The 55,631-nt window shown below is 38.1% G+C and carries 69 protein-coding genes (1 of these 69 running past the window's edge); 43 read left to right on the forward strand and 26 right to left on the reverse strand.

Annotated features, from left to right (window positions below; genetic code table 11):
• The first annotated feature begins 140 nt into the window (after positions 1-140).
• Positions 141-359 carry a DUF1653 domain-containing protein gene (locus AAV96_RS08795; protein ID WP_004662574.1) on the forward strand — a complete coding sequence of 73 codons (219 nt, stop codon included), beginning with the start codon at positions 141-143 and terminating at the stop codon, positions 357-359.
• A 38-nt stretch (positions 360-397) separates the two neighbouring features.
• Entirely contained in the window at positions 398-985 is a 588-nt protein-coding gene (locus AAV96_RS08800; protein WP_046739008.1) for an O-methyltransferase, read from the forward strand.
• Here the strand turns inward: AAV96_RS08800 and AAV96_RS08805 are convergent.
• Positions 962-2,011 (reverse strand): AraC family transcriptional regulator, encoded by a 1,050-nt coding sequence (locus AAV96_RS08805; RefSeq protein ID WP_046739009.1) that lies wholly within the window; start codon positions 2,009-2,011, stop codon positions 962-964. The genes AAV96_RS08800 and AAV96_RS08805 overlap by 24 nt on opposite strands.
• 122 nt (positions 2,012-2,133) lie before the next feature.
• Here AAV96_RS08805 and AAV96_RS08810 point away from each other — a divergent pair, with 122 nt between their 5' ends.
• Entirely contained in the window at positions 2,134-3,333 is a 1,200-nt protein-coding gene (locus AAV96_RS08810; RefSeq protein ID WP_046739010.1) for an alkane 1-monooxygenase, read from the forward strand.
• Between the two features lie 45 nt (positions 3,334-3,378).
• On the opposite strand, the gene AAV96_RS08815 is transcribed toward AAV96_RS08810, so the two are convergent.
• Together AAV96_RS08815 and ahpC are read right to left on the reverse strand one after the other, a co-directional pair.
• On the reverse strand, positions 3,379-3,591 hold the full coding sequence (locus AAV96_RS08815; RefSeq protein WP_004662566.1) for a KTSC domain-containing protein: 213 nt from the start codon (positions 3,589-3,591) through the stop codon (positions 3,379-3,381).
• 253 nt (positions 3,592-3,844) lie between these two features.
• Positions 3,845-4,408 (reverse strand): alkyl hydroperoxide reductase subunit C, encoded by a 564-nt coding sequence (ahpC, locus tag AAV96_RS08820; protein ID WP_004662563.1) that lies wholly within the window; start codon positions 4,406-4,408, stop codon positions 3,845-3,847.
• A 501-nt stretch (positions 4,409-4,909) separates the two neighbouring features.
• On the opposite strand from ahpC, the gene AAV96_RS08825 reads away from it, so the two are divergent.
• The 3 genes from AAV96_RS08825 (at position 4,910) to AAV96_RS08835 (ending at position 11,191) form a co-directional block, all read left to right on the forward strand.
• Positions 4,910-6,070: a sterol desaturase family protein gene (locus tag AAV96_RS08825; protein ID WP_046739011.1), complete on the forward strand. Its 1,161-nt coding sequence runs from the start codon at positions 4,910-4,912 to the stop codon at positions 6,068-6,070.
• Between the two features lie 113 nt (positions 6,071-6,183).
• Positions 6,184-10,038, forward strand: coding sequence for an ATP-dependent RNA helicase HrpA (hrpA, locus tag AAV96_RS08830; RefSeq protein ID WP_046739012.1), 3,855 nt, complete (start codon positions 6,184-6,186; stop codon positions 10,036-10,038).
• A gap of 46 nt (positions 10,039-10,084) precedes the next feature.
• Positions 10,085-11,191, forward strand: coding sequence for a beta-ketoacyl-ACP synthase III (locus AAV96_RS08835; protein ID WP_046739013.1), 1,107 nt, complete (start codon positions 10,085-10,087; stop codon positions 11,189-11,191).
• A gap of 50 nt (positions 11,192-11,241) precedes the next feature.
• On the opposite strand, the gene AAV96_RS08840 is transcribed toward AAV96_RS08835, so the two are convergent.
• Positions 11,242-12,945: a DUF4394 domain-containing protein gene (locus tag AAV96_RS08840; protein ID WP_046739014.1), complete on the reverse strand. Its 1,704-nt coding sequence runs from the start codon at positions 12,943-12,945 to the stop codon at positions 11,242-11,244.
• Positions 12,946-13,329: 384 nt separating this feature from the next.
• Complete coding sequence (lipA, locus tag AAV96_RS08845) at positions 13,330-14,343, reverse strand: lipoyl synthase (RefSeq protein WP_046739015.1); 1,014 nt, start codon at positions 14,341-14,343, stop codon at positions 13,330-13,332.
• Between the two features lie 191 nt (positions 14,344-14,534).
• On the opposite strand from lipA, the gene sthA reads away from it, so the two are divergent.
• Together sthA and AAV96_RS08855 are read left to right on the forward strand one after the other, a co-directional pair.
• Positions 14,535-15,950 (forward strand): Si-specific NAD(P)(+) transhydrogenase, encoded by a 1,416-nt coding sequence (gene sthA / locus AAV96_RS08850; protein WP_005159656.1) that lies wholly within the window; start codon positions 14,535-14,537, stop codon positions 15,948-15,950.
• Positions 15,951-16,037: 87 nt separating this feature from the next.
• Complete coding sequence (locus AAV96_RS08855) at positions 16,038-16,520, forward strand: DUF3465 domain-containing protein (protein WP_046739016.1); 483 nt, start codon at positions 16,038-16,040, stop codon at positions 16,518-16,520.
• 40 nt (positions 16,521-16,560) lie between these two features.
• Here AAV96_RS08855 and AAV96_RS08860 read toward each other — a convergent pair whose 3' ends face one another.
• The 8 genes from AAV96_RS08860 to AAV96_RS08895 form a co-directional block, all read right to left on the reverse strand.
• Positions 16,561-17,013, reverse strand: coding sequence for a DUF962 domain-containing protein (locus AAV96_RS08860; protein WP_004662548.1), 453 nt, complete (start codon positions 17,011-17,013; stop codon positions 16,561-16,563).
• 181 nt (positions 17,014-17,194) lie between these two features.
• Positions 17,195-17,806: a septal ring lytic transglycosylase RlpA family protein gene (locus AAV96_RS08865; protein WP_004662546.1), complete on the reverse strand. Its 612-nt coding sequence runs from the start codon at positions 17,804-17,806 to the stop codon at positions 17,195-17,197.
• Between the two features lie 287 nt (positions 17,807-18,093).
• The gene (mltB, locus tag AAV96_RS08870) at positions 18,094-19,095 is read right to left on the reverse strand and encodes a lytic murein transglycosylase B (RefSeq protein WP_046739017.1); all 1,002 of its coding nucleotides are present in this window, start codon (positions 19,093-19,095) and stop codon (positions 18,094-18,096) included.
• A 19-nt stretch (positions 19,096-19,114) separates the two neighbouring features.
• Positions 19,115-20,257, reverse strand: a complete 1,143-nt coding sequence (gene rodA / locus AAV96_RS08875; protein WP_046739018.1) for a rod shape-determining protein RodA — start codon at positions 20,255-20,257, stop codon at positions 19,115-19,117.
• A gap of 196 nt (positions 20,258-20,453) precedes the next feature.
• Positions 20,454-21,113, reverse strand: coding sequence for a hypothetical protein (locus AAV96_RS08880; RefSeq protein WP_046739019.1), 660 nt, complete (start codon positions 21,111-21,113; stop codon positions 20,454-20,456).
• Between the two features lie 33 nt (positions 21,114-21,146).
• Entirely contained in the window at positions 21,147-21,965 is an 819-nt protein-coding gene (gene queF, locus AAV96_RS08885) for an NADPH-dependent 7-cyano-7-deazaguanine reductase QueF (RefSeq protein WP_046739020.1), read from the reverse strand.
• Positions 21,962-22,735 (reverse strand): ABC transporter permease, encoded by a 774-nt coding sequence (locus AAV96_RS08890; protein WP_005216597.1) that lies wholly within the window; start codon positions 22,733-22,735, stop codon positions 21,962-21,964. The genes queF and AAV96_RS08890 overlap by 4 nt, the downstream gene beginning before the upstream one ends.
• The gene (locus AAV96_RS08895) at positions 22,732-23,667 is read right to left on the reverse strand and encodes an ABC transporter ATP-binding protein (protein ID WP_046739021.1); all 936 of its coding nucleotides are present in this window, start codon (positions 23,665-23,667) and stop codon (positions 22,732-22,734) included. The genes AAV96_RS08890 and AAV96_RS08895 overlap by 4 nt, the downstream gene beginning before the upstream one ends.
• 387 nt (positions 23,668-24,054) lie before the next feature.
• On the opposite strand from AAV96_RS08895, the gene AAV96_RS08900 reads away from it, so the two are divergent.
• Entirely contained in the window at positions 24,055-24,933 is an 879-nt protein-coding gene (locus tag AAV96_RS08900) for a DUF4882 family protein (RefSeq protein ID WP_046739022.1), read from the forward strand.
• A gap of 384 nt (positions 24,934-25,317) precedes the next feature.
• Here the strand turns inward: AAV96_RS08900 and AAV96_RS08905 are convergent, their stop codons facing one another.
• From AAV96_RS08905 to AAV96_RS08950, 10 genes are all read right to left on the reverse strand, one after another.
• A complete protein-coding gene (locus AAV96_RS08905; protein WP_227505837.1) occupies positions 25,318-26,427 on the reverse strand; it encodes a tyrosine-type recombinase/integrase in 1,110 nt (369 codons plus the stop codon).
• Entirely contained in the window at positions 26,322-26,681 is a 360-nt protein-coding gene (locus AAV96_RS18450) for a hypothetical protein (protein WP_227505834.1), read from the reverse strand. The genes AAV96_RS08905 and AAV96_RS18450 overlap by 106 nt, the downstream gene beginning before the upstream one ends.
• A gap of 147 nt (positions 26,682-26,828) precedes the next feature.
• Entirely contained in the window at positions 26,829-27,233 is a 405-nt protein-coding gene (locus AAV96_RS08915; RefSeq protein ID WP_046739024.1) for a helix-turn-helix domain-containing protein, read from the reverse strand.
• Positions 27,227-27,832, reverse strand: a complete 606-nt coding sequence (locus tag AAV96_RS08920) for an HNH endonuclease signature motif containing protein (protein WP_046739025.1) — start codon at positions 27,830-27,832, stop codon at positions 27,227-27,229. The genes AAV96_RS08915 and AAV96_RS08920 overlap by 7 nt, the downstream gene beginning before the upstream one ends.
• A 1-nt stretch (position 27,833) precedes the next feature.
• A complete protein-coding gene (locus AAV96_RS08925) occupies positions 27,834-28,070 on the reverse strand; it encodes a hypothetical protein (protein ID WP_046739026.1) in 237 nt (78 codons plus the stop codon).
• Positions 28,067-28,306 (reverse strand): hypothetical protein, encoded by a 240-nt coding sequence (locus AAV96_RS08930; protein WP_046739027.1) that lies wholly within the window; start codon positions 28,304-28,306, stop codon positions 28,067-28,069. The genes AAV96_RS08925 and AAV96_RS08930 overlap by 4 nt, the downstream gene beginning before the upstream one ends.
• Before the next feature lie 139 nt (positions 28,307-28,445).
• Positions 28,446-29,840, reverse strand: coding sequence for a hypothetical protein (locus tag AAV96_RS08935; protein WP_046739028.1), 1,395 nt, complete (start codon positions 29,838-29,840; stop codon positions 28,446-28,448).
• A gap of 11 nt (positions 29,841-29,851) precedes the next feature.
• Positions 29,852-30,583, reverse strand: a complete 732-nt coding sequence (locus tag AAV96_RS08940) for an ERF family protein (RefSeq protein ID WP_046739029.1) — start codon at positions 30,581-30,583, stop codon at positions 29,852-29,854.
• A gap of 11 nt (positions 30,584-30,594) precedes the next feature.
• Entirely contained in the window at positions 30,595-30,912 is a 318-nt protein-coding gene (locus AAV96_RS08945) for a hypothetical protein (protein WP_046739030.1), read from the reverse strand.
• The gene (locus tag AAV96_RS08950) at positions 30,909-31,370 is read right to left on the reverse strand and encodes a hypothetical protein (RefSeq protein ID WP_046739031.1); all 462 of its coding nucleotides are present in this window, start codon (positions 31,368-31,370) and stop codon (positions 30,909-30,911) included. The genes AAV96_RS08945 and AAV96_RS08950 overlap by 4 nt, the downstream gene beginning before the upstream one ends.
• 195 nt (positions 31,371-31,565) lie before the next feature.
• On the opposite strand from AAV96_RS08950, the gene AAV96_RS18275 reads away from it, so the two are divergent.
• A complete protein-coding gene (locus AAV96_RS18275; protein WP_171249140.1) occupies positions 31,566-31,823 on the forward strand; it encodes a hypothetical protein in 258 nt (85 codons plus the stop codon).
• Here AAV96_RS18275 and AAV96_RS18560 read toward each other — a convergent pair.
• The 3 genes from AAV96_RS18560 to AAV96_RS08965 are packed head-to-tail and all read right to left on the reverse strand — an operon-like array spanning position 31,750 to position 33,092.
• Positions 31,750-31,980: a KTSC domain-containing protein gene (locus AAV96_RS18560; RefSeq protein WP_413772444.1), complete on the reverse strand. Its 231-nt coding sequence runs from the start codon at positions 31,978-31,980 to the stop codon at positions 31,750-31,752. The two genes, AAV96_RS18275 and AAV96_RS18560, sit on opposite strands and share 74 nt — an antisense overlap.
• A gap of 54 nt (positions 31,981-32,034) precedes the next feature.
• Complete coding sequence (locus AAV96_RS08960) at positions 32,035-32,334, reverse strand: hypothetical protein (protein ID WP_046739033.1); 300 nt, start codon at positions 32,332-32,334, stop codon at positions 32,035-32,037.
• A gap of 26 nt (positions 32,335-32,360) precedes the next feature.
• A complete protein-coding gene (locus AAV96_RS08965; protein WP_046739034.1) occupies positions 32,361-33,092 on the reverse strand; it encodes a helix-turn-helix transcriptional regulator in 732 nt (243 codons plus the stop codon).
• A 119-nt stretch (positions 33,093-33,211) separates the two neighbouring features.
• Here AAV96_RS08965 and AAV96_RS08970 point away from each other — a divergent pair, with 119 nt between their 5' ends.
• The 33 genes from AAV96_RS08970 to AAV96_RS09135 form a co-directional block, all read left to right on the forward strand.
• Complete coding sequence (locus AAV96_RS08970; protein WP_046739035.1) at positions 33,212-33,490, forward strand: hypothetical protein; 279 nt, start codon at positions 33,212-33,214, stop codon at positions 33,488-33,490.
• Between the two features lie 8 nt (positions 33,491-33,498).
• Entirely contained in the window at positions 33,499-33,795 is a 297-nt protein-coding gene (locus AAV96_RS08975) for a hypothetical protein (RefSeq protein ID WP_046739036.1), read from the forward strand.
• Between the two features lie 19 nt (positions 33,796-33,814).
• The gene (locus AAV96_RS08980) at positions 33,815-34,087 is read left to right on the forward strand and encodes a hypothetical protein (protein WP_046739087.1); all 273 of its coding nucleotides are present in this window, start codon (positions 33,815-33,817) and stop codon (positions 34,085-34,087) included.
• A complete protein-coding gene (locus tag AAV96_RS08985; protein ID WP_046739037.1) occupies positions 34,084-34,380 on the forward strand; it encodes a hypothetical protein in 297 nt (98 codons plus the stop codon). Before AAV96_RS08980 ends, AAV96_RS08985 begins: the two co-directional genes overlap by 4 nt.
• Positions 34,377-35,480 carry a replication protein gene (locus AAV96_RS08990; protein ID WP_046739038.1) on the forward strand — a complete coding sequence of 368 codons (1,104 nt, stop codon included), beginning with the start codon at positions 34,377-34,379 and terminating at the stop codon, positions 35,478-35,480. Before AAV96_RS08985 ends, AAV96_RS08990 begins: the two co-directional genes overlap by 4 nt.
• Positions 35,477-36,541 carry a DNA-methyltransferase gene (locus AAV96_RS08995; RefSeq protein WP_046739039.1) on the forward strand — a complete coding sequence of 355 codons (1,065 nt, stop codon included), beginning with the start codon at positions 35,477-35,479 and terminating at the stop codon, positions 36,539-36,541. Before AAV96_RS08990 ends, AAV96_RS08995 begins: the two co-directional genes overlap by 4 nt.
• A complete protein-coding gene (locus AAV96_RS09000) occupies positions 36,538-36,756 on the forward strand; it encodes a hypothetical protein (protein WP_046739040.1) in 219 nt (72 codons plus the stop codon). Before AAV96_RS08995 ends, AAV96_RS09000 begins: the two co-directional genes overlap by 4 nt.
• Positions 36,756-37,271 (forward strand): hypothetical protein, encoded by a 516-nt coding sequence (locus AAV96_RS18355; RefSeq protein ID WP_205625868.1) that lies wholly within the window; start codon positions 36,756-36,758, stop codon positions 37,269-37,271. Before AAV96_RS09000 ends, AAV96_RS18355 begins: the two co-directional genes overlap by 1 nt.
• A complete protein-coding gene (locus AAV96_RS09010; protein WP_046739041.1) occupies positions 37,268-37,477 on the forward strand; it encodes a hypothetical protein in 210 nt (69 codons plus the stop codon). Before AAV96_RS18355 ends, AAV96_RS09010 begins: the two co-directional genes overlap by 4 nt.
• Positions 37,474-37,887, forward strand: a complete 414-nt coding sequence (locus AAV96_RS09015) for a DUF1064 domain-containing protein (RefSeq protein WP_046739042.1) — start codon at positions 37,474-37,476, stop codon at positions 37,885-37,887. Before AAV96_RS09010 ends, AAV96_RS09015 begins: the two co-directional genes overlap by 4 nt.
• A gap of 3 nt (positions 37,888-37,890) precedes the next feature.
• A complete protein-coding gene (locus AAV96_RS09020; RefSeq protein ID WP_046739043.1) occupies positions 37,891-38,331 on the forward strand; it encodes a hypothetical protein in 441 nt (146 codons plus the stop codon).
• Between the two features lie 695 nt (positions 38,332-39,026).
• On the forward strand, positions 39,027-39,386 hold the full coding sequence (locus AAV96_RS09030) for a hypothetical protein (RefSeq protein WP_046739045.1): 360 nt from the start codon (positions 39,027-39,029) through the stop codon (positions 39,384-39,386).
• A 54-nt stretch (positions 39,387-39,440) separates the two neighbouring features.
• The gene (locus AAV96_RS09035) at positions 39,441-40,085 is read left to right on the forward strand and encodes a putative metallopeptidase (RefSeq protein WP_046739046.1); all 645 of its coding nucleotides are present in this window, start codon (positions 39,441-39,443) and stop codon (positions 40,083-40,085) included.
• A 48-nt stretch (positions 40,086-40,133) separates the two neighbouring features.
• On the forward strand, positions 40,134-40,616 hold the full coding sequence (locus AAV96_RS09040) for a DUF2280 domain-containing protein (RefSeq protein ID WP_046739089.1): 483 nt from the start codon (positions 40,134-40,136) through the stop codon (positions 40,614-40,616).
• Positions 40,594-42,120, forward strand: a complete 1,527-nt coding sequence (terL, locus tag AAV96_RS09045) for a phage terminase large subunit (protein WP_046739047.1) — start codon at positions 40,594-40,596, stop codon at positions 42,118-42,120. Before AAV96_RS09040 ends, terL begins: the two co-directional genes overlap by 23 nt.
• 10 nt (positions 42,121-42,130) lie before the next feature.
• Positions 42,131-43,432 (forward strand): DUF1073 domain-containing protein, encoded by a 1,302-nt coding sequence (locus AAV96_RS09050; RefSeq protein ID WP_046739048.1) that lies wholly within the window; start codon positions 42,131-42,133, stop codon positions 43,430-43,432.
• Entirely contained in the window at positions 43,410-44,882 is a 1,473-nt protein-coding gene (locus AAV96_RS09055; protein WP_046739049.1) for a phage minor head protein, read from the forward strand. Before AAV96_RS09050 ends, AAV96_RS09055 begins: the two co-directional genes overlap by 23 nt.
• On the forward strand, positions 44,879-45,121 hold the full coding sequence (locus AAV96_RS09060) for a hypothetical protein (RefSeq protein ID WP_046739050.1): 243 nt from the start codon (positions 44,879-44,881) through the stop codon (positions 45,119-45,121). Before AAV96_RS09055 ends, AAV96_RS09060 begins: the two co-directional genes overlap by 4 nt.
• A gap of 63 nt (positions 45,122-45,184) precedes the next feature.
• Positions 45,185-46,405 carry a DUF2213 domain-containing protein gene (locus AAV96_RS09065; protein ID WP_046739051.1) on the forward strand — a complete coding sequence of 407 codons (1,221 nt, stop codon included), beginning with the start codon at positions 45,185-45,187 and terminating at the stop codon, positions 46,403-46,405.
• A gap of 11 nt (positions 46,406-46,416) precedes the next feature.
• Positions 46,417-46,884, forward strand: a complete 468-nt coding sequence (locus AAV96_RS09070; protein ID WP_046739052.1) for a hypothetical protein — start codon at positions 46,417-46,419, stop codon at positions 46,882-46,884.
• Positions 46,885-46,887: 3 nt separating this feature from the next.
• On the forward strand, positions 46,888-47,883 hold the full coding sequence (locus AAV96_RS09075) for a major capsid family protein (RefSeq protein WP_005217366.1): 996 nt from the start codon (positions 46,888-46,890) through the stop codon (positions 47,881-47,883).
• 70 nt (positions 47,884-47,953) lie between these two features.
• Positions 47,954-48,295, forward strand: a complete 342-nt coding sequence (locus AAV96_RS09080; RefSeq protein WP_046739053.1) for a hypothetical protein — start codon at positions 47,954-47,956, stop codon at positions 48,293-48,295.
• An 11-nt stretch (positions 48,296-48,306) separates the two neighbouring features.
• A complete protein-coding gene (locus AAV96_RS09085; RefSeq protein ID WP_227505835.1) occupies positions 48,307-48,777 on the forward strand; it encodes a hypothetical protein in 471 nt (156 codons plus the stop codon).
• Positions 48,778-49,164, forward strand: a complete 387-nt coding sequence (locus AAV96_RS09090) for a DUF1320 domain-containing protein (protein ID WP_046739054.1) — start codon at positions 48,778-48,780, stop codon at positions 49,162-49,164.
• Positions 49,165-49,166: 2 nt separating this feature from the next.
• Positions 49,167-49,610: a hypothetical protein gene (locus AAV96_RS09095; protein WP_046739055.1), complete on the forward strand. Its 444-nt coding sequence runs from the start codon at positions 49,167-49,169 to the stop codon at positions 49,608-49,610.
• Positions 49,611-49,617: 7 nt separating this feature from the next.
• The gene (locus AAV96_RS09100) at positions 49,618-49,827 is read left to right on the forward strand and encodes a hypothetical protein (protein WP_046739056.1); all 210 of its coding nucleotides are present in this window, start codon (positions 49,618-49,620) and stop codon (positions 49,825-49,827) included.
• Positions 49,814-50,557 carry a hypothetical protein gene (locus AAV96_RS09105; RefSeq protein WP_046739057.1) on the forward strand — a complete coding sequence of 248 codons (744 nt, stop codon included), beginning with the start codon at positions 49,814-49,816 and terminating at the stop codon, positions 50,555-50,557. Before AAV96_RS09100 ends, AAV96_RS09105 begins: the two co-directional genes overlap by 14 nt.
• A 66-nt stretch (positions 50,558-50,623) precedes the next feature.
• Complete coding sequence (locus AAV96_RS09110; protein WP_046739058.1) at positions 50,624-51,178, forward strand: hypothetical protein; 555 nt, start codon at positions 50,624-50,626, stop codon at positions 51,176-51,178.
• Positions 51,179-51,251: 73 nt separating this feature from the next.
• A complete protein-coding gene (locus AAV96_RS09115; RefSeq protein WP_046739059.1) occupies positions 51,252-51,533 on the forward strand; it encodes a hypothetical protein in 282 nt (93 codons plus the stop codon).
• 10 nt (positions 51,534-51,543) lie between these two features.
• Positions 51,544-52,059 (forward strand): hypothetical protein, encoded by a 516-nt coding sequence (locus tag AAV96_RS09120; RefSeq protein WP_046739060.1) that lies wholly within the window; start codon positions 51,544-51,546, stop codon positions 52,057-52,059.
• 91 nt (positions 52,060-52,150) lie between these two features.
• Positions 52,151-55,138: a tape measure protein gene (locus AAV96_RS09125; RefSeq protein ID WP_046739061.1), complete on the forward strand. Its 2,988-nt coding sequence runs from the start codon at positions 52,151-52,153 to the stop codon at positions 55,136-55,138.
• Positions 55,138-55,554: a hypothetical protein gene (locus AAV96_RS09130; RefSeq protein ID WP_046739062.1), complete on the forward strand. Its 417-nt coding sequence runs from the start codon at positions 55,138-55,140 to the stop codon at positions 55,552-55,554. Before AAV96_RS09125 ends, AAV96_RS09130 begins: the two co-directional genes overlap by 1 nt.
• On the forward strand, positions 55,544-55,631 hold the beginning of the coding sequence (locus tag AAV96_RS09135) for a hypothetical protein (protein WP_046739063.1). 1,883 nt of this gene lie beyond the right edge of the window; 88 of the gene's 1,971 nt are visible here — the first part of the coding sequence; the start codon lies at positions 55,544-55,546; its stop codon lies beyond the right edge, outside the window. The genes AAV96_RS09130 and AAV96_RS09135 overlap by 11 nt, the downstream gene beginning before the upstream one ends.

Below are 55,631 nucleotides of genomic sequence, written 5' to 3' on the forward strand. Positions count from 1 at the left end.
TTTTTATAAATTTAATCGGATTTTTGAATTTTAATGTATATTTGTGGAACTTTTGTGCGTACATGAGCATAAAAATTTGAATCAAATAGAACTTGTTATATAACTGCAATTATTTCATGGCATATATAAGGAAGCAGCAAATGGTATTACAACGTGGTATTTATCAACACTACAAGGGTCAAATTTATCAGGTGTTTAATGTTGCTCGACATAGTGAAACTGAGGAGCAACTTGTTGTATATCAATGTTTATATGGCGATTATTCAATGTGGGTGCGTCCATTATCAATGTTTGTTGAAACAGTTGAACTTGAAGATGGACAAGTTATTCCACGTTTTAAATTAATACAAGCGACTTAAATTTGAACTTTTGCTTTTGAGCATTACGGAGACAAGACATGACGAGCACCGTTTTTTTACAACGTATTGCTGATTTATATGATGAATTTAAGCAACATGATGCTCGGCAGTCTGATCGCTTAAGACGTTACCGAAATATAGAAGCAGAATCTGCTAAGTTACTAGGGATGTTAGTACGTACTCAGCAATCAAAGCAGATTCTAGAAATTGGAACATCGACGGGATATTCAACCTTATGGTTGGCTGAAGCTGCAAAATCAGTTGAAGGTAAAGTTCAAACCCTAGAGATCAATGCTTTCCGAAGTGCTCAAGCTAAAAAATATGCTGAAGAATTTGGATTAGAGAATTTTATTGATTTTTGGGTGGGCGATGCCTCAGATTATTTGGCACAAGCGACTGAATCCTATGATCTAATTTTATTAGATGCAGAGCGTGGCTGCTATGTGAGTTATTGGAATGATTTAAAACGTCTATTACAGTTCTCAGGTAATACTTTGATCGTTGATAATGTGATTTCGCATGCTGCTGAGGTCAAAGATTTTCTTGAGTTGATTAAAGCGGACGAAAATTATATGAGCACTATTTTACCTGTAGGTGCAGGTTTATGTCTGGTTGTCTTGAAGTAGATGTGTTTGATCTTGATGTTTTGAGCGATAGCTCTGCGGACTACAACCTAATACTTTGTTAAATGCACGGGTAAAGTTGGCAGGGTTCGAATAGCCTAATTCGTAAGCAATATGGGTGATGGTAAAATTTGAATTTTCTAATAAATCAATTGCTCGCTCAGTACTAATTTTTTGTTTCAAAGCTTGAAATTCAACTCCTTGTTGCTGCAAATAACGTTGTAAAGTTTTGGTGGAAATATTTAGAACTTTAGCGCATTCGGTTAATGTTGGAATCTGGTTGGCTTGTCTTAACATCATGCTGACCCATTCAACAATTTCACCTTGATGATAAATTTTTTGAATCTGTTCCTGACAACGTTGTTCAACCACTTTTAGGCTATGAGCATCCGCCAAAGGTAAGGGTAGTGCCAGTTGTTGTTGATCAATCACAACGCGTATACCTGATATCCATGTGTAATTAAAATGAAAATTTGCTTTAACGAGATGTATATAGCGTTCAGCATAAACAGGCTCGGGTATACTTAAATAAATTTGGTAACGTTGTAATTGTTGTCCTGCAAGTTCTAATAAGCTGTAATAAAATCCAACTGCAATTGCTTCAATATGAAATGCTAAACATTGCTTATTCATTTGCAAGATTGGTTCAAGTAATAACTCAACCTTATGTTGATTAGTTGGAAATTGAATCGATAGCTTAAAGCTCGGCATAATTAGCCGAAAATATTGTGCAATTAATCTCAATGCATGTTCTAAATTTGGACTGGTCATTAATGCATATCCAACCAAGCTATGCGAACTCAGTTTTAGATTTTTACCGAGTTCAAAAGCCAAATCTTCTGTATTAGGTAGGCTCAGGCCAAGTGCAATAAATTGTTCAATTTGTTGAATTGATAAAAGCTCAGTTTTAGAAAGTTCGTTATGAAATGCGTTTAATACATCATTATCATATTGATGAGTACCAATCAGAATTTCGATCAACCGTAAATAATAACGAGACGGAATAACAGGGATTTGCTGTTTTTGCACAATAAAAATCCAGTAAAGTCTTAAAATGATAATATCAAGTCTTAAAATGATAATATAGAGTGAGTGCAAAAGAACACAATCAATTCAAGCAAAACATTTTGTGTTTGATTGAGGAATTTCTAATGAATATGCATACTCAACTGGATGTAGAGCAAGCAACAACAACTTTTAAAGATAAAAAACGTCATTTGTGGTTATTGGGTTTGGCAGTACCGACTATTGCAATGAGTGGTTTAGCGGGTTATCAATTTGGACCGAAAAAAACCAAAAAATTCTTTGCCTCTTTTGGTCCATTATTTATTCATGGTGTTATTCCTGCATTGGATAAGTTAATTGGTGAGGACACAGAAAATCCACCACTTGATGCGATTGCAGATTTAGAAGCTGATCCATATTACGCACGAATTGTTAAACTTTTTATTCCATTGCAATATGCGACCAATATTTACGGCACTTATTTGGCAAGTCGTAAAGGTACATCACTTGCAGATCAAGCATTACTTGGTACGTTGGTGGGGATGGTGAATGGTATTGCCATCAATACGGCGCATGAATTGAGCCATAAAAGTGGTCGTCTCGAACATTATTTATCACATTTGGCATTAGCTCCATCGGGCTATAATCATTTCCGTATTGAGCATCCATATGGTCATCACCGCCGTGTTGCAACGCCAGAAGATCCGGCATCATCTCGACTTGGTGAAACTTTCTGGAAATTTTTACCTCGTACAGTGATTGGTAGTTTTAAATCGGCGATCGAAATTGAGAAAAATCGTTTAGAGCGTAAAAAGTTGCCATTCTTCTGTAAAGAGAATGAATTGATTCATGGTTGGGCGATGTCGGCTATATACCATGCAGCTATGTTTAGCAAATTTGGAGTGCGTTCAGTACCCTTCCAAGTGACACAGGCTGCCTATGCAATTACTTTGTTTGAATCAGTAAATTATATTGAGCATTATGGTTTAAAACGTGAAAAGAAAGCCAATGGTCAATATGAGCGTACTTTACCTGAGCATAGTTGGAACAATAACAATGTAGTGACTAACTTATTCTTGTATCAATTACAGCGTCACTCAGATCATCATGCAAATCCAACACGTAGCTTCCAAACTTTGCGTCATTTTGAAGATGCACCACAGTTACCGGCGGGCTATGGAGCGATGATTTTGCCAGCTTTTATTCCTTCATGGTGGTCAAAAATTATGGATGATCGAGTTGTAGAGCATTACAAAGGCAATATGGAGAAAATTAATATTCATCCAGATGCAAAAGAAAAAATATTAGAGAAGTATGCTGAACAAGTTGAAGTCGAAGCTGCTTAATAAATTTAAATAAAAAACCAGCCTTAATATAGGCTGGTTTTTTATTTATGAGGCTAAAAGATAAAGTCGTTTAAAATGAAGATCAAACTCAAGGTATTTATGGACAAAAGCAGTCTTATCAGTTGTGCGTAGCAAATTGTCATACACAAATTCTGGAACAGGGTGATAAAGCTCGGCTGTGCCATTGCTGTAAAAAATTTTTAAATAGCGTGAAGAAATATCATATTTCCAAGAGGTTACAACAACAGTTTTTTCCATATATTTGCCCCCATTTTAGTTTGATCATTTAGTACATACAAAAAACTCTTTATGTTTCATAATTTGACATTACTCCATGTAATGCAGGCTGACAATTGATAAATGAATTTCGTTATAAATTTATAAGTATAAGAATTGTAAAAAATTTACTATTGAATTGAGATCGACGTATCGTAAAAAGTGACCAAATGACAAATAAAAAGAAACCACTCTTTTTAGAGTGGTTTCTTTTCAACATTGTTAAATCTAAAAATTAGATTTTACCAACGAGGTCGATCGATGGAGCAAGAGTCGCTTCACCTTCTTTCCATTTAGCAGGGCAAACTTCGCCTGGGTGGCTTGCTACGAATTGAGCAGCTTTAAGCTTACGTAAAGTTTCTGAAACATCACGCGCAATTGCATTGTCATGAATTTCAGCAGTTTTAATTACACCTTCTGGGTTGATGATGAACGTACCACGTAAAGCTAAACCAGCTTCTTCGATATGCACATCAAAAGCACGTGTTAATTGATGTGTAGGATCGCCAACTAATGGGAATTGAGCTTTACCTACAGCAGGAGAAGTTTCGTGCCATACTTTGTGAGAGAAATGAGTATCAGTTGTTACGATATAAACTTCTGCACCAGCTTTTTTGAATTCTTCGTAGTTCTCAGCAGCATCTTCAACTTCAGTAGGACAGTTGAAAGTAAATGCAGCAGGCATAAAAATAAGAACAGACCATTTGCCTTTAAGATCAGCGTCAGTTACTTGAATGAATTCACCGTTACGGAATGCATCAGCTTTAAATGGTTTAACTTCAGTATTAATTAAGCTCATCATTGTCTCCATGATTGAGGTTTTATTGAGAGGCTAATGCCTTACTTGTTTACGAGGTCAAGAATAAATAATTTTTAGTTATTGGGGAAATAGTATTTTTACATGACTAAAATCGGAAAATTGAATGAATCAATATAAAACGATTTTCACCCTAAGATATACGCTTATTTGACTCCAACAAGATGAAGTAAATATGACGAATACCTAAAACTAACTTGCATAACAACATGCAGTCGATAGTATTAAAATTCAAGGGTAAAATTGAAAAAATCTAAAAAATATAGGGAAAACCACGATATAGATTTAAGTACATGATAACTATAATGCGATGTTTTTATCGAGCTGAGAGTTTATATTGTTTGTTTTCTGAGCTTGTGTTAAGTATTTGATCACTTTAGAATCCGCTAAATTTGATGAATGCTCAAATTTTTTTATTTGAGAAAAACGAAAATTTTACCTCGGAAATTTGTGTTCTCGGGTATACAGTGAAATTTATAAAAAATGACTGATCAATTAAGACAAAAATTCGAAAATTTAGAGTTGAATGCAGGCTTAGGTAAAATTAGTGCTTTTATTTCAATGTCTTTGGGGTTGTTAGCTATTTTTGGGGCTTTGTGTTTTATGTTCCCGTCGGTACTGACTATGCCTGAACTACGTCCTGTTTATGCCAAACATTATGATGTTTTTTATTTCAGTTTGATGTTTGGTATTACGCTGAGTGCTGGTTTTGGGATTTTTAGTGCGTTATTTCGACAAAATCGTTATGGTTTTTATGGCTTATGCTTTGCTGTAGTGGCAGCGGTTTTAGGCTGTGGGTTAATTAAAGCGCCAACGTTACCCAACCTACCTTTTTATGCAGGTATTGATTATTTCATTTTAACATTAGTGCTCTTGGCTCTTATCTTCATTCCACTTGAGGGATTCTTTGCTAAAAATCCTGATCAAAAAATCTTAAGGGTAGGTTGGGTGACGGATATGAAATATTTCATGTTGAGTCATATCGGAATTCAATTGTTCACCTTTTTGACAGTGATGCCGATTCAATACTGGATTACCCACTTACCCAATAATCCAATCGTACCTTTTGTTCAAGCTCAGCCAATTTGGTTGCAGCTTATTGAGTTATTGATTGTGGTTGATTTCGTCGTGTACTGGTTGCACCGAGCGATGCATGAAATAGATCTATTATGGCGTTTCCATGCGATACATCATTCCACCGAGTATATGGATTGGTTAGCATCTTCACGACTACATATCGTAGAAGTACTAATGACACGTTTTATTGCCACCTTACCTATTTTCCTACTGGGCTTTCATACATCGGCTGTATTTGCTTATCTTGTTTTTATTTCGTTTCATGCCATTTTTATTCATTCAAATGTACGTTTTCGTTTTCCATATTTGCGCTGGCTAATTGCAACTCCTGAGTTTCATCATTGGCACCATTCTTCAGAGAAGCCTGCGATTGATAAAAACTATGCTGCTTTTATTCCAATCTATGATGTGATCTTTAAAAGTGTATACATGCCAAATCATCTTGCGAGTGTTTACGGCACAGTTGGTTATAAGATACCGAATAGTTTTGTTAAACAATTCACATGGCCATTTAAAAAGTATATAAAACGTTTGCGGCAACATTTTGATCATTCATCTAAATCATAAGCATAAAGACACAACTGCATTAATATTCTGAACAGATTGATGCAGTTTCTTTGCATAGCAACGCTTTAAGGCGTAAAATAGCCGATTATTTTTATTGTTAGGAAAGCTGTTCAGTGCAGAGTCATTTAAATGTAGATCAATGGGTTATGGCACGTGACCGCCACCGTTTAAATCGACTGCGCAAAGATAAAAAAACAGAAACAGCGGAAATAGAAAAACTTTTTCAACAGTCAAATGACAAAGTCAAACAACGCTTAGCGCGCATTCCCCAAATTAAGCTCAATCAAGATTTACCTGTTACTCAGTATGCAGATCGTTTGATTGCCGCAATACAAAAGCATCAAGTGATTATTGTGGCGGGTGAAACGGGTTCGGGTAAAACCACGCAGTTACCACAAATTGCCATGCTTGCTGGTCGTGGTCTCACTGGGATGATTGGGCATACTCAGCCGCGACGTTTAGCTGCGCGCAGTGTCTCACAACGTATTGCAGAAGAGGTTGGGCAGAAACTGGGCGAGGCGATTGGCTTTAAAATCCGTTTTAATGAGCAGGGATCGCAAGATTCTATCGTGCGTTTGATGACGGATGGTATTTTGCTAGCTGAGCTGACGAACGACCGCTTCCTTTCAAAATACGACACAATCATTATCGATGAAGCCCATGAGCGTTCACTGAATATAGATTTCATCATGGGTTATCTTAAACAGCTATTACCAAAGCGTCCTGATTTAAAAGTAATCGTGACGTCGGCGACTTTAGATGTAAATCGTTTTAGCCAATACTTCAATGACGCACCGATTTTTGAAGTAGAAGGGCGCAGCTTCCCTGTTGAAGTGCGTTATCGTCCAATTTCGGAACTCAGTATTATTGGTAGTGATGATGATGAGTTTGATGATTTTGAAGAGAACTTACCACGTGCTGTTGTACAAGCGGTCGAAGAGTGTTTTGCTGATGCTGAGGGTAAAGGTCATCCTGAATATGCGGATATTTTAGTTTTTGCCAGCACTGAGCAGGAAATCCGAGAATTACAAGAAACCCTACAGAAGTATGGTCCTCGGCATACAGAAGTGTTGCCTTTATATGCGCGTTTGGCACTCGCCGAGCAGCAAAAGATTTTCAGTCCAAGTGGTAAAGGTCGCCGTATCATTATTGCAACCAACGTTGCTGAAACAGCATTAACCGTTCCTAATATTCGTTATGTGATTGATAGCGGTTTTGCTCGTATTTCACGTTATAACTACCGTTCACGTGTGCAGCGCTTACCGATTGAAGCGATTTCACAAGCAGCAGCCAATCAGCGTAAAGGTCGTTGTGGTCGTATTGCTGCGGGTGTTTGTATTCGTCTATACAGTGAAGAAGATTTTTTAAGTCGTCCTGAATTTACCGAACCAGAGATCAAACGAACTAACTTAGCTTCTGTTATTTTGCAGATGCAAAGTCTTGGTTTAGGTAGTTTAGAAGATTTTGACTTTATTGAGCCGCCTGATTTCCGTTTGGTTAATGATGGGCGCAAGCTTTTGATTGAGTTGGGTGCATTAAGCGAACGTAAAAATGATTTAACTAAAGTCGGTCAAATGATGGCACGCATGCCGATTGATCCACGATTAGCTCGTATGCTGATTGGTGGCGCTCATTTTGGTGTTCTGAAAGAAACATTGATTATTGTCAGTGCATTAGCGATTCAAGATCCACGAGAACGACCTGCCGATAAACAAATGCAAGCCGATCAGAAGCATGCCTTATTCAAAGAAGCGGATTCAGATTTTTTATTCTATTTAAAACTTTGGAATACGCTCCAAACTAGTCCTGATACGCAGTCTGAAAACAAGCGCCGTCAATTTGCGCGTCAACATTTTTTAAGTTGGTTACGTTTACGGGAATGGAAGCAAACTCATCAACAATTAGTTGAATTGGCTGAAGGATTAAAGTTGAGCTTTAATGAAAAGGCAGCCAATTATGAAAATTTACATCGTGCTTTGTTAACGGGTTTACTTTCATTTATCGCCAATAAAACCGATGAACGTAATACTTTTATGGCGGTACGTCAGCAGAAAGCCAAAGTATTTCCTGCCAGTACGCTGCATAAGACCAATACTGCTTGGGTGATGGCATTTGAGATGGTGGAAACTTCTCAAGTGTATTTACGCACTTTGGCAAAAATTGATCCTGAATGGATTTTATTAGCTGCACGTGACCTATTGAAATATCACTATTTCGAACCCCATTGGTCGAAAAAAGCAGGCATTGTGAATGCCTATGCGCAAATTTCATTGTTTGGTTTAATTATTGAACCAAAACGTATGATGAATTTTGAAAAAGTTGATCAAGCCGCGGCACATGAAATCTTTTTACGGGATGCCTTAACGACTGGTAATTTGGGTATTACGCCACCGTTTTTAAAGCATAATTTATTGAAGCTTGAAGAAGTTGAGCGTGTTGAAGATAAATTGCGTCGTCGTGATTTAGTGGTCGATGAAGAAACTATTTATCAATTTTATGCTGAAAAAGTGCCAGAGGAAATTGCCAGCCGCAGTAGTTTTGAAGATTGGCGTGCAACAGTAGAGCCAGATCATCCGCGTTATCTTTTTGTAGAAGACGATGCGTTATGGATGAATGATCGGCCAACCACACAGCAATTCCCAGATTATTTACATAATGGACAATTGCGTTTGGCTGCGAGTTATCGTTTTGATCCAAGTCATGATGAAGATGGTGCAACGGTTAAAATTCCTGTGCAGGCTTTGCCACAAGTAGATGAAAAGCAATGGTCATGGGGAATTCCTGGGTGGCGTCAGGATTTAATTGAGGCTTTGCTCAAGGCGTTGCCTAAAGACAAACGTCGTAATTTAGTCCCGATTCCAGATACTGCGAAAAAACTGATGCAAGGTGTTGATGCAGTACATTTACGTGAGCACTTATTTAGTTATTTAGCTTTTGCTCTGCGTGGTGAGCAAATTACAGAAAAAGATTTTTCTTTTGAACGAATTGATCAATATCTCGTACCTTTTATTAAAGTTGTGGATGAAAAAGGCAAACTCATTGCGCAAGGACGTGATTTAGATGAACTCAAAGCGCGTTGTCGTGTTGAAACTCATCGTCCTGTGAAGCAGCAAAAGGGGGAGTTCCAGACTTTTCCTGAAAATTTTGTATTTGAAGCGTCTCAAAAAGTCACGGGTGTGGTCGTAAAGCAATATCAGGCTTTGGTTCCAAGTAAAGTTTTTGCTGAACTTGATGTTAAAGATGAGTCGGGTGTGGTGATTCAAACCTTTAATGATCAAGATGAAGCAATTAAGCAACATCGTGAAGGCGTGATTCGTCTTTTATACATGCAATTGGGGGATTTAATCCGTCAATTGAAAAAACAGATTTCCAAACCATTAGCTTTGGCATATTCGCCTTTGGGTGATCGGGCGAAGTTGGAACAAATGCTGGTTTATGCAACCTTACAAGTTTCAATAAAAACCTTGCCTAAAGATACGGCGGAATTTAATCAGCTAATGGCTGATGTGAAAAAGCAATTCTTGGCAGATGGTCAAAAAGTTTTAATTGATATTACTGAGATTTTTATTCAATGGCAGCAAATTCGTCGTGAGTTATTGGTTTTAGATCAGGATATCTTTGGTCGAAGTGTGGATGACATAGAAGACCAACTTGATTTAATGTCATTAGCGAACTTTGTCTACAGTAAACCTGTTGAGATTTGGCAGGAATACCCACGGTTTTTAAAAGCATTGCTATTGCGTTTGGGTCGTTTGCCAAATAATCTACAACGTGACCTCGCTGCAATTGATGATGTCGATCCATGGATGGACAAAGTATTTAAATTTAAAAATGATCCTAAAATCAAAGAATTGTATTTGATGTTGGAAGAACTTAGAATTTCGTTGTTTTCTCAACCAATGAAAACAAAGATGCCAATTTCACCAACTAGATTGCAAAAACTATGGGATCGATTAGCAATCGGTTAAACTGAGCAATAATGAAAGTTAGAAGCATTCTTTACAGGAGTTTTACATGGGCATTCGTATAACAGGTACAGGGTTATTTCACCCAACCGAATCTATTTCTAATGAAGAGTTGGTTGAAAGTTTAAATGCTTATGTAGAACAATTTAATCAAGAAAATGCTGAGCAAATTGCTGCTGGCGAGATCGAAGCATTACGTGGTTCAAGCCCAGAATTTATTGAAAAAGCTTCTGGTATCCAACGTCGTTATGTAGTCGAAAAATCGGGTATTCTTGATCCAAAACGCTTACGTCCACGTTTACAAGAGCGTAGTAATGATGAGCTTTCACTTCAAGCGGAGTGGGGTGTCATTGCTGCAAAACAAGCGATGGAAAATGCAGGTGTTACAGCAGAAGATATCGATGTTGTCATCTTAGCTTGTTCAAATATGCAACGTGCCTACCCAGCGGTTGCAATTGAAATTCAGTCAGCTTTGGGCATCCAAGGTTATGCTTATGACATGAATGTGGCTTGTTCTGCTGCAACATTCGGTTTGAAGCAAGCCTATGATGCAGTGAAATGTGGCGCACGCCGTGTATTATTACTCAATGTTGAAATTACCTCAGGTCATTTAGATTACCGTACCCGTGATGCACATTTCATTTTCGGTGATGTTGCGACGGCTTCAATTATCGAAGAAACTGAAACTAAATCAGGCTATGAAATCCTGGATATTCATTTGTTTACTCAGTTCTCAAATAATATTCGTAATAACTTTGGTTTCTTAAACCGTAGTGAAGATGCTGTTGTCGATGACAAATTGTTCCGCCAAGATGGTCGTAAAGTCTTTAAAGAAGTTTGTCCATTGGTTGCAAAAATCATCACTGCACAGTTAGAAAAACTTGAATTAATTCCTGAGCAAGTTAAGCGTTTCTGGTTGCATCAAGCCAATGCGAATATGAATGAACTCATTTTGAAACTCGTTGTGGGTAAAGAAGCTGATTTAGAACGCGCACCTATTATTTTAGATGAGTTTGCCAACACATCTTCAGCAGGTGTAATTATTGCGATGCATCGTACAGGTGAGCAAGTGAATAATGGCGAATATGCGGTGATCTCTTCATTTGGTGCTGGTTATTCTGTAGGTTCAATTATTGTACAAAAGCATATTGCTTGATTATCTGAATTTAAAAAAACCGCATCATTTGATGCGGTTTTTTTTATTATTTATTTGAATAAGATTGCTAAATCGATTACAGGCGGAGTGCTATTACTCCCTATAGTCGAGGCATTTAGATTAGGTGTTCCATCCACATTAATTGCTAAACGTGCTCTTGGAGTTGTAATTGTAGTATCACTATTTAGATCAACACGATATAACACTGAAGGTCCAGAAGCACCTGAGACTGCTGCTAAAGCTAAGCCATTATCACCACCTGCAATATCAAAACCATTATCCATGCCTAGGTTGATTCCTAAGTTGCCGATGAGATTTAAAGTGCCATTGTTTGGAGGATTTTGCTTAGTTAAGGTATTGCCTGTTTGATTTAAATCAAATAGTTCAGTAGTAAGCGTTGAAACTGGTGTGGCAAAACTATTGGTATATGCTGCTGCAGTGACTTTAGCATCAGCAATTCCGCCAATATTCACATCCTTAAATGTTTCACCTGTATCTACGTTAATTCTTAGATTTTGTCCAGAATCACTGATCACTCTTAGTCTGTCTGCAGTAGGGTTAAAGTCAACGGCAAAACTTGTTCCATCTAATGTTGTGAAACTACTGCCCATCGCAGGTTTAAGTGAAGTGATCAGGTTAGCCATTCCTGTATCTGTATTTATGGTATATAAGTTTGCCTTATTGGTAAGGCCATAAAGTTTTCCAGAATTGGTCGTAGTGGTTCTGAGTCTGTAATCAATTCCAATAAATTTCTCATCAACGAGTAAACCGGTGATGGTTTTTTCCATAACCGCATTTGGATTATTTAAAGCAAAGTTCAATAATTTATTATTGGCCGTCAATCCATAAGCTTGAGCAATGGCATCACTTGCTCTTTTGAGTGCAATACCGCGAATTCCCATGCTATTAAAGTTACTATTTAGGTCACCAGATGCAAAAATGGCATCATTGCTTGTTCCTACGTTTGCTAGATTAAGTTGAAAGAATTTATAAGCACCAGTATTGAGCTTTAGCGCTGCGAAGCCGACGTTAGTTACAGGATCTATGTCAAATCCACCACCGCCGTTAATGTTTATATCTGTTCCCAACGCAGCAGAAACTCCTAATGTTCCAGCATTCGCATTTTGGATATAAATTCGATCACTATTTTGATCAATGCTATAGAGTTTGGTTGATCCAGTTCCTGCAAATGCATTGGTATACGCGCCAGCGACAATGGTAGGGTTGCTTTCTGATAATTTGATAGAGCCATCTGTAATCGTGGCGCCAGTATCCACATTAATTCGAAGGTTTTGTCCCGTATTTGTAATAACCCTCAAACGATCTGCAACTGGATTGAAGTTCACAGTAATCAGATTTGCATCGCCTAAAATCTTAGTAAATGCTGCATTTCCATCAGTCGTATCAGTAGGGTCAGCCATTAATTTTTTTATAAAAGTGGCTGAACCTGTTGCAGAATTCAAAGTATAAATATTACCTAACAATCCCACCGCATAAAGTTTCCCATCTTTCGGACGATAATCGATTCCAACGAGTTCATCATCTGTTTGTAGACCTGTAATTTTAAGATTTGACACGATTTTATTTGGCATCATTCGGTCTATTGAACTGATCATACCGTTGCTTGTTAAGATTAATGTGTCACCTGTATTAGTATTTGTAGTTTCTGTATCGTTGTTAGAATCATTATTACAACCCAATAATATTAGGCTACCCAGAGTTGCTGCGGTCAATGTTAATGCTCGTTTATTCATAGTCGTTTATCCTGATACATATTTTGGTTATAAGAAGCTTTTGAGAAGTATTCCCTGTTATTGATTAACTGCGAGCTTCTTGTTATTGGATTGCTGTAATGGGTCTAGCCTTAGAAAAAGATTTCGACTTTTATTTTTAAATGAATAATTTAAAAATCTTATATTTACTTTTGTTAGATTAAGTGGGGCAAGGTCGAAAGTAAACTAATGTTTTTAAGTGTTTTTTTCGTATTTGAGTTTTGAGTTGTAATTATTCACACCAACTTCACGGCAGCTAAGAAACTCTAAATTATTAAAGTAATTGTTGTGATAAAAAATATAATGTTTAAAAGCAAAAAAATCGAGAGAATTTTAAAACCCTCTCGATTACGATATATTTATTGCTTACGCTTCAACAGTTTGAACTGCAATTTTTTTCGCTGGATCGACTTTACGACGTACCGCAGGAACAGGTTCGCCGTGATATTGACGATCTGCGAAATAGCTCGAACGAACCATTGGCGCTGACCAGATATTTCTAAAACCTAATTTTCGACCATGTTCGGCGTAACGCTCGAATTCCTCTGGCGTTACAAAGCGATCAATCGGTGCATGCTGCTTTGATGGTTGTAGATATTGACCAATGGTCACGTAATCTACGTCGTGTGCACGAAGGTCATCTAGTAAAGCAATCACTTCTTCTTCTGTCTCTCCAATCCCAACCATCAAACCACATTTGGTTGGCACATCAGGGCAGTATTCTTTAAACATTTTTAAAAGATTTAAAGAATGTTGATAGTCAGAACCTGGACGCATTGCTTTGTATAAGCGAGGAACAGTCTCGATATTATGATTGAAAACATCGGGTGGACATTCTGTCATGATGCGTAAGGCAATATCCATACGACCACGGAAATCAGGAACTAAAATTTCTAATAAAGTTTTTGGACTGAGTGCGCGAGCTTCTTTAATACAATCCACAAAGTGTTGAGCACCACCATCTAATAGATCATCACGGTCTACAGAAGTAATAACTGCATACTTAAGACCTAAGTTAGAAATGGTTTCAGCCATGTGGCGTGGTTCATCAGGGTCTAATGCATTTGGTCGGCCATGCGCCACGTCACAAAACGGGCAACGGCGAGTACAAATATCACCCATGATCATAAAAGTAGCAGTACCACCACCAAAACACTCAGGGAGGTTAGGGCAGGCAGCTTCTTCACAAACAGTATGGAGTTTTTGCGAACGTAGAGTTGTTTTTATACGCTGAACCTCTTCAGGTGCAGTCATTTTGACGCGAATCCAGTCTGGTTTACGAGGCACTTCAACCGTAGGTATAACTTTTACAGGAATTCTTGCGACTTTTTCTGCGCCACGAAGTTTTATGCCCTGTTCAGGTTTACGGTGTTCAGACATATTATTTTCTACAACCTATTACTTGAGATATTCGATTATTATAGTCAAATTTATTGGTTTATAGGATGAATTAGGTATTCATTTTGAAAATGTGAATATATAAAAATATATGGTTGAGAAATACATCAAGCCATAGCATATTAGTTATCATATATATAGAAGTAAACAGCGAAGAGACAAAGGAGCTTTGAATGCCACGTAAGAAAGAGGTCGTTGGTGGGAATGTTGTAAAATTTGATGCAGTAATTCTCGGTTCTGGCCCAGCTGGTGAAGGCGCGGCAATGAAGCTAGCTAAAGCAGGTAGACGTGTAGCGATCGTTGATATACGTGATCAACTTGGTGGTAATTGTGCTCACGTAGGAACAATTCCTAGTAAAGCATTACGTCAAACAGTATCAAGTATTATTCGCTATCAACGTGATCCTATGTTTCAAAAGGTCGGTGAGTGGAAACAATTCACCATGAAACAAGTGCTACGTAATGCACATAAGGTAATTCAACAGCAAGTTGATACGCATACACGTTTCTATGATCGCAACAAAATTGATGTGTTTCATGGACGTGCTTATATCCAAGATAAAAATACGGTTTTGATTTTTGGTCAGGACGGAATTAAAGATACGATCATTTGTAAGCAAATAGTGATTGCAACGGGTAGTCGCCCTTATCAACCACAAGGTTTAGATTTCAATCATCCGCGTGTATTTGATTCAGATAAAATTCTTGATTTGGATTATTCAATTCAAAAAATCATTATTTATGGTGCTGGTGTGATCGGTTGCGAATATGCTTCGATTTTCATTGGTTTAGATCATAAAGTTGATTTGATTAATACCCAACAAAAGCTTTTAAGCTACCTTGATGATGAAATCGCAGATGCATTGTCTTATCACTTACGTGAACAAGGCGTATTGATTCGACATAATGAGCAAATTGATCGCTTAGAAACCTTTGATGATCATGTGGTTTTACATTTGCTGAGCGGTAAGAAGATTAAAGCTGATGCCATTTTATGGTGCAACGGTCGTTCTGGTAATACAGATGGTCTTGGTTTGGAAAATGTCGGTTTAACACCGAATAACCGTGGTCAGCTGATGGTCAATGATCAATACCAAACTGAAGTTGATAACATCTATGCTGCAGGGGATGTTATTGGTTGGCCATCACTTGCATCGGCTGCTTATGACCAAGGTCGTTGTGCAGGTGCAAATATGGTTGGTGAGAAAAATGTTAAGCCAATTAAAGATGTGCCAACAGGTATTTATACAATCCCAGAAATTTCTTCAATTGGTAAGAACGAGCAGCAATTAACTGAAGAAAAAGTACCTTATGAAGTAGGTCAGGCTTCATTCCGTCATCTAGCTCGTGCCCAAATTACGGGTGATACGGTTGGTGAATTAAAAATCTTGTTCCATCGCGATACTTTAGAAGTATTGGGTATTCACTGCTTTGGTAATAATGCCGCAGAGATTATTCACATTGGGCAAGTGGTGATGCATAGTCCAAACAATACGTTGAAGTACTTCGTTGAAACGACATTCAACTATCCAACGATGGCAGAAGCATATCGTGTAGCAGCTTTGAATGGTATGAATCGTTTGTTTTAAATGGCGATGGATTTAGTTCGACAAGCACCGAAATGCCAATCAACTTGATTGGCATTTTGTTATCTGGATTTAGTCAGGAAATTTGCGATGAAAACTAAAATAAATAATCTAATTCTTGTAGTAATCATTTTGTTGCTTGCAGCTTATTTGAGTTTCGATTTTAAAGAAAAGCAAAATACTAAAATTACTAGCAGTAACACACAAACTTCAGTTTCAAATACTAATATTTCTGTCGATGATCAAGACAAGATCATGCAGGCTTATCAACAGCAAAGAAGCAATATTCAAGTTCAAGCACAGGGTATTGTGAAAGCAGTTTTGCCAGATGACAGTCAAGGTTCAAAACATCAGAAAATGATTCTTAAACTTGAGAATGGTTTAACGGTTTTGATTGCACATAATATTGATTTAGCCACAAGAATAGACGGGCTTAAAAAAGGTGATCAGCTTGAGTTTTTTGGTGAATATGAATATAGCCCAAAAGGCGGTGTGATTCATTGGACCCATCATGATCCACAAAGAAAACATATTGACGGGTGGTTAAAATATAAAGGGAAAATATATCAATGATGTTTTCCCTTTATTACTCATTCTATTTGTATGTTCTCAATCAGCTTGTAAGCGCTAATTTCTGACGAGATTTCCATTTAGGTAGGACTTTAGCTAAATAAGCGTCCATGCACCATACAGGGCCAATCAGGAGGAATTGTAAGTCTTTAAAGAAAGAAGGCTTTTTCCCTTCGACTTTGTGACCATAAAATTGGCCAATCCAAGCAATCACAAAGACACCAATATAGAATCCTACGCCTACAGGTAAAATAATAATGAGCCATGCCATAACGGCTAACAGTGCAGCCATTGCAACAGCGAGAACAATATCCAAACGAGCATAAAATACTAAAGTGAGTACAAGAAGCAAAGCGGTGAGTAGGGTGCTAAAATGAGCCAAAATACCAATAATTGAAAAAAGAATAGCTGGGACACAAACCCAATGAATTTTTTTATTCGTTTGGTTTTGATGGCTGTCACTATACTCATCAAACCATGTATCAATTGACTTCATATTAATTCCTTTGATGTATTCATTTTTATTTGCTCAATATACCGAATTAAATAAAAAGGGTCAAAATCATTCGCGGATATGATGTTGCTCCAGAGAATAACTGTAATTTCTAAATTCTTTTGTCTCATAATAAAAAAAGCCACACTAGGTGGCTTTTTTTGGAGAGTGTAAAACTAAGTTATTAAGAACTAGGTCCATCAACTCGTTCGATGCTCACATTACCAGTACCAGAACCAGACATACCAAGTTGCTTTGCAGCACCATAAGATAAATCTAGCACTCGGTTACCATGAAATGGACCACGATCATTTACTTTTACTACAACACTCTTGCCGTTGTCTTTATTTGTTACACGGATATAACAGTTTAAAGGAAGGCTACGGTGAGCTGCAGTTAATCCATTCATATCGAATGTTTCACCGCTTGCTGTTTTACGACCATGAAACTGACGTCCATACCAAGATGCAACGCCACTTTGGCTGAATTTACGAACTGTGTTCGAAGCAACAGTATTCAGTTTTTCAATCACTGAAGGCTCGTCTTCAGGAATATCGATTTTTGCAGCAATCGTCTGGCGACGGATTTGGTCACCTGAACTCTCAGTGATTGAAAGACTATTAACGTTTGAAAAACGCGAATTAAAATTTTGAGAATCTTTGCTTAGTACGCGGGCAGCTAAATTAGAACCATCCACATCATTATTCATTGATGTCGATTGTACCATTTCCGCATGTAACGGGCTTAAACTTAAGCCTGCCGTCAGCGCTAGAATATATTTTAGCGAAAACTGCATTGTATAAACTCCTAGAGAACATGCTTTTCTATTTCAAAAAACAACTTTGAAATATAGTGCACATGTCTAATTATTCACTTTTGCAATTACTTTACTTGAGTGGATAATATTCATCGCTTACGAAGTGTGTCTAGTCTTTAACGATAAATAGTTACAAAAAGGGCAAAAACTTACAGTTTGCGGTTAAAAAATAATCAATATTGTAACAAAACATATTTTTTGCTGAATATGTGATCTTTTTACTCAATTTTTTTATTGACTTTTCATAATGTTATAAAAAAGCTAGTCTATCGACTAGCTACTTCGGTGCCCAATAACCATACTGCTGTTGCATACATACGACTTTTATTATAGGTCGTAATCACTTGGAAATTTGGATAAGTAATATAGTAAATTGGACCAAATTGGTCTTGTAATTGAATGACATTGACTAAGTCTAAATCATCAATTTTTACCAAAGGGTCAACAGGGGAAACCCCTAATCTTTTTAATTCTCCATAGGGAATAGGTTGGGTTAAATCCTTGGAAATAATACTATCTGGGTTGTGGCCTAAGTAACGGGCTGGAAACCCAATTGGCCGATCGCGCTGCCAACCATGTTGAGCTAAATAGTTAGCAATAGAGCCAATAGCATCTGTTGCAGAATTTCTTAAATCAATGTGACCATTTCCATCATAATCTACGCCCAGCTTTTGAATATTGCTTGGCATGAATTGCGGATAACCAATAGCACCTGCATATGAACCCACGATACTATTTGTTGGATAACCTTCTTTATAAGTCCAAGCGATCAAGGCTGCTAGTTCATCGCTAAAATAGTCTGCTCGACGAGGATAACCGAAAGCGAGCGTCGCAAGTGCATCTCTAGTGACGAAAGAGCCCTTATTTGCACCATAACCTGTTTCTACACCTAAAATGCCCAGAATGACTGTTTTAGGTACGCCAAACTGCTGTTCAGCACGATTCAACGCGTCTTGATATTGATTTTTAAAGTTTGCACCGCGTTGAATAGTGCCATCAACGAGAAACATTGAACGATATTCATACCAAGGTTTACTTTCGCCTGGGCGAGTCATGATATTGAGAATATTAGGTAAATCTTTAGCGCCACTCATGGCTGCATCAATTTGTTCACTCGTTAAATTATAAGTTGACATTGCTTTCTGCTTAAAAGCAAAGTAATTCGGATGTGTATAAAATTCATTTGCTTGAGCCCAATTACTGCTGACAAATAAACTGGCACTCAAACCAAGCAATTTAAAAATTTTATTTAAATTAGGAAGAAACATATGTTTATAAAATTCCTCATTATCGATGTGTATGAATAGACATAACCAGTCCAAAAGTAGACATCAGGGTAATAATTGCCGTTCCACCATAACTCATGAAGGGTAAAGGCACACCAACTACGGGTAAAATACCACTGACCATACCTGCATTTACAAATACATAAACAAAAAATGACAAACCAAATGCGCCCGCTACCAAGCGACCATAGTTATGGAAGCTCTGCAATCCAATTTGGAATGTTCTAAAGATAATTGCACAATAAAGAATAATAAGCAGTGTGACGCCAATTAAGCCAAACTCTTCAGAATAAGCGGCAATAATAAAGTCGGTATGACCTTCAGGCAAGAAATGTAGATGAGATTGGGTGCCTTCTAAGAATCCTTTACCTGAGAATCCTCCTGAGCCAATCGCAGTTTTAGACTGAATAATGTTCCAACCTGTGCCAAGAGCATCTGCTTCAGGATCTAATAATGTAAGAACACGCTGACGTTGATAATCATGCAGTAAAAATTCCCAAGCAATTGGAATAATAATTGCGGCTAGACCTGCGGCTGCAGCGATGAGTCGCCAAGATAAACCACTTAAAAACAGTACGAAAATACCACTGGCCAGAACCAGTAGTGATGTACCTAAGTCAGGCTGTTCTGCAATAAGTAGAAAAGGTACGACAATCAACATTAATGACAGTACAACTTGTGAAAGGCTCGGAGGTAATGCTTTTCGTGATAGAAACCAAGCAATCATCATTGGCATGCCAATCTTCATAAATTCACTGGGTTGCACACTGCCGAAGCCTGGGATATCAATCCAACGTTGTGCTCCCATACGGACTTCACCAAAAATGACGACTGCCACTAAGGAAAGTACACCAAATACATAAAAATAAGGTGAAAATGCTTGATATACCTTGGGGGGGATTTGAGCCAAACTACACATAACAACAAAGCCAATTCCAAAGCTCATTGCTTGCTTACTGACTAGTCCGACATCTTGGGCAGAAGCACTATATAAAACTGTGAGTCCAAGTAAGGCATTTAGAACCAAAAAAGAACAAAGCCAAGGATCGATATGCAATTGTTGCCAACGAGAGGGTTGCGCAGCTGTACTTAAGCCATCACGAGGTGCTTGACGTAAAAATTTGTATTGTGAGCTTGGAGACATGTGATTCTAAATCAGGTAAATCAAGGCTTCGCGAATGCTAACATAAACGTGATCAGGACCAAAGCAAGGCTTTGTGTATCGTGTAAAAAGCAAAATAATCTTACAATTTATACGGGATAGATTATCTTGCATTTGTTATTTACGCGCATAAAAAAAGCGATGATTTTGCAATCATCGCTTTCTCGTTATCTCGAACTTATTTTTGTACCAATAACTGATCGAAGTGTTTAGTAAACACTTCGAGTTCAACTTGGCTTAAGCTCGGGATTAATTTTTTAATAACGATATGAACAGCTGTCTCTACGCCACTTGTTGCAACGCTTGCAACACCACGTTTTACCATACCAAGACCTAAAGTCTTGTTGTATTCAGTCATAAAGTGATGAATGAGTGCATCAGCAAAAGATTTAAATTGACGTGTTAAAGCATCACGTTGTTCTTTGCCATTTCCAGCAGCGACTTCAGCAAAACTCTTTTTCATTTCAGAAACAAGTGCATCAGGTAGAGCAGTACCAATACGTTGTTTACATTCATTATCAGTAAACAAGCTTTTTTCCATAAATGCTAATGATTCTAAAACTTGTTCATTAGAAGCTTTGCCTAATAATTGCTTCATTAATGTAGAAACAATACTACGAATCTTTTGTGCGAGTTCTTCAGTTGTATCTCGTTTATCACTTGGTGGAAATTGTTGAACCAAATGAACCAACATGGTGTCAATTAACTCATCAGTAAGCTGTAGAGAAATTTTGTCACGTAAAGGGTACTGTGGCTCTTTACTATCACGGTTGGCTTGTGCAAGTTGAATGTCCTGACTCAACGCTGCAGATGGAAGAATACCGAAATAACTGGTCATTGAAGAACGTCCTCTATATCAAATTTATTCGTTTTATTGTCGTGCCAAGCGAATTGGCTCTGGCATCCATGACAAATCTGATACTCGACATGGGTTAATATCCAAGCCCCCTCGACGAGTATAAGTTGCATAGACCATCAGTTTTTCTGGTTGAAGCAATTGCCAAATATCAGCAAATATTTGCTCGACACATTGCTCATGGAAACCATTGTGCTGACGGTACGAGATAATATAGGCTAATATGCTGCGATAACAAGGTTTTTTACCTTGAAAACGAATAAAAATCGTACCCCAATCTGGTTGTCCTGTGACTGGACAATTACTTCTTAAAAGATGAGAGTAAAGTTCAATTTCAACACTTTCTTCGGTCGTTGCAGGATCTAACTTTAATAGAGTTGAATCTGGATGTTCAGATAGACGCTCAGGGATGAGATCATCAATACAAATCCCTTGCGGTTTAGAAATTTCTAAATCATCAACTTGGAATAATTGTAGTTCAACTTTTCCACCCGCCGCATTGGATAAGTCACGTTCAACCGTTTCGACAAAAGCTTGTTGAGACTCAAACTGAGTGAAGTTCATGCTATTGAAATAAAGTTTAAGTGACTTTGATTCAATTAAGTTGGGTGAGTTGGCGGGTAAGGTTAAACGACCAATCGCCACTTGTGGTAAGCCGAGATTATTCAGCCATGAAATTTCAAATACATGCCACCAATCTTTGCCCTGAGTAATCCCTTCAATATGTGCATATTGTTGACGAGATTCAGCACGGGCAATTAAAAATAAAACATCGGGCTGATATTGAGTAGGGTATTGGGTGTCTTTACCCAATAAAGAATGTTCAACACTCATTCACGCATTCCTGAACCACGAGCTAATAAATGATAAGCAACTGCATAGAGCGCAACACAGCATAGGGTAACGATACTCAGTGAGAAAGTTACATTGACGTCGCTGTGTCCTAAAATGCCAAAACGGAAAGCATTAACCATATATACAATTGGATTGACTAAAGATAAATTTTGCCAAAATGGGCTAAGCGCACTAATCGCATAAAAGACACCACCTAAATAGGTAAGTGGAGTCAATACAAAAGTCGGGATAATAGAAATATCATCAAATGACTTCGCATAAACCGCATTGATGAAACCACCAAGCGAGAATAATAGTGAAGTAATAATGACAGTATATATAGTCACGAATAGATTATAAATTTCCAAGTGAGTAAAGAATAAACTCATGATGGTTACAATTAGACCAACCAAGACACCGCGACTAACGCCGCCAATCACATAGCCCCAAAGAATTAAATGTAATGGCACAGGGCTCATAATGAGTTCTTCAATACTTTTCTGGAATTTAGCACTAAAGAAGCTTGAAGAAACGTTGGCGTAGCTATTTGTAATCACCGCCATCATAATTAAGCCTGGCACAATAAATTGCATGTAGCTAAAGCCACCCATTTCACCAATACGAGAACCAACTAAGTTGCCAAAAATTACAAAATATAGGCTCATTGTGATTGCTGGTGGTAACAAAGTTTGTGGCCATATCCGCATGAAACGGCGAATTTCTTTAACAACCAAAGTCCAAAGTGCTGTTTTTAATTGATTAAAGTTCACTGATTCGCTCCAGCAAGATTCTTCTCGACCATTTTCACGAATAATTCTTCCAAACGATTGGATTTATTACGCATACTGCTGACTTGAATATTTTGTGATTGTAATAGTAAAAACAAGTCATTCATGTTGTGGGCTTTATCCATGGTGACTTCTAATGTCATTGAATCAATTAAATTAAATTTGAAACCGATGATATCCAGTTGCAAATTTTCAATGGGTTGAGCGAGGTCACAGATGAATGATTCTTCATTCAGTTGATTAAGAAAACCTTTCATGGTGGTATCTTCTTTAATCACACCACGATCAATAATTGCGATGCGACGACAAAGCATCTCAGCTTCTTCTAAATAATGTGTTGTAAGAATAATAGAAGTGCCTTTTTCATTCATTTCGGTGAGAAAATCCCACATTGAACGACGTAACTCAATATCTACACCAGCAGTTGGTTCATCTAAAATAAGAAGTTTAGGTTCATGCATCATAGCACGAGCAATCATTAAACGACGCTTCATACCACCTGAAAGCATACGTGATTGAATATTACGTTTTTCCCATAAACCGAGTTTTTCTAAATAATATTCAGCACGTTGTTCAGCAAGTTTTTTGGGAATGCCGTAATAACCTGCTTGTGTCACTAAAATATCGAAAGTTTTTTCGAATTGACCGAAGTTAAACTCTTGAGGAACAACACCAAGACATTGTTTCGCATGGGATGGATGGGTATCTAAGTTATGCCCAAAGATTTCCACTGTACCCGATGTTTTTTTGGTTAAAGAGCTAATGATACTAATCGTTGTAGATTTACCCGCACCATTAGGACCTAATAATGCATAAAATTCACCTTCAGGTACGGTCAAATCAATACCTTTTAACGCCTGAAAACCATTACGATAAGTTTTGGACAAATCGCTCAACACCAAAGCATCAGTCATGAACGTCTCACGTTGTTAAATAGAATGACTATTTTGAGTGATATGAAAAAATAAACCAAGTAGAAAAATAGGTTTATGATGTATCAAAAATGGAACGATTAATGAAAATGATAGATCATAAGAATTTCTTATTATTTCTTAATGGAGCATTTAAAAAATTGAATAACAGAATTAACATTATCTAGATTTGATTCTTTATAAATAAGAATGTGTTTACACTTTATATATTTGATATCAAATTATTTTTATTTTTTTGTGGGATGTTGCTTATATCTAAAAATGCGGATAAAAGTTTTCCAAATCAAGCATTTTCCACTTATCGGCTTTATCTAAAAATGTTAAGTAAATATGTATACTGAACGTTCTATTATAAGAAAGGTGAAACAAATGAAGAAAATAATTCTAGGTGCATTAATTAGCGTTGGAATGATAGGAACAACTTCTGCGCAATGTACATATAATTTAGATGCGACATTAACCGACTTAAAAAATTGGCAAACTAGTAATAACACAGTGCCAAATTTCCCTAGAACATATGAGCTGATTCAAAATATAAATCAAATTGATCAAAAAGCAGTGGGACAAATAAATTATTATGCAAATAGCAGTGTAGATCATTTTGCCACATCTAAAAAAGTAGCCAACTTTAGAGCCCAATATAGATATATAACAAATATACCGGCTAATCTTCCTATGGTTGATACTGCTGTTAGCTCAAATGGTATTGTTGTTTTAGAATCTGTAATCGATGTGGCTAATTTAAATATTAATATGGGAAGTGCGACAGATTCATATGAGTTTGGATATAATTTAACAGGGTCTTCATCACAAAAAGTAGAATTGGGTTTAGATGTTGTTTATGGAAAGTATAATAATAACAGCGTATTAGCAAATGGTGATTATATTATTGTTACAGGTGGAGCATTTAAACCTGATACAAATGGTTTTACGACCGTCAAAGAATTTGATAGAAAAACTCACAAAATTACAGTTCCAAGTGATGGGAAAATTAAAGTTGGGATTTTTATAAATCAGTCTACTAAGCAGGTGGGCTATGTAATCAATGGTACAAACTTTGGTTATTTGAATATTAATTTGCAAAATTCTATTAATAGCATTGGCTATACTGCAACTATCAATCAAGAACCCTACGCAAATTCACTTCTAAATGGTAAGAGTGTAGGTATACAGTTGATTACGGATCATGCAAATATACAACAAGTATACCCAACAGGATCGAAAGATATTTGTGGAACAGCACTCTAAATAATAGTGTGTGAACTAAACCTTCATTTTGAAGGTTTTTTTATTTTTAATAGGCTAAATTTGTATAGTCATAGAAAAGTTAGATGAACTACAAATTCTAATACTTTTAATGATTGTGAATTGTATACATGGGTTTTACTCAATAAAAATTTTGAAACTTGAGAGTGATTCATTTTAGCAGGCAGTTTAAGTTTTTTTAATTAAAATTTATTTTGATTAGCTAATAATTAAATTTGGTGCGCTCAGCGGGACTCGAACCCACAACAATGCTACTCAATCATGCTCTATCATATTAGGCTATATATAAATCAATAACTTATATTTTTCAAATATGATAGTACATGATTGTTTTGAAGTATAGCCTGTCAAAAAACCTGTCAAAACTTATTGCGTATTAAGCTTGGCAATTTCAATTTTATTTTTATCGCCATGCATCCACTTTGCGTACCGCTTCATAAGCATTTGTAAGCTATGGCCCAATTGATCAGCTACAAAAACAGGATTTACACCATCCATCAGCAACATTGTCGCATAGGTGTGTCTTGTATTGTAAGCTGGGCGAGGGCGGATACCACAGGCTTTTAAGGCTCTCTGGAATCGTATGCGTGGTGCACGTTCATTAGTGAATGGCTCGTAAGTTTTGGGGCATATCATTAAGTGATTTCCGCGATAACCCTCATTTTTCTTGAATGAAACCAAGTCCTCAATAGCCTTTTTTGATCGATCATTAAGATAAACATCACGAGCATTATGCGTTTTTGTGACATTTTTTTCTTGACCACGTACACGACTTTTATTTACTCGGAATGTATTATTAAACCAATCAATATCAGTGGTATCGTTGAGTGCAAACATTTCTGATGGTCTACAACCCGTCCAAAATGCAAACTCAAAGTACCAATAATAGAATCGTTCATCATCAATAAGGTTCTTTGACATCCAATCAAGTAGAGCATTCATTTCTTCACGACTAAAAGGATCTGGAATACCCATTTGAACTTTTTTATTCTCAATTCCTGCCATTGGATTATCTGAAATCGCCTTGCTAGACAAAGCCATTTCAAAAACACCGCGCAGAGGAATTAAGCTATTATTTAATGTCTTTGCAGTTTGAAAATCTCTTTGATTGATTAAATCCCAAATATCGTCATTTGTGATTTTGTGAATAGGAGTGAGGGCTAAAGTTGGCATCCAGTGATGATCCAAGATTCGTAAATACCCTCGCTTTGTATCTGAATTTGCATCACATCGGTCTAAAAACTTTTGAGCTAAGTCCTGAAATAGGACATCATTTTTATTTATGATTGCTTGATGCTCATCTTCTACAACATCACCTCGAGCTTCTATAATATCTCTATCAGTTAAAATACCCCATTCAGCTTTAACAATTAGTTGATTTCTAATTTTAGCGGCTGTCGCAATGCCTTCCGCAGTTGCGGGGTGCGGTAACGTGATGTTGTAGGCTTTTCCTTTTCGTTCAAAGTAGATTTGGATTGAGCCGCTTCTAACCCGCACGCCTTTTGGTAGCGACTTTGAGCTTGTTCTGTCAGCCATTCGTTATAACCTTTAATCGAAAAATATATATTTCCATCTTGCTTAGACCAGACAATATCCTCTGGCCATTTTTTACGACGATGATCTAATTTTTGTTCAGCAATACCAGTGAGTTTAGAGAATTGACTAGCATCAACCCAGTCAATAGGTGTTAAACCCAACTCCAGTAAAGCTTCTATAATTTCATTTGGCATAGCTTCACCTTAAATTTTTAAGGGTTTTCACCCTGTTGAATCAAAACACACTTGTTCGGGAGTTCCATGTTTATCCATTCGATCCTCCAAATAATAAATTTAGAATTGCTATAAATAGTAGAAATGAAAAACCATATAATCGTTCTTTCATGCTGCAGTTCCTAAAATTGAACTACTTCTAAAACGTTTGACTACATATCTTAGTTTTGTTCGACTCATTCCTATTTGATCGGCAGCCGAACTTTGATTCCCCTTTGAACTAATTAATGCTTTTTGAGCAATAATATTTTCAATATGAGTTATGATTTTCTTATTAGCTGTACCAAACTCTTTTATCGCCTCATCAATGTCATGTTCTAATAAGATGATTCCAGAACTTTTGGAAGCCAGCCATGTACTCCATAAAACAACAACCTGATCAAATCTAAAAATGCAGTGAGTATCCCTTTGCATAGATATGATCTTTCCATTTTTGTCCCAAGTAACTTTATTTATTCCCAGTGGCTTAACATGAGTCATAAAGTAAGCTTGCTCAACATTGATATTTAACATGCTGCACCACCTTTAATTACCTGATGTGATTTGGTTTTAACTTTAGCCATTAATAAGCAAGTTTCGTTTGTATCCCTGTTGGCCAAGTTATAGAAATTCTGGCTATATCGAACCATTTCCGCTTTAGTCATAAGAATGAGATTCTCAATACGGCAGTCAGTTTTTTCCATGTTTTTAAATGCGACCACATGACCATCAAGAATAGGACCGTTTGCTTTTTCCCATACAAGGCGATGCTTCAATTTAAAAACATTTGGCTCAGCCACTTTGACAATTACATAACCATCCTTAGAGCAGATACGCTCATATCCAACAGGTTTTTTATTCCAGGAAACTTGTCCTGATTTAAAGTTTCCTGAGTTTGGTTTGCATACACCTTTGGTTCCAGTATTCCAGGGCTTATCTCCTTTTTCAAAACAACCAGTACGTCCAGTGTTCCATTTATTACGAGTACACAATGATTTAATTTGATCGACTGTAAATTCGGAATTAAATTTACTGTTTACATCGATGGTTAGTTCTTTTCGCCCAAGGCTGCAGTTAGCTTTGATGTAGTCTAACTGCTCAGGCGTATATTTAATCGCTTGACCTTTTGGCATCTTATCCCTCGTATTTAACATCTAGAAGTGGAGCTTTCTGGCTATCATCCAAACCTTTATATTCCGCGACGAGTTTTGCTGCTGCTAGTTGGGTTTCATGAGCCTTAATAATTTGCTCACTTATTATTTCTATGTTTTGAGCACGGATTACTTCATTGGCCAGATCCTCCTTACTCGCATTGGAAAGTCTGTCGAGCTGAGCAAAAAGAGCCTTATTTAAATCACCTAAGCCACTCATACGGTTGATCTCCCAACTGCTTTAACCATTGCACGGTACTGTTCTTTTAGTTGCCTAGCACGATTTTGAATCCAACGATTTCTTAATCGTGTGTACTCAGGCTCACCACAATCACGATGCAAATTTTTGAAATTATTTGAACACTCTTCATATTGTTCTGTAGCTCGTTTAGTTGCAGCTTCGTTACTCAATTCAACAGGCATCAAAACAAACTTAACTTGATCTTGATTTGACATCACTTTCTCCAAATCGCATCTTTAAACTTGGCGTTGGCCACCAGATCCGTAATTTCCGACTCATTCACGTTGTCATATATATGAGTCATGTTGCCCCCGAACACTTCAAGTGTTCGGGTAATAGTTGAGTATTTGAATTTCATGATGCATGCCCCCCATCATTTGCAGCGTTTTCTAGTTGCAAGCGGCGAGTGGTAATTAAGCGCATCATGTCTGGTTGAATGATCGGATCTAAAGTCGATACATCAATTTCCAATGAATCCAATGTGGTTAGATCAGTTGCGTTTTGGATCTGAACTGAAATTGACGGGTTTTCCGTCGCTTGTGGATTTTGGAAATGTTGTAAGCGGCGACTAATCGCTCGTAGCAATGGTTCACGCTGTTCTTTTGTCCATGACATTGTTTGACTTACAAGTGAATTAGCTTCGTCAGCATTGTTGGTGGTTTCTAAATCTTTGAGTAGTTTTTGGAGTTGTTCATTCCATGCTGCAGTCTCTTTCTTGACTTGATCAAAGTAATGGCCGCTTTCATTTTTTTGTTGTGTCTCTACATCAACCTTTTGAGCTTGTGCCACAGCTGCAGCAGCTATATTGTCAAATGAAACATGAGATTGATCTTTTTCAAATAAAGCACTTTTTAAATTGATACGTGTTGCCAGTTCTGCGCTTTCAACTTCTGTTAAGTCGCCGTTCGAATTAATGCGGTTGCGAATAGCTTTAATTTCTTCAGCTGACGTTGCAGCATTTATCTCATCAACAAATGCATCACATAACACTGAAAGCTCTGGATCTGCTGAATCGACTTGGTGTTGATTAAGCAATTCATCTGCAGCATTTTCCGCAGTAGCTTTTTCAAGTGCTAACTGATTTAGCTTTTCATTTTTTGCTTTATCAATCGCATCAAGTTGATCTTGATTAAATCCGTTCTTTTCCAAACCAAAGCATGTTGTATTTACTTCTTCAGCAGTCACACAAGTAGCAATCGCATCAATGATTAGATCCTTGTTATGTTCAATTTGCGGATCTACAGTAGCTTTCTTATTTTCGCGTCTCTTAGTTTGTTTTTTCTCTATTTCCTGATTTTGGATACGAGATCCATCAGGGGAGCTAAAACCGTTGATATTTAAAGTTGGATTTACGCCTAAAAATGCATGATAAGCTCTAGTTTGGAGTTCAGCATTTTCTAAATCACGCTGAACGACTCCACAACTAACAAAACATGCCACATCGGAGCTATTATCAAAAAAGGTTTTGCGGATTGTTGCACTTGGAAAAATTGAGACAAAGATCTCTTGTCCATACTCGAGTTCTTCCAAAGTACATGGTCTTGTAAATTTGATTCCTGCTAGTTCAATTGTTTCGATCTTTATGCAAAATTCATAGTGTGGTTGATAAAAGACACTAGCTGGCACTTGGTCAAGTGTACTGAAATCTTTATCACCATGTAGAGTGCCATTGCCAGTATAACGGCATAGCACTGTTTGACCCTTTTGAAGAGCGACAAAAGCTTGTTGAGCATTTAAAATATTATTCATGTTCTTATCCTTTAATGATGCATATTGTTATTTTGGCCATTGTTAGGATTGCCATTTGACCAACCCATTTGATCTGCGCGAGCACGGCAGGCTTTCTCAATTCCAGTTGAAAAGGTTGAGCCTTTAAATGTGGCGATAGCTTTATCTAGAGTTGCTGGTTTGTTTGCATTGCGAATAGACACCAGAGCACTTTGATAACGGTCTGCGAGAGTTTTTGTTGTGGCCTGTTTTTGTTGAGTATTACCACGCTGATTGTTTTGAGCGTTTGACTGCTGTTGGTTTTGCACATTATTAGATTGCTGATTATTTGCAGATTGAGATCCGGTCTGTTGTTGATATGCATCGGTATCAGCATCTTGGCTATCATCAATAAGGAATAGGCCATTAAGTGCATATTTCCGTGCATATGAACTTGAAGAGCCAAAAGTTTGCGCAACATCCATACCTTTCTTATTAATGTCGACGCCAGCATGTGCAGTAACAATAGTTTGTTTACCAGTTGCATCAGTGAATACAGCTTTAGCAGTTAGAACAACTACAGATCCAATTTCATGCACTTCGTCAGTAAGGACAAGGGTAGCGTTATACTGGTGCAAAAATGGTTTAACACCTTCAAGAATGTCTTCAAGGCTGCGGTAATGGAAATTACCGAATTTATTAAATTTACTTTTTGGTGCTTTTAGTTCTTGTTGAATAGTGCGCAACACATCTAATTCAACAGAATTTGTTTGTTGTTGTGACATGACAGATTCCCTTAATTAGATTTCGCGTTGTGGTATGCAATACGTTGATTTTTGCTGTATGGCGTGCGTTGAAAGCAGTCTTTCGCATACATTGCTTTGCGTTCTTTTTTACGTTGCTCCTTAACTTCTTGTTGTAGATTTCGAAGAATATAAGGCTTGTTTTTTAAATATTCAGGATCTACAGGTGTACCGCCGTTCTCAGTTTCGAGACGTATGTCAGTCAACTTGTAGTTGGTTGAGAACGTTTGTGGTCCAAGGCGAACGTGATAGCGCCCGTGGTCATCGCGAGTGATAAATTCGCGGAATGGGGTGGTGTATTGAGTGCTCATGAGTTCACCTCAACCATCTTATTTTTTTCGATGTGAGCCGTGATTACAGAAATCATATTTCTGATGTCATCAGCATTTGTGAAATCGTTATAAAAGCCGCCGTTTGATTTTAGTACCCGGTCTACAGCTAAGTTTTTAATAAATACTGCTTTGGTATCGCTACCTAACTGTCCGTTGTAATCTGGCTCTAATTCAAAATCAAAGCTTGTGAATACGTGATAGCCGTTGAGATTAACGATCGCTTCGCCGGTAGTGTCAGATGTAATGTTTACTGACATCACGCCGTACATTGAATGTGTATTGCCGAACGAGTAAACGGGAGCGGGTTGGATCGGCTTAGTTACTAATGCATAAGCACCAGACAAGCCCGCCAATGTAGCTGCAGAGAATGCACCACAAACAAGTAAAGACTTGCCTAGCGTATAACTGCGGTTGTGATTTAAAACGTTTTGTTCCATAATCTACCTCATGTGTAGTGAGAAGCCCTGATCGCCGTGGTAAGTGTTCGGGGCTTTTTGCTGTGTATGGAATTATTAAACCAAAGATTTAATTGGTGTGCAATATAAATTTAAACCATAGATTGAATTAATTTTAAATTTTAGATTTAATAAACAAAAGAAAACCCACACTGGGTGGGTTAGATGGAGTTTATGATGCTGACTAAATTAGAAATAGAAGATATCCGCAAAAAGTTAATTAGCGTTCAATTGGGCTTATGTTCTAATAACAATGTTATTGCAACTGATGATTTATCAGCTAAAGAGGACGAAACACATTGGCGTACTAATCATACCAAGCAAATCAAAGAAATTAATGATATAGCCGAGCTGCTTGGTATTAACCTCTGTAGCGACCCTCAATATACCTGTGATAGTAAGTGCCTTTCGATGGAGCCGCCATCAGCTCATTAAATACTTGAAATGGCACATTATAAAAAGTGTATGCAATTGGGGTGTTATTAAATTTTATAGCCATCTGTTTAGAATCCGCATCATAACCAATAGCATCAATAGCGCTTGATCTTACAGGAATCATATTCACTTTTATCTCCACCCGATCTGTTGTCATGACTGTGTCGGGTTCACAAGTTTTTTATTCTCCTCGAATTCGAGGGTTTTGATTTTAAGTACTATACTTTTCTAAAAGCTCATCAATCCAGCCTTGTGCCTGATCTAAATTAGTAATGTCTCCAAGCTTTAGATTAGTACTTTCAGCTTCATTAAAACCTTCGATTATGGCTTCAAAGATATTTGCTTCGTTAATGACCTCGCGTGCCATCTCCTCAGTATCATAGCTTTGCTTGGCTTTCTTAAGAGATGCTATTTGTTTATCAATACCATCACCAATTTTTGATAGTGCAGATTTAAATTCTTGTTTATTAATAGATAATGCAGTTTTAGATTTATTTAGTGTAGCGATCATTTTTCTTTCCTAATTCGATAAAATAATTAAATTTCACCATCATACGAATGGGAAACATATTTTCCAATAATGCCGATGTGTTCTAGATCTTCTGGTTCTACAATTTCTCTTTCGTAGTTTGGGTTGTCGCTATCTATGATTAAACCACCGTCATATCTACGAGATAATCTTTTGATTTTTAGTTCATCACCATATCTGATTGCATAAACCTTTCTATTCTGAACTTGCTCTAGGCTGTTGATAGACTTATCAATAATCACAACACTACCATTTGGTATTCTTGGCTCCATACTGTCACCATCAACATCCACTTCCACGAGATTTTTGGGTGATACTTTTTTCTTATGAAACCACTCCATGCGTTGCGCACATCCAGTCATTTTGGATACTGGTTCAAATTCAACTAGTCGCCCATTACCTGCAGAAAACTTCACGTCTACATGCGGGATGATCATAAATGTGTTTGGATCTAAATCACCAGGTGCTTCCCAAGCCATAACTGGTCTATAAGTTTCATTACTTTCATTGTTATCAGTAACATCAATCATAAGGCCTGAACCATCAAGTAGCCATCCGGAGCTCACACCCGTTAGAGATGCTAAAGACTTTAATGTATCTCTACCTATTTTACCCTTTTTCCAGTTTGTAGCAGCTTGAGCTGAAAGACCAAGTTTTATGGCAGCACCAGACCACGAAAGACCAGAATGATCTAAAGATTTTTGAATTCGTTCAACAAGCAGATCCATAGTGATAATCATAAAAACAAACCATTGGTTTAAAAGTTTAATGATAAATTTAATTAGATTGAAGCAATCCTAGATTGTATTGATATTAAATCTATGGTTTAATTTTTTAGAAATAACCAAGGGTTTAAATTATGGCTTTAATAACTTCAGAAAATTCCGATCAGTTAGAAATCAACAATCCAATTAAATATGCATTTCAAAAGGTAGGTGGTCGCACACGTGCAGCACTTTTACTTGGTCGCTCATATATGGCAATGAGCAAAATGGAAAAGCGTGGCGTTCTGCCAAGAACTGAATACACAGGCGAAACGAATTACGCCGAAACTTTAGCAGAGCATTGTCAGGGTGCATTCACGGCTGAGTGGCTTAAGGAACGAGCTAAACCAGATCAAGCATTAACAAAGGGGTGAAATTCACAATGAGAGTAATTAAGTCTGGAGAAAAGTTACTTGAGCCAGTGACGACACGTATACCTGTAGAAGTTAGGCAGTTAGTGGATGACTTGGCCGAAGGAAATAGAGCGAAATGGATGAGAGAAGCCATAGATTTAAAACTACAAATTGATTTAGGCCAATCATCTGTTGAGGAGTTAAAAAAAGCAAAGAATACAACGTATTCAAGTGAATACATGAATGTATTCAAAAGTATTTTTTCAGTATTTCAAATAAGCAAAAAGCCCGATGTGCGAGATCGAGCTTTTGGCAATGTTCATTAATTTATTGGAACCAAAGAACATGACAAATATATCAAAACCAAAACAGCAGAACAACAGTGATTATGTAGTTGGTGATTCAGTTGTTTTTATTGATCCAAGCAAGCCTGATCATTTGATGACTGTAACTCAAGTTCAGAAAAATGGTGTGTTGCTCAACGGGAATAACAGCTTTGCGCTTAATCATTTGATTCGTCACGCAACAGCTTTGGAGCTTTCACTTAAGCGTCGTGTTATTTCAGATATAGCTAAACATCTTGAAGCTGCAACTAATGCTCAAAAGGAGGTGTCATGAATACTTCTGCAAATTGGCCAGAGCACAAACAAACTCAAGCAATCCATTCATGGCACGATCCAGCGATAAAAACGCTAAGTGATTTCTTGGAAATTCGGAAAGCTAATTTACGCAAAATCAATCGTGATGAAGCGAATGCCGCTGTAACTCGTGATGAGCTTATTGAAGCTTTGAGTCGAGATCATCGTATCAGTTACCAAGATGCAGGAATGATTATTTCTAGCTTACATCGATGTGAAAAAATCATCATGTTCGGGCGGTTCATTAAGTTGGCCAAGGACGGTGAATCTTGAGTAAATACGTCCCTAATTCGTTTCAAGTTGCAAATGCTTTTGTAGATGAAGCAATGAGTAAAATCTCTGATGCATCTGTAAAAATCTATTTAATCATTAATCGAAAAACACGTGGTTGGGCTAAAGAGTGTGATGCGCTTTCAATCACACAACTGGAAAAACTATCAGGTAAAAGTCATCCGACAGTCGTTAGATGTACTAAAGAGCTTGTTAAAGTAGGTTTGGTAAAAAAACATGAGCAATCTATATATGGGAATGTTTACTCATTAAAAGACAATTATTTTGTTGGTGAGCACATAAATTTCGCACGCAAAAGTTCAGTTCTTATTCAATCATTTAGTCTGTTTAATGGTCAGCTAGTTAAAATTTTTAACTATCAAAAACCATCTTCTAAAAAGCAATTAAAGGGTAAAACTAGTAAAAAACTGTGCTTAAATTTTCCTCAAAAGTCACGAGTGCTAGTTAAAAATTTTAACCACCTTGATAATGCTTGCCAGTTAAAAAATTTAACTACTGCTAGTAAAAATTTTTTACCACTACTAGTTAAAATTTTTAACACACAAAACACACTATCAAAACCAACTAATCAAAATAAAAAAAATACGTGGTTTATTTTGGAAAATTTGAAATTAGAAATTTGTTCTATCGATCACTCAATCGATACCAACGAGATTTTTAAAGCTGCTTGGTTTGATCGTGAATTATCTAGCTTCAAAAATTTCAATGAAGAGCGAAATCATTCTGATGAAAACATGGTTCGATTCTTTGCTGAGTGGATGCTTAAAGCTCGTGCTAAATACGCAAAGATGAAAACACCGGTACAACGTTTTTCTGAAAACAAGATTTCTGGCCAACAAGTTCAAATCGAAATTAGCACGCCTGAAGTCATCACGTTTGCATCTGACAAACAGCTATACAAGTTTGCAAAAGACATGGTTTTCCATCCTAAGTTCAAAGATTCGTTTTGTCACACTGGTGAGTCTTGGATGGATGCAGCTAAGCGTATGGCCGCTTTGATCGCAGATCCTGAACAACAAAAACCATTCATTCCATTCCTGATCGAACTTGGTTTCAAACAAACCAAAGGGGCGGCTGCATGAATAAAATCCTATTTGGTGATTGCAGAGAATCAATGCAGCAACTCATTGATCAAGGTACCAAGGTTCAAATGTGTGTTACTTCACCTCCTTATTTTGGACTTCGTGACTATGGCGTTAGTGGTCAACTTGGTTTAGAGAACACTGTTGATGAATACGTTGAAAATATGGTTCAAGTTTTTAGATTGGTTCGAGAGCTGCTGCATGATGATGGTACGCTCTGGTTGAATCTGGGTGATAGCTACGCTGGTTCTGGGCGTGGAATGACACGAACAGGTCTGAACGATGGGAAAAATCCTAAAACTAAAGGATTATTTTTACCTAAGCAAAATGCAGCTCAATCAAATTTAAAACCTAAGGATATTATTGGTATTCCTTGGCGTGTTGCATTTGCTTTGCAAGCTGATGGTTGGTACCTACGCCAAGATATTATTTGGCATAAACCTAATCCCATGCCTGAAAGCATCACTGACCGATGCACCAAAGCTCATGAATACATTTTCTTATTTAGTAAATCTCGAAAGTATTTCTTTAATCACGAAGCCATTAAAGAACCTGTTGCTGAAAGTTCACTAAAGCGTCTTTCTCAAAACATTGAGAATCAGTCTGGAAGTGAACGAGCAATAGGTAAAACCAACGGGCCAATGAAAGCTGTTATCTCGAGATCTTCGCGTGACAATTTCAAGCGAGGAGATAGTAAAAGAGCTATTGCTATTCCTAATCAAAGCACTGGCACACATCGAGCAGAGCGAGCAGATAGTGAATACGATTTACTAACTCGTAACAAACGCAGCGTTTGGTATATCGCTACAAAACCATATAAAGGCGCTCACTTCGCTACATACCCACCAGACTTGATTGAGCCTTGTGTTCTTGCAGGATCTCGAGCAAATGACATTGTGTTCGATCCTTTTATGGGAAGTGGTACCACTGCTGCGGTGGCATTAACTCATGACCGTCAATATTTGGGATGTGAATTAAATCCTGAATACGAGGAGCTTCAATCACAACGTATTAAGAGAATTTGTAAAGAAGATATAGACCTAATTGGAGAGGTTTCATGAATATCGTTTTAACAAATTCAGACATTCGTTTTTATTTAATGTGGTTGGCCAACATTAAACGCCGTCCTCATTACGAAATTATCGTAGTGCGCCAAGTGATAAAAGCTTTCCGCCATAACGCTGAACATCAACTTAAAACTGAAATTATGCATTTGGCAGATATGAGCCGCCGCGCTTGTGAAAAGAACTTGCTGAGCAGTGTAGGAGAAGGGTGATGAGTAAAAAACAAGAAGTTACCGAATTCGATTTGCGCAGACCTGAGTTTCAAGACCACAAATTAACTCCAGATATGTTTGAGTTTGATGCAACAGGTGATGTTGTTCGTAAAGATCGTTTTGAGCGTGGCATAAGAAAGATTCATGGCATGTTGTGCAGAGACGGAGTGCTTAGTTCTCGTAATCAATGGGTAACTGAGGATGTAGTGGAAGCTGTCAAAGCAAAAATAGATGGATTCAACCGTTTGAAAGACATGATTCTGATTGTGAATAACACCCCAGAATCAGCTGAGTATTTTCATTTCGAAAATCGTGAGTTCGTTAAAAATATTGATCAAGAACACCTGAATGAAGCTAAAGATACAGGATGTTTAATTAGCTTTGAATCATGTTCATTTGGTGGAAATTGGGAGGAAAACAGCGGTTGGCTTCCTCTTATTGAGGTTCTTGTAAGTATCGAAGACATCAAGAAAGAAATGGAGAAGTTTTGCGTTTTGAAGGAGCAAAGCCAATGAGTTTTTGTATTGGAGATATTGTTTGCCCAGATTCAGATGCATTTAAACAAGCGGGTTGGAATCCTCAAGGCGAGTTACGGATTTCATTCATTAAGAAAGGTAAAAGAACTGGGAAGTTAGTTGTTCAAGCCAAAGATGAGCGGGGGTACAAGTACACAGGATTTGAAGATTGCTTCGTGAAAGTTGCGGAGAACAAATCTAAATGACATCAATGAGCGTCGAACAGTACCGCCGTGAAATTCTTAAACAGTCTGAAAAACCTAAGGCTAAAAAACGCAACAAGTTTAATGCTCAGAAAGTTGAATTTGATGGGATGACTTTCGATAGCAAGAAAGAACACAAGCGGTACACCGAGCTTAAAGCAATGCAGCAGAGGGGCGAGATCTTCGGTTTAGAGCATCACACTAAATTTGAACTTGCACCCAAAACCAAGCTAGAGGGAGAGAAAAGGGCAAAGCCAGCATTACGTTATTTTGCTGATTTCACTTACTACATCATAAGCGGTGAATACATTGTCGAAGATGTGAAGTCGGAAGCTACGAGAAAGAAAGACAGCTATAGAAACAAAAAGCACTTAATGAAAACGGTTCTAAATATTGATGTACGAGAGGTTTGATTGATGAATGCTATCGCTAAAAACAAAGTAATGGACTGGTCTAAATTCACAATAGAAGTTTGGTTAAAGCAATATGGTGCATATATTCAAACTTGTCGTATGAAAAGTGGGAATGCACCAGATGACCTTGGTGTAAATCAAATTTATTGGTTGATCAGATCCAATGATGACAAACAATCTAATAATAAAAATGTAGTTATCTGTGTTATTTCAGATTTTGAAGCAGAACAGGTTAGAAAGCTAATTAAAGAGGTTTCTGATACCAATACCATCTGTAATTCAGCTAAGGCAGCAGTAGGCCTATTTGTAGAAAAAAATGTAAGAGGAATGTCATTGAGACAAATGGCTAATGAGTTTTGTTTGGGGAAAACGTCTTTAGATCAAATGATATTTGCAGGTAAGTATTATCTAAATGGTCATGATAAAAGATTGCGTTTGGAGTAGTACTTGCATGTACGGACAGGATATGACATATTCGTGATATGGTGGACGAAGTTATGGTCAATCACCAAAGTTATTTGAAAGCTCGCATTACGCGGGCTTTTTTGTTTTCTGAATTGATTGAAAAGATTGAGTTAATTAAAATGATTTCAAGTGGTGTTGTTTGGCGACCCCACCACTTGTCATCAAAAAAGAAATTATTCTTTTATAATGATGATTACGATTGGTTTCTGTTGTTTCTCCTGATGGTTAAGCAACAGAAACCCTAAAATTTGATTTAATAACTCAAATATGAATAAGAAGCAGAATAAAATCATTAGGTAGGGAAGTAACTTTTCGCTTCCAGTAAATAATGAGTATCGAATCAGTTCAAGCAAAAGTAATTCAATAAAACGGGTTTTAATTAAGGACATATGAATGTTCTCATCAAAAAGAAGTAGGTTCAGTATAAAGTTTTTTGAAATTTTTTATTGTAGTTAATGTTCAATTAAAACAATGGTTTATGATGTTGAATTGGAGTTTAATAACTGTTTTTAACTCATTCTGTAATTTTGTCATGTGAATAAAGTTACCTAACTTGGTACTGCACATAAAGCCCTTCAAACACACTAGTTATTGGCGGGCTTTTTATTTTTTAAGATAGTTGGCATTCTAATAGTTGTGTTAAATTTATTAAAAACCAATTGAGATAAAAATTGATGCCAACTATAAGAGTTTCTAAAGATGGAAAGATTGCAAACCCATTAGCGAAGAAATTATTAATTGTTAACACAAATACATATGAAATTAATCTTGAACAACCAGAATTAGTGATAGATAAGAGATCATTTTGTATTGTAACTTTAGCTGAGCATTATGTTCGAAACATTCAAAAGTATGAATGCCTAGATAATTTTATAAAGTTGTTTTCAGGTCAGAATACAAAAATTGAAATTGAAACAATTAATGGTAATATTTTAGGAGCTAATGTAAATACATACTTCTTAAATCAATTAAAGCTATCAATAAAAGGTTTAATTGTGTTGAACAGTGTTAGAGATGGAACTTACATTGAATAGCAAAGTTTTGAATTATATAGCCCGCTAATGCGGGTTTTTTAATGGGTGAAATTTATGAACGAAGTCGGATTTGTAATTCAGCAACGCCCATATCCACCAGAATGGATTTTTTCCTTAGATACACCAAACTTTGCGCCAGCACCTGATTTATGGCGATGGATAAAGTCTATTTTTCTTAATCCTGAACATAAGCTATATAACCCTGATCATGCGCATTTAGGAGCCTTCTATTATCCTCAAATCGCCGTAATGTGGGCAAAAGGTGGATTTCAGAAACAAGGTCGCTTTGTCGTTGGCCAAGCTGAAAAGATCATGATCAATGCTGGGGGGTGGAAAAAGGAACGGCAGGAAGAACAGTTTTATCAATGGTTCAATGATTTGCCTGAGTACTTAATCACAATTGATGCAACTTATGCGCAGCAAGCTAATGATGTTGACTTCTGTGCTTTGATCGAACATGAGCTTTATCATATTGCCCACAAGAAAGATAAATATGGGGTTCCATCCTATAACCGTGAGACTGGTAAACCTAATTTAGAAATAAAAGGCCATGATGTGGAAGAGTTCACGGGTGTAGTTCGCCGTTATGGAGCAAATCAGGAAGTTCAAGAAATGGTTAATGCTGCAAATCAAAGACCTACGGTAGCAAAAGCTGATGTTTATCATGCTTGCGGAACTTGTTATTTAAGAGTGGTTTAGAAATTTTTTTGCCATTCTTCTTAGATGTACTTAGATGGAATGGTGGAAATGGCACGTATTACCAAAAAGGTGAAACTGTTCATCGTTAGGATGCTTGCTGAGTTTGAAACACCAACCCAAACATCCCGTTCAGTTAAAGAAGTTTTTAGTATTGATGTGACCCCACAACAATGTGAGGCCTACGATCCAACAAAAAGAATTGGTCAAGACTTAAGTCAGGAATTACGAGATAAATTCTTTGAGTATCGCCGTATAGCAAACCAAGAACTTGAAGCTATTCCAATTGCCAACATGCGCTATCGACTTCAGCTTCTACAGGGTTTAGTTGATAAATATCCAGACAATCCAGTTTTGATTCCGAAATGGGCGGAGCAAGCTGCAAAAGAGATGGGCGGGCAATATACAAATACAAGTAAAACGCAATTAACAGGTGCAGATGGCCAACCTTTAAACCCTGAGCATGTTACCCATGTTGTAGCAACGTCTGAACAGATAAGGCAGGCAATGGATGAACTCGAAAGTAAATACTAGCTTTCTTGATATGCAATTAGAAAAAGAACGCTGTGAAAAAGAACATTTATTCTTTACACGGCGTTTTTTCTTACCGCGCATGGGCTTTAAGTTTTCAGTCAATTGGCATCATGAATATATTGCATGGGCAATTGATGAGGTTATTGCAGGACGAATTAAAAATCTTGTTATTAATGTCCCACCTGGTTCAGGTAAGACGGAATTACTAACAAACTTAATCGCGAGAGGAATGGCACGCGCTGCCCGTTCACGTTTTCTGTATTTATCATTTTCCCAGTCATTGGTTGAAGATGTTGCCGCCACAGCACGAAATATTGTGAAATCCGAAGATTTCCAACAACTGTGGCCAGTAAAGATTTCAAAAAGCACCGATTCAAAATCCAACTGGAAAACTACAGTTGATGGATTTGATGCTGGGCATGTTTATGCTGCTTCAATGGGTGGGCAAGTCACTGGCCGTCGTGCAGGTACATTGGCAAATGAGGGCTTTACAGGCGCTATCATTCTGGATGATCCATTAAAACCTGAGGATGCTTTTAGTAAATCGGCACGTAAGAAAGCCAATCGTAAGATTCTGAACACGGTCAACTCACGTAAAGCCAAGTCAGACACACCAATTATTTTGATCATGCAACGTTTGCACGTTGAAGATCCAACCAATTTCGTAATGACTGGAAATGTGCCAGGTAAGTGGGAGCAGATCTGCATACCAGCTTTGATTGATGATGATTATATCAACCAATTACCAGAGCATATAAAAGCCAAGGTTCCGCGAGATGTTGAACGCGACCCATACGGTCGTCAAAGTTATTGGCCGCTTAAAGAGTCACTTGAATCTTTATTGCAACTGGAAAAAGGTGGTGAAGATAAAGACGGCGCGGCTGTCTCACGTTATACGTTTGCAAGTCAGTACATGCAGAACCCTAAAAAGTTAGGCGGTGATTTAGTTAAGTCTGAGTGGTTCGGGCGTTACTTAGAGTTGCCACTACTTAAATGGCGAGCAATCTTTGCCGATACGGCGCAAAAGATTAAAGAGCATAACGATTTCTCAGTTTTCTTATGTGCTGGTCTAGGGTACGACAACAAGCTTTATATCGTCGATGTACATCGTGGTAAGTGGGAAGCACCAGAGCTAATAAAAGAGGGTAAGAAATTCATCAATAAACATAAAGCGGGTGATACCAAAATCGGGAATCTACGCTATATGGCTGTTGAGGATAAAGCCAGCGGAACAACGCTTATTCAAACTATTTCAAGAGAAACAACTATCCCAATTCGAGCGATCCAACGAGATACAGACAAACTCGTTAGGACTATGGATGTTGTTTTTTATGTCGAAGATGGTTTGGTGATGTTACCCGCTAAAGCGCCGTGGTTATTAAATTACATCGAAGAAATCGAGGGGCTAACTGCGGATATGACACATGACCACGATGACCAGTGGGACCCAACAATTGATGCGATCGAAAATATGGTTGTGAATCCTTACGACCTTTTAGATTAAGGAGAATATCTTGGAAGAGCGCAATCAAACACAAGCGCCAGTCATTGTGAATGATGGTGCTTATGTCAACTTTGTATCTAATCTCAATACAAGCCGTGATAAGTCATCACATGGCCATTTTGCAAAAGAAACTAATCTTACTGATTATGATTTCGAAGCGGTATATCAAGACTGGCTTGCTAAGAAAATTGTCAATCGTCCCGTATTGGATATGCTTCGAGCTGGGTGGTACTTCATTGGATTAGAGGATGGTCAAATAATCAAGATCAGTGATGAAATTAAGCGTTTACGTTTAGTCGAGCGTTTGGCCAAGCTTCTTATTTGGTCTCGTTTGTATGGTCGAGCGTATTTGGTATTTGGATTAGCAGATGGTCTGTCATTGGATCAGCCTTTTGAGATTGAAAAGTTACGACAAGGTGGGCTTCAATTTTTCACAGTTCTAAAGAAATCCAAAGTACAGCCTTTAAATCAGGAATATGTACCTTTAGAGCTGAGCGCAGGTGAACCAGAACAACCAATGTATTACCAAATTAGTAATGGCAATGGTACTCAAAGCAAAATACATCATTCTCGAATCATGTGTGTGAAACACGGCGATGAGGGCGAATCTCTTTTGCTGGCAATCTACTACACATTGCGTAACTACATTGCAACCAATGCAGGCGCAGCGAGTTTAGTACACGAAGCAAAAGTGGATGTGATTCGTATGCCAAATTTAATGATGAATATCGTTAATCGCGCTAAAGAGACAATGGAGCGATTTGGTGCAGCAGCTTTGCTTAAAAGTATTAATGGCATGTTAGTCATTGATAAGGATGAAGAGTATGAGTCTAAGTCTTATACATTTGGTGGCTTACCAGATTTGATGAGAGAGTTTGGCCAACAAACGGCTGGTGCTGCTGACATGCCCTATACATTGCTATTCGGTCAAACCACATCTGGCTTAAACAATAGCGGTGAATTCGATTTGCGAAGTTACTACGATCGAGTCAACACAGAACAAAACTGGACCTTGCGACCCATACTAGAACGGATATTTCCCATGATCTTTAAAAGCCTGCTTGGAGCAATACCAGCAGGCTTTAATTTTGTGTTTTATCCGCTCTGGCAGCTCGATGTAAAAACCCGATCTGAAGTAGAGAAGAACAACACTGAGCGTGACATCAAATATTTAGAGAAAGGGATTATCACTGAGGCAATGATTGCAAAGCAGCTTCAGCAAGATGGTACTTACGACTTTTTAGATGATGCTCATATCCAAGCGCTAGAAGATTTGGCGGGGCAAATAGATGACAATTCTCAGCAACCTTAAGCCGCTAATTCAGCAAGCCCATAAATCAAAGTTAGGACGTAAAGCAAAACCGCAACCTATATTCATTTCTAAGAAAACTGAGGTTGAATATTACAAAGCCCTATTGTCGATAAGTCATTTATGTCAAAAGGGTGTTAAGGATGATATTGAGCCGATGTTGGCTTTCAATATGGGTGATTCAATTGAGATCCATATCGGAGATGGCATATTTTCCAGTGTTAAAAACGCACTGGGAAATCTAAAACAGAAGATCACGAATAGTATTGATCTGATAGCAGCTCAATTGGCTACGCAAATCGTTCTGAAGCAGAAGAAAGCAAGCGATAAGCAAATTGTAGAAATGCTGCAAAAGTCGACAGGTTTGGATTTTACTGGCTTGATGCGAGATGAGGATCTACAAGATGCAGTTGATAGTGCTATTGCTGCAAACGTATCACTGATCCAGTCCATACCTAAGCAATACTTAGATAAAGTTGAAGCCGCCGTACTTGATGGGATACAGACGGGTAAGCGTTCCGATGAGATTAAAAAATCAATTTTGGATATTGGCCATTCCACTGATTCACGCGCTAAGTTAATTGCGGTTGATCAACTTGGAAAAATCAACGGGCGGCTCGCTCAGATCCGTCAGCAAAAGTTAGGTATTACTCATTACACATGGTCAACTAGTCATGATGAACGTGTAAGACATTCGCACCGTTTGCGCGATGGTTTGATATTCGCATGGAATGACCCACCACCAGACGGGCATCCGGGTATTCCGATTCGATGTCGATGTGTACCAATACCTTACACGGCGCATTTATTTGATAAGGATGCAAAGACACCAGAGCAGGCAATGGCAGTTCGAAAAGGGATAAAAACCTTAATTGAGCAGCAAAATGATGATTTGTTAGGTTGGCTGAACAAGAACCAGATTAGCAAAATTGCAAATAGCCTGATGAGCGATAAGAATATTCAAGCCTTAGCTGAAGAATATAATCTTACGTTGCCTGAACAGGTAGCATTGCGACATTACACGGGCAATGGTTACGGCAATTTGAATAGTATGTTGAATGGCTTAATTAATGAGGGCGATCCGCTTTATTCTGAGCTAGTTGCAGCTTCAAAGGTGCTGAGTAGTGCTTTAGATCGATTGCCAAATCACATAGGTGCAGTAGTTCGCCGTACCCGATTGCCAGCGGAGCTTTTAGCTAAACACGAAATTGGTGATACGGTTGAATACAATGCTTTTACAAGCGCGACTTATGGCGATGGTGATGTGTTCGATTTTTATCCGCATCGACTTGTGATACACTCAAAGACAGCAAAGAATGTAAACTTCATAAGTGAATATAAAGATCAAGAGTATGAAGTTATATTCAATCGACCTAAGCGTTTTCGTGTCAAAGATCGCAGAGAGTTCCCTAACGGTGTAGTTGAAATTGAACTATGGGAGATAGATGAATGACAAAATCGATTCCTGGTATTTTAACCTTACCATTAGAAAAGCAGCGTAAAATTGCAAAAGAAGATGGATATGGTGACGATCTGGAAGCATGGCAATCTGAAATGCAAAAAAGCCATGATGAAGCTCAAGCGCATATTGCGAGTCTAAAAACAGTGAGTTATGACAGCCTAACCCCCGAACAAAAACTTACTCAAGATCGATGGCAACGAAAAGTTGATTCTGGAAATCCAGTACAATAAATAACAACGAGCAACTAAACCCACTCATCCGAAGTGGGTTTTTTATTGCCTATAGGAAAGCCAATGAAACGCTATTTACTTCACTTAAAGTTAGGTGACTTTGCACCTGCTCAATCTACAAGAACCCTCACACCAGAGGGTTTTTTATTGTGCAGAGATGCTCGACTCGGCAAAGCGCCACAGGTTCGCCAATACTATGCGGCGGAATTTAATGGCATTGAGGGGTATACGCCTGATCAAGTCATTAATGTCTTTAGTTCAGCCGATGAGCTATTTCGACCTGAAACAATCCAGAGCTATCAGGGTGTAGATGTCACAGACAATCATCCACCGGGTAATGCTGTAAATGCCGCCACATGGAAAACTCATTCAATCGGCACATTATCGAATGTTCGCCGTGATGGGGATTATCTAATTGGTGATTTGCTGATTAAAGACAGTGATGTGATTCAGCAGATCCAAAGCCAAGAACGCTTGGAGTTGTCTTTAGGTTATGGCGCTGAACTTCATTTCATCACTGGTACTGCACCAGACGGAACGCCTTACCAAGCTGAGTTTAAAAACTTCTACGGCGATCATGTTGCCCTTGTCAAATATGGCCGTTGCGGAGGCGATTGCCGCATTGGCGATCAAAACCCAAAACAACCAAATCCAACGGAGAAAACAATGCAAATCATTGTAAATGGCATCCCTTTTGATGTTGCCGATAATGCGGCTTTAACAGCAGCACTAAAAAAAGATCAGGACTTATTAGCATCATTGCAACAAACGGTTAATTCAAAACTCAAAATTGGAGATCAAGAGTTTTCAATTTCAGAGTTGGCCGCCGTTCAAGCTGTGATCGATAAAGTTGTTGCAGATGCAAAAACCAATGCTGAAAAAGTGACGACGCTTGAAGCCAATCAAGTCACTCCAGAAAAGTTAGAAGCATTGGCCAATGAGCGTGCAACTGTAATTTCAGATGCAAAAAAACTCAATGCAAATGTCAAAACTGATGGGTGTTCTTGTGAGCAAATTAAGCGTGAGGCTATTACTGCCAAAGCTGGCGATGCAATCGTTGGCGCTATCTTGGGACAAGTTACGGTTGTCGACGCTAAGCCTGAGCAAGTCGACATGGTGTTTCGTGCGCTTGTTGCAACCAGTGGCACTCAAACCCCGTCAAACCCAATTAATAGTTTCTTTACGGGTGATAGCCAAAATACCCCAGCAGCAGGAGGGAATGGTTCGACACCTGCACAAGAACAGGGCTATGACAAAACAACAGCTTGGAAAAAAGATATTTAAGGAGCTAATAAATGCAGCTTAATTCAAAAGTGGCGGTAGTCGGGCAACGCCTTAAAAGTACGCCTGAAGATGTGCGCTCTATGCCAATGGCAGGCACAGGCACATTAAATGATGGTCAAGTCGCTTGTGATGCAGGTGACGGCGTTCGTTGTTCTATCGTAGGTGGTGGATTACGTCCCATCGGTATCGTTGTACATCAACACATCGGCAAGAACGGTACTGATTCAAATGGCAAAGAAGCATATCAGCAGTACGATGTGCCGCCGATCATGCGAGTCGGTCGAATCTGGGTAAAACCCGCCGTTCCAATTACGGCTACAGGTGGCAAGGTTTACGTTCGCACAGCGAATGCAACTACAAACAACCCATTGGGTTCATATCAAACAAGTGCAACAGATGGCACTGAATTAGTCGGTGCTACTTGGGATTGCATTTCCAATGCTGATGGCATGGCTATTGTTCAATTACGCGGGGCTTAATACATGAATCGTGAACAACTTATTAATCGAAAGCTCGCCCTGTTTGGTGGTGTAGCGCCAATTATGCAAGCTCAGGCGGGTGATGCATTTAATCTTAAAAACTTGGTGACATTGCTTGTTCAGTTAGAAACAAGTAATGAAATGACACCACAAATGACTGAAGCAACTGAATACGCTTCATACATTCCAGTGAAATCAAATTTCCCCGCAACTGTTGGTACCAAGCATACATTACAACGTAAAAACGGCGTAGGTGAAGGTCAGGACCATAGCGGGACAGGCGTTGATATTCCATTAGCTGAAGTATTCTACGACAACGTGGATCTAGGCGTTCGATCAGGTTCAATTGGCTATCAGTATTCGATTCTTGAATTGGCCACAGCATCTCAAGCGGGTATCACCCTTGAAGCTGATAAGATCCAAGCTGCACGTTTGGGCTTTGAAAAGCATATGTCTCGTATTGCTTGGGTGGGTGATCTTAATCTAGGTTTGCGTGGCTTATTTAACCAAACTGGGGTTAATGTTCAGACTGCATTAAAGGCATGGGAAACTGCAACACCAGATGAAATCCTTGCAGATATTAATGACATCTTATCTGATGCGATTGAAGCAAGTGAATTCAATCCCGCAATTACTCCAGATACGATGATCTTACCAACAAGCTTAATGCGCATTCTGACTCAACGACGTATCGCTGATAATTTAGAGACCACCATTTTTGAATGGGTGTCTAAGAATAATTTGCTTGCGCTTGAAGGGAAAAAACTCACTATCCGTGCAACAAGTCGCACAGAGTCGATGGGGGTTGGTGGTATTCGCCGTATTACTGTTTATCGTCGCGATCCAGCATGTATCGAAATGCGTATTCCAAAAGAGTTGGAATTCTTAGCACCTCAGGCTGATGGGCTTGACCTATTCACACCGGGTTATTACTTGTATCAAGGGGTATGGCTCAAACGTGTAGATAGCCTGCGCTATATGGACGTTCCTAAAACTTAATTAACCAATTTATAAATCATGACTAAATAGCCGCAATTAAGCGGCTTTAGTCATTTTTGGAGCAATGAAAATGCCGAAATATACATATCAGGGTGAAATGGGTCGCGTTTCTGCACGTACTGCAGCTGGTCCTGTTGTACTACCGAAAGGCGTAGAAGTAGAAATTACAGATGATCAGCATGAAGCTTTAGCCAATCATCCTTTATTCACAGCTTTAGAAAAATCAGGTGAATTGATCATATCTGAAGTTAAGAAAGCCAAGCCAAGCAGCAAAGCTGATACAGCAGCAGCCAAGGCAAAACGTGAAGCTGAATTGGTGGAAGTAAAAGCCAAATTAACTGAGCTAAATGTCGAATTTAGTGATGATGAGTCACTTGAAGATCTGCAAGCAAAGTTGGTGGCCGCTAAGTAATAAGAGGCTAGATGGCCATGTTCAAAGTAAAAGCTGAAATGTCAGAAAATCCAAGTTGGATTTTAAAACAGTTCCAAAAGCAGGCGAACAAGTTTCTAGGCAAGGTTGAGATCGGCGCTTTTGGGATGCACAGCGGTAAACGTTCAATCACGATGCCAGATCTAGCAGCAATTCATGAATATGGTGCACCTAGCCGCAAAATTCCAGAGCGGTCGTTTCTTCGTGCATCAATCACACTAAACCAAGGCAAATACGGCAAATATTTGTTGGGAGAGGTAAAGGACTTACTTTTACTTAGAACCACTCCTACAAAGATTAAGCAGGTTTTGGGGATGCAAGCTGCGGCAGATGTGCAGATGTACATGGTGAATGGCAAATTTACGCCGTTGAAAGCCAAAACAATCAAGCGTAAAGGTAGCAGCAAGCCATTAATTGACACTGGCCAATTGAGACAATCAATAACATATAGAGTGGTGGATTAAATGTCTTATCTAACACGGGACGAGCTTATCGGTCGTTTTGGTGAAACTGAAATCGTCCGACTTGAACGTAATATTGCCAAAACAGAGGGAGCAAATCCAACAACATCCGTACAAGCCATTTCGGATGCCATAGAAATGGTGAATGGTTATATAGCTGTTCAATATCCCTTACCGTTACCTGTAACAACTGAGCCAGTTAAGCGTGCCGTTGCTGTAGTCGCAAGATATTACTTGTATAAGGATAAGCCTACGGACATTGTGCGGCTTGACTACGAAGATGTGTTGAGTTGGCTTAAAAACATTGCAACTGGCAAAGCTGTTTTGAATTTTCCTGTGCAGGATGATCAACCTACACACCTGTTTGGTACTGGAATATTTGTGGTGTAACTATGACAGTAATTAAAGACTATTTTGCAGTTGAGCCAATTCTAGTTGAGAAAATTCAAACAGCAATGACTGAATTGGTTGAGGTCAACACTCCATTTACCATAGAGGCAATGCTCGAAGCCTCAAACAATGCGCCGTCAGTAAGTGTGATTTATTTCGATGACCGAATTGGTGATAGCGCGAGTAATGGAAGTTCGGCAACAGTATTTCAGCAATGGTTAGTCGTGTTGTGTATTCGAGATGCGGGCGCTCAATTGCAAAATACAAACTCACTGCGTAAAGAAGCAGATCCATTCATTCGAAATCTACTGGACACATTGCAGGGCTTCAATCCTCAAGTAGCAGGTTATCGAATGTTTAAACGGGCAAATTCACCAGTGCGAATTGGAAGCTCACCGGGATTTGCATATTTTCCACTGATGTTTGAAATTCAAATATTTACATGAGGTATTTATGGATAAGCAATACAAAGCTTTGAAGCCAATCGGGCGATGGGCAAAAGGTGAAATTATTGGATCTTTGCCAGCTGAGCAAATTATTCAGTTAGAACGAGACGGAATTATCGAAGTCTTAGAAGAAAATGCTCATGTTGAGCAAACGCCTAAGGTTGAGGTAAAGCAATCAAACAAAAAACAGGTAGGAGAAAATAATGTCGAAGCCTGATTTACTTTCGCTGCAGGGCGAGCTGTGTTTAGCAAAAATTGTGAACGGCGTTGCGGGTGCACTACTACCCGTCGGGAATATGCCAACGCTAAAACTAAAAATTTCATCTGATAAAGTAGATCACTACGACAGTCGTTATGGTCAACGTGCTAAAGATGCAACGCTTTACAAGCAAACGGGTGTTGATGTTGATGGAGAGCTCGATACAGTTAATAAAACTAGTTTAGCGCTTGTGATGAGTGGTAATAGTATTAGCATTGCATCGGAAACCATCACTGATCGCTCACTTGGCACTGTTACGGTTGGAAGCATTATCGACTTAGGTTTGCGCAATCTAACGGGTGTAACGTTCAAAGATGGATCTAATGCCGATATTGATTCAAGCAAATATATTCTTGATGCGGTGTATGGAACGGTAGAATTTGTTCAATCTGTTACTGGCGCGGTGAAGTGGTCAGGAACTGCTGCTGCCAAGACACGAACCACTATCGCAAATAACACTGGGTCTGAATATAAAGTCTTGTTCAAAGGTATAGATACGATTTCAGGGGATAAAGTCGTGGTTGAGTTGCACCGCTTAACGCTATCACCAGAGACTGAATTCGATCTTATCAATGAAGATTTTAATAAGTTTTCTATTACTGGCAGTTGCATGGCTGACAATAGCAAAGCCAACGATGCTGAATTAAGTGTCTTTGGTCACATCGAACGTTTTTCAGTAACAGCTTAATAATACTTACAGGCACAGGGGCGCATTAGCGTCTTTTTTCGTGCCTGTAATTTTAGGATTCTTTCTATGAATGACTTTTTTCTTTTAAACAATAAATCATTGCCTTATAAATTTATTGATCAGAATATTGAGATTAAGCAGATCCAAGTCAAGAACTTAAGTCGCTTTGCTCAATTTGCAGATCCGATTAAAAAGCTAGAAAGTTATTCAGTAGAAACAATCACGCCGTTAATTGAAACCAATATTATTCAAATCATGGGTGTATTTTCGTTAGCAACCACACTGGATGCTAATTATTTTGCAGACCGTTTAGAGAACACGGAAGCTATTGCAGATCTGGTTTTAAATATCATTCAAGTGAATGAGGATTTCTTTAAGAAAGAACCTACGGGCGAAAACAGTAAAGATTCCAGTTGGTTTAATGCGATTTCTTATCTTATTAAGCATGGCCATAGAGAAGAAGAGGTTTTGAATATGTCCTATGGCGCATTTTTGAAATACATTGAAGCGGCTCAAAGAAATGAGCGACAAAATATTAAAAATACTGCAGTAGCTGTAAGAATGGCTATGAATACAAGCAAGCAAGACTGGGATAAGAGCATTAAGCAATTAGAAAAATGATGGAAAATCTTTTAATGACTTCATTTAGACCATTTGCTAAATTAATTGGAATTAAAAACAACTGGTTTAATAAATGAAATACTTATTATTGGGAATTTTTTCAATTTTAATTTCTGCAAATGTCTTCGCTCGCGATACAAATTCAATGCGTACAACCACTGAAGCTATTTTCATCGGTGATACTGAGGAAATGTTAATTAGCAAAATGGGAAAAGCAAAGCCGAGATATTTTGTTTATGAAGATGGCAATTTTGTTTGTGCAACGACAGAGTATAAGTACGATATTGATATGCAAGAGTACAAAGTATATTTGTGTAGAGGCAAAATTTTTAAAATTGATGTGAAGAATAAGTGAGATAAGAAAAATGAAAAAATTAATAGTCGCATTTGTTGTTTTTTCTTTATTAGTAATGGGTTATATGTATAAATCCAATAAAGATAAGGAGTCTGAAAAACAAAAAATTAAAAATATTGAGTTAATTAAATCTAAAACTCAAAGATTAAAAGATGAAGAAATTGAAAAGCTCGCAGTTTCAAGTAAATTAAGCCCTTCCGATCAGAAGTTTTATAGGGAAATTGGCGGGAAATGGTCTGATGCTTTATCTTTGGCAGGTTCAACACCAAGAATTGGTTTGGCAACTCCAATACAAAATCTACAAGCTATTAAAAGAGAATTGGAAAGCAAACAAACTAATACTGATTGTGAACAATTTTTGAAAACAAATTTGTTATATTCATATGAATATATAATAAAAAGTTTTCTTGGTTTTATGCAGGATAATGAATCGTCTTCTAAAGAATATATGAATGAAGGAATGACCTATATGGATAATTCTATTTTTTTAATTGATTACTGCAAGGCAGATAAAGCAACTAAATAATATACAAGTTATTTAAAACCCATAACTATGGGTTCCAAAAATTTAATGTATCCACCATCTGGTGGATTTTTTTCGCCTAAAGGAAAGTTGTATGACAACCAATAGTTTAGATTTTTTATTAAATTTACGTGCAAATACGACTGGATTTGATCAAAGCATAGAAGGTTCTAAATTTGTAGTAAATGCACTTGTTGGTGCTATGGCTGCTTTGGGTATGGGATTGGGGGTAAAAGAATTAGCTGAAGCAGCAGACAGTTATGCAGTGCTGTCGGCAAAAATCCAACAATCTACCAAAGACACTGGGAACTTTGAGCAAGCCATTGCAGGTGTACACCAAATCGCTTTGCAGACTAACTCAAGTCTTGATGCAACAGGCGATCTTTTCACTAGATTAAATACTGTTGCTAAAGATATGGGCAAGTCTCAGCAATTCGCCTTGGACATGACGAGTACAGTCACAAAAGCAATTCAATTGGGTGGTGGTTCAGCACAAGCAAGTGAAGCGGCGGTACAGCAGTTCATTCAAGCAATGCAGGGTGGGGTTCTTCGCGGTGAAGAGTTTAACTCCATTATGGAGAATGGCTACGGCTTAGCTGAAGCATTAGCTAAAGGTTTAGGAGTTACAACTGGCGAACTACGCAAGATGGCTGAAGCCGGCGAGCTATCTGCGGAACGTGTACTTGCAGCTTTAGCTAAACAAAAAGCGGGTGTGGATGCTCAGTATTCAGAAATGCCATTAACTATAAGCAAAGCACTTCAAAAAATTGCAACATCCTGGCAAATCCTAATTGGTGAGATGGATCAAGCGAATGGCGCAAGTGCAACAGTAGCTCAATGGTTATCGGTACTAGCTGATAATTTAGATATTGTTGAAGTTCTTCTAAAAGACATTGGTTCAGGATTTGTATGGTTTGGTGATCAACTGAAAAAGATTGACCCTCAGACTATTGAAGCACTTAAAACTGCATTGTTATCTGCATATGATGCGATTAAATCACTAGGTTCTACAATTGGAACAATATTTGAAACTACAGGAGATGTTCTTAATACAGTTCTGGGGCAAATTTTTAATTTTAATAGTGGGATTGATTCTGCATCTGATAATACAAATGGTTTTACTAAGGCTCTTCAGGCTGTAAACGTTGTAATTGGATTTCTAAATGATGGGTTTAAAGGTATTACAATAGCTATAGACCTTATCACAGGCGGGTTATACAGTGCGGCTGGTGCATTTAGTTACTGGATATCACGTCTTACCTTTGGTCAAGTATCGGCAGAAGCATATGAATTATTTGAAACACTAACTGCAAAGTCAGAAGAGTTTTATCTAAAGGCAGAACAGAATGCCCAAAAATTCCAGTCAGCAGGTGTTGAGGCGATTCGTCAGATAGGCTTAAGCCAAGAAGAAAAGAATGCTGAGAGAATTGCAAATAACGAAAAAACGTTGGCAGAAATTACAGCCCAAGAGGAAAAACATGTTGCTGACTACAAGGCAATTAGTGATGAGCGAATAAAGTTACAACAGACTTTGCTTGAGGCAAGAAAATCAGGCGATCAAAATGCGATTGATGCTGCAATTGCAGGATTAGCCGAGCTCGATAAGAAAGAGAAGGAATATCAAACCGAAAGTGAGAAAATTAAAAAGGCAAAGATAGAAGCAGCTCAGGCAGTAGCAGATGCAACTATTAAATCAGCCGATGCCGCTGGACAAGCATCATTAAAAGCATTGAACGCACAACTTGCAGCTCAAGGTTTAAAGGCTGAATTTAATAGCGCTGGAAAGGTTATTATTTCAGCAATGGAGGAATCTAGCACTGCCGTTCAAAACTTTGATTCACGCCTGGCTGCTGGGCGAAAAGGTGCTGCCGCATTAGGTATAGATATTGATGTGGCACTTAATAAAGTATCTGAAGGGTTTAAAGAAAAAGGCAGGGCATTTGATGACTTTACAAACAACTTAGAGTTGATGGGGGCAACAGGAAAACAGGCGGCAGATTTAACTTATACAGCATGGCAAAAATGGGCGGATCAAGCAAAAAGCCCAGCTGAAATTGATGCAGCTAAAGCCAAGTTAATTGAGTTTGAAAAACAAGGTGTTTTATCTGCTAAGCAAGTAGAAATGGGTATGCGTTACCTTGATGAAGTGAATGGTAAGTTGCCTGCTAATATTTCTGAGGTTGAAAAAGCATACAAATTACTTGGTATTACATCAAGAGAGGAAGCTAATAAAATGGCAGATTCTCAATTGAAAGCATTTAATGTGATGATGAATAGTGGGACAGCATCAGCAGAAAACATCAAACAAGCATTAATCAATATGGCTGATAAAATCTATGCATCTGGTGATGCCGCAAAAATTGCATGGTATGAAGCTCAACTTTCAGCAAATGGACTTCAATCATCCGTTGATAGTTTGGGCAAAGCATCTGTTAAAACAATGGATGATTTATCCGACTCAGTTGATCGCGTAGGTCGAACAGCAAGGGGTTCTGCGGCTGATGGATTCCGTGAATTGGGTCGTATTGCGAGAGAAGAAGCAAAAACCAGCCTGCAGGAGTGGGAAGATGCAATGGCGAAGATTAGTGCAGAGCGGAAGGCTAAAGATGCTTCAAATAACCGTGGCTTATCAGATCTGCAAGGCGGCATCGATCAAATGGCTGAAGATTATTACAACCGACTTGTTGCAGCGGGTATGAATGCAAGCCAAGCGAGAGACAAAGCCGATAAAGCGAAATATAGCTTAGCAGTCGAAACGACTAATTCGCTGAAAGGTGGAACCACTACTGGCTTGAATACGACTAAACAAGAAATGGAGAAAACACTCGCATACTGGGAAAATAAAAATTCGAGTAATGCTGGTGGTGGATCTATTTCCAAAGGTGGCAATAGCAAAGCGCCTGTAATCTCTGCACCCCAAATCAACAATAACACCCCAAATATATCAACCTCAAATCCCAAAACAGTTAATTATAAAATCGATTTTGGTGGTAAGTCTCTGGAATTGCTAGGAGATCCTTCACAACAAAATTTAATGAATGACTTTTTAACTGAGTTGGAGCAATTAAACAGGGCTAGATAATGAAGTTTAAACGCAATTTAACAAATGAAACCGTCCCACTTGAGGACGGTTTTTTATGGTCTGATGAATTTACTTGGAAACCAATTGAACAAAATCAAGAACGAGCAATTGACGGAACTTTGATTGTTCAAGAGGGCAAGAAGAAGTCCGGTCGACCAATCACACTTTCGCCACCAGGGGAACAAGGCTGGATTAAGAGATTTGATCTTTCAATACTTAAGGACTGGTCAGCACTGATCGGCGAGCAATTCACCCTTATTTTTGAATATCCACACGATACGCGTCAATTCAATGTGATTTTTAATCATGCTGAGGGTGCGATAGATGCCAAGCCAGTGATGGGTTTTCCAACTGTATCAGATGGTGACTACTACGAAGTGACTTTAAAGTTTATCGAGGTGCCAAATGCCGATTGAGACCAATAACCTAGTTTTATATAAGTCTGAGCGTTTGACAGATACTTCAGACGGTGGCGGTAAGTATTCTGGCCAGA

Origin of the sequence: Acinetobacter sp. AG1 (genome assembly GCF_001005525.1) — a bacterium.
GTDB lineage: Bacteria > Pseudomonadota > Gammaproteobacteria > Pseudomonadales > Moraxellaceae > Acinetobacter > Acinetobacter modestus.

Excerpts from the sequence above, each read along its gene's own strand:
- AAV96_RS08795 (WP_004662574.1), top strand. The coding sequence starts at position 141 with ATGGTATTACAACGTGGTATTTATCAACACTACAAGGGTCAAATTTAT.
- AAV96_RS08800 (WP_046739008.1), top strand. The coding sequence starts at position 398 with ATGACGAGCACCGTTTTTTTACAACGTATTGCTGATTTATATGATGAA.
- AAV96_RS08810 (WP_046739010.1), top strand. The coding sequence starts at position 2,134 with ATGAATATGCATACTCAACTGGATGTAGAGCAAGCAACAACAACTTTT.
- AAV96_RS08815 (WP_004662566.1), bottom strand. The coding sequence starts at position 3,591 with ATGGAAAAAACTGTTGTTGTAACCTCTTGGAAATATGATATTTCTTCA.
- ahpC (WP_004662563.1), bottom strand. The coding sequence starts at position 4,408 with ATGAGCTTAATTAATACTGAAGTTAAACCATTTAAAGCTGATGCATTC.
- AAV96_RS08825 (WP_046739011.1), top strand. The coding sequence starts at position 4,910 with ATGACTGATCAATTAAGACAAAAATTCGAAAATTTAGAGTTGAATGCA.
- AAV96_RS08835 (WP_046739013.1), top strand. The coding sequence starts at position 10,085 with ATGGGCATTCGTATAACAGGTACAGGGTTATTTCACCCAACCGAATCT.
- AAV96_RS08840 (WP_046739014.1), bottom strand. The coding sequence starts at position 12,945 with ATGAATAAACGAGCATTAACATTGACCGCAGCAACTCTGGGTAGCCTA.
- lipA (WP_046739015.1), bottom strand. The coding sequence starts at position 14,343 with ATGTCTGAACACCGTAAACCTGAACAGGGCATAAAACTTCGTGGCGCA.
- sthA (WP_005159656.1), top strand. The coding sequence starts at position 14,535 with ATGCCACGTAAGAAAGAGGTCGTTGGTGGGAATGTTGTAAAATTTGAT.
- AAV96_RS08855 (WP_046739016.1), top strand. The coding sequence starts at position 16,038 with ATGAAAACTAAAATAAATAATCTAATTCTTGTAGTAATCATTTTGTTG.
- AAV96_RS08860 (WP_004662548.1), bottom strand. The coding sequence starts at position 17,013 with ATGAAGTCAATTGATACATGGTTTGATGAGTATAGTGACAGCCATCAA.
- AAV96_RS08865 (WP_004662546.1), bottom strand. The coding sequence starts at position 17,806 with ATGCAGTTTTCGCTAAAATATATTCTAGCGCTGACGGCAGGCTTAAGT.
- mltB (WP_046739017.1), bottom strand. The coding sequence starts at position 19,095 with ATGTTTCTTCCTAATTTAAATAAAATTTTTAAATTGCTTGGTTTGAGT.
- rodA (WP_046739018.1), bottom strand. The coding sequence starts at position 20,257 with ATGTCTCCAAGCTCACAATACAAATTTTTACGTCAAGCACCTCGTGAT.
- AAV96_RS08880 (WP_046739019.1), bottom strand. The coding sequence starts at position 21,113 with ATGACCAGTTATTTCGGTATTCTTCCATCTGCAGCGTTGAGTCAGGAC.
- queF (WP_046739020.1), bottom strand. The coding sequence starts at position 21,965 with ATGAGTGTTGAACATTCTTTATTGGGTAAAGACACCCAATACCCTACT.
- AAV96_RS08895 (WP_046739021.1), bottom strand. The coding sequence starts at position 23,667 with ATGACTGATGCTTTGGTGTTGAGCGATTTGTCCAAAACTTATCGTAAT.
- AAV96_RS08900 (WP_046739022.1), top strand. The coding sequence starts at position 24,055 with ATGAAGAAAATAATTCTAGGTGCATTAATTAGCGTTGGAATGATAGGA.
- AAV96_RS18450 (WP_227505834.1), bottom strand. The coding sequence starts at position 26,681 with ATGCCAAATGAAATTATAGAAGCTTTACTGGAGTTGGGTTTAACACCT.
- AAV96_RS08915 (WP_046739024.1), bottom strand. The coding sequence starts at position 27,233 with ATGTTAAATATCAATGTTGAGCAAGCTTACTTTATGACTCATGTTAAG.
- AAV96_RS08920 (WP_046739025.1), bottom strand. The coding sequence starts at position 27,832 with ATGCCAAAAGGTCAAGCGATTAAATATACGCCTGAGCAGTTAGACTAC.
- AAV96_RS08925 (WP_046739026.1), bottom strand. The coding sequence starts at position 28,070 with ATGAGTGGCTTAGGTGATTTAAATAAGGCTCTTTTTGCTCAGCTCGAC.
- AAV96_RS08930 (WP_046739027.1), bottom strand. The coding sequence starts at position 28,306 with ATGTCAAATCAAGATCAAGTTAAGTTTGTTTTGATGCCTGTTGAATTG.
- AAV96_RS08935 (WP_046739028.1), bottom strand. The coding sequence starts at position 29,840 with ATGAATAATATTTTAAATGCTCAACAAGCTTTTGTCGCTCTTCAAAAG.
- AAV96_RS08940 (WP_046739029.1), bottom strand. The coding sequence starts at position 30,583 with ATGTCACAACAACAAACAAATTCTGTTGAATTAGATGTGTTGCGCACT.
- AAV96_RS08945 (WP_046739030.1), bottom strand. The coding sequence starts at position 30,912 with ATGAGCACTCAATACACCACCCCATTCCGCGAATTTATCACTCGCGAT.
- AAV96_RS08950 (WP_046739031.1), bottom strand. The coding sequence starts at position 31,370 with ATGGAACAAAACGTTTTAAATCACAACCGCAGTTATACGCTAGGCAAG.
- AAV96_RS18275 (WP_171249140.1), top strand. The coding sequence starts at position 31,566 with ATGCTGACTAAATTAGAAATAGAAGATATCCGCAAAAAGTTAATTAGC.
- AAV96_RS18560 (WP_413772444.1), bottom strand. The coding sequence starts at position 31,980 with ATGACAACAGATCGGGTGGAGATAAAAGTGAATATGATTCCTGTAAGA.
- AAV96_RS08960 (WP_046739033.1), bottom strand. The coding sequence starts at position 32,334 with ATGATCGCTACACTAAATAAATCTAAAACTGCATTATCTATTAATAAA.
- AAV96_RS08965 (WP_046739034.1), bottom strand. The coding sequence starts at position 33,092 with ATGATTATCACTATGGATCTGCTTGTTGAACGAATTCAAAAATCTTTA.
- AAV96_RS08970 (WP_046739035.1), top strand. The coding sequence starts at position 33,212 with ATGGCTTTAATAACTTCAGAAAATTCCGATCAGTTAGAAATCAACAAT.
- AAV96_RS08975 (WP_046739036.1), top strand. The coding sequence starts at position 33,499 with ATGAGAGTAATTAAGTCTGGAGAAAAGTTACTTGAGCCAGTGACGACA.
- AAV96_RS08980 (WP_046739087.1), top strand. The coding sequence starts at position 33,815 with ATGACAAATATATCAAAACCAAAACAGCAGAACAACAGTGATTATGTA.
- AAV96_RS08985 (WP_046739037.1), top strand. The coding sequence starts at position 34,084 with ATGAATACTTCTGCAAATTGGCCAGAGCACAAACAAACTCAAGCAATC.
- AAV96_RS08995 (WP_046739039.1), top strand. The coding sequence starts at position 35,477 with ATGAATAAAATCCTATTTGGTGATTGCAGAGAATCAATGCAGCAACTC.
- AAV96_RS09000 (WP_046739040.1), top strand. The coding sequence starts at position 36,538 with ATGAATATCGTTTTAACAAATTCAGACATTCGTTTTTATTTAATGTGG.
- AAV96_RS18355 (WP_205625868.1), top strand. The coding sequence starts at position 36,756 with ATGAGTAAAAAACAAGAAGTTACCGAATTCGATTTGCGCAGACCTGAG.
- AAV96_RS09010 (WP_046739041.1), top strand. The coding sequence starts at position 37,268 with ATGAGTTTTTGTATTGGAGATATTGTTTGCCCAGATTCAGATGCATTT.
- AAV96_RS09015 (WP_046739042.1), top strand. The coding sequence starts at position 37,474 with ATGACATCAATGAGCGTCGAACAGTACCGCCGTGAAATTCTTAAACAG.
- AAV96_RS09020 (WP_046739043.1), top strand. The coding sequence starts at position 37,891 with ATGAATGCTATCGCTAAAAACAAAGTAATGGACTGGTCTAAATTCACA.
- AAV96_RS09030 (WP_046739045.1), top strand. The coding sequence starts at position 39,027 with ATGCCAACTATAAGAGTTTCTAAAGATGGAAAGATTGCAAACCCATTA.
- AAV96_RS09035 (WP_046739046.1), top strand. The coding sequence starts at position 39,441 with ATGAACGAAGTCGGATTTGTAATTCAGCAACGCCCATATCCACCAGAA.
- AAV96_RS09040 (WP_046739089.1), top strand. The coding sequence starts at position 40,134 with ATGGCACGTATTACCAAAAAGGTGAAACTGTTCATCGTTAGGATGCTT.
- terL (WP_046739047.1), top strand. The coding sequence starts at position 40,594 with ATGAACTCGAAAGTAAATACTAGCTTTCTTGATATGCAATTAGAAAAA.
- AAV96_RS09055 (WP_046739049.1), top strand. The coding sequence starts at position 43,410 with ATGACAATTCTCAGCAACCTTAAGCCGCTAATTCAGCAAGCCCATAAA.
- AAV96_RS09060 (WP_046739050.1), top strand. The coding sequence starts at position 44,879 with ATGACAAAATCGATTCCTGGTATTTTAACCTTACCATTAGAAAAGCAG.
- AAV96_RS09065 (WP_046739051.1), top strand. The coding sequence starts at position 45,185 with ATGAAACGCTATTTACTTCACTTAAAGTTAGGTGACTTTGCACCTGCT.
- AAV96_RS09070 (WP_046739052.1), top strand. The coding sequence starts at position 46,417 with ATGCAGCTTAATTCAAAAGTGGCGGTAGTCGGGCAACGCCTTAAAAGT.
- AAV96_RS09075 (WP_005217366.1), top strand. The coding sequence starts at position 46,888 with ATGAATCGTGAACAACTTATTAATCGAAAGCTCGCCCTGTTTGGTGGT.
- AAV96_RS09080 (WP_046739053.1), top strand. The coding sequence starts at position 47,954 with ATGCCGAAATATACATATCAGGGTGAAATGGGTCGCGTTTCTGCACGT.
- AAV96_RS09085 (WP_227505835.1), top strand. The coding sequence starts at position 48,307 with ATGGCCATGTTCAAAGTAAAAGCTGAAATGTCAGAAAATCCAAGTTGG.
- AAV96_RS09090 (WP_046739054.1), top strand. The coding sequence starts at position 48,778 with ATGTCTTATCTAACACGGGACGAGCTTATCGGTCGTTTTGGTGAAACT.
- AAV96_RS09095 (WP_046739055.1), top strand. The coding sequence starts at position 49,167 with ATGACAGTAATTAAAGACTATTTTGCAGTTGAGCCAATTCTAGTTGAG.
- AAV96_RS09100 (WP_046739056.1), top strand. The coding sequence starts at position 49,618 with ATGGATAAGCAATACAAAGCTTTGAAGCCAATCGGGCGATGGGCAAAA.
- AAV96_RS09105 (WP_046739057.1), top strand. The coding sequence starts at position 49,814 with ATGTCGAAGCCTGATTTACTTTCGCTGCAGGGCGAGCTGTGTTTAGCA.
- AAV96_RS09110 (WP_046739058.1), top strand. The coding sequence starts at position 50,624 with ATGAATGACTTTTTTCTTTTAAACAATAAATCATTGCCTTATAAATTT.
- AAV96_RS09115 (WP_046739059.1), top strand. The coding sequence starts at position 51,252 with ATGAAATACTTATTATTGGGAATTTTTTCAATTTTAATTTCTGCAAAT.
- AAV96_RS09120 (WP_046739060.1), top strand. The coding sequence starts at position 51,544 with ATGAAAAAATTAATAGTCGCATTTGTTGTTTTTTCTTTATTAGTAATG.
- AAV96_RS09125 (WP_046739061.1), top strand. The coding sequence starts at position 52,151 with ATGACAACCAATAGTTTAGATTTTTTATTAAATTTACGTGCAAATACG.
- AAV96_RS09130 (WP_046739062.1), top strand. The coding sequence starts at position 55,138 with ATGAAGTTTAAACGCAATTTAACAAATGAAACCGTCCCACTTGAGGAC.